Here is a 52,838-nt window from a genome sequence, read left to right on the forward strand (position 1 = left end):
CCTCGGCCTCGAGTTCGTGCGCGACCGCGAGAGCTTCGAGCCCGCGACCGAGGAGACGGCGGCGATCTGCGAGCGGCTGCTCGAGCTCGGCGTGATCGTGCAGCCGACCGGCGACCACCAGAACGTGCTGAAGATCAAGCCGCCGATGTGCCTCGGCCGCGCGGGCGTCGACGCGTTCGTCGCCGCCGTCGACCGCGTGCTCACGACGGGCTGGTGACCCGCCCGCCTGAAGCTCAAGAGATCCAGGGTTGCCCGACTTTCATGAAAGTCGGGCAACCCTGGGCTGAGTCCCGAGTTGCCCGACTTTCATGAAAGTCGGGCAACCCTGGGCTGGGGCGCGGCTGGGCCGGGCGTCAGCCGGCGTAGGCGGCGCGGAGCGCGGCGCCGAGCTCGGCGTCGACGTTCGTCCAGTACTGGAAGAAGCGCTCGCGGATCTCGTCGATCGTGATCGCGCGCGCCTGGCCGAGCAGCGTCGCCTGGAAGCGCGCCTTCGCGTCGGCCGAGTACACCTCGCGGTAGAGCGTGCCCGCCTGGCCGAAGTCGTCGTCCTCGGCGTGCAGCGTCGCCGCGGCGCGCACGAGCTCGCCGTCCGACTCCCACGAGCCCTCGCCCGCGAGCTGCGCGTCGGCGACCGGGCCGCCGAAGGAGTTCGGCGCGTACACGGGCGTCGTCGGCGCGTTGAAGTGGTGCCGCTGCGCGCCGTCCTGCGAGTAGTTGTGCACGGGCGCCGCGTGCGGCGCGTTCACCGGCAGCTGCGCGTAGTTCGTGCCGACCCGGTAGCGCTGCGCGTCGGGGTAGCTGAACACGCGCGCCATGAGCATCTTGTCGGGGCTGATCGCGATGCCCGGCACGGTGTTCGCGGGCGAGAACGCCGCCTGCTCGATCTCCGCGAAGAAGTTCTGCGGATTGCGGTCGAGCGTGAGCGTGCCGACGGGGATGAGCGGGTAGTCCGCGTGCGGCCAGACCTTCGTCAGGTCGAAGGGGTTGAAGCGGTAGGTCTTCGCGTCCTCGTAGGGCATCACCTGCACCGAGAGGTCCCACTGCGGGAACTCGCCGCGCGCGATCGCGTCGTGCAGGTCGCGGCGGTAGAAGTCCGCGTCGGCGCCCGCGATGGCCTCGGCCTCGGCGGCGTCGAGGTGCAGGTCGCCCTGGCGGCTCGCGAAGTGGTACTTCACCCAGAAGCGCTCGCCGGCGGCATTGATCCACTGGTAGGTGTGCGAGCCGAAGCCCGGCATCTCTCGCCATGACTTCGGCAGTCCGCGGTCGCCCATCAGGTAGGTGACCTGGTGGGCCGACTCGGGCGAGAGGGTCCAGAAGTCCCACTGCATGTCGGCGTCGCGGAGGCCGGAGCCCGGCAGGCGCTTCTGCGAGTGGATGAAGTCGGGGAACTTGATGCCGTCGCGGATGAAGAACACCGGGGTGTTGTTGCCGACGATGTCGTAGTTGCCCTCGGTGGTGTAGAACTTCACCGAGAAGCCGCGCACGTCGCGCCAGGTGTCGGGCGAGCCCTGCTCGCCGGCGACCGAGGAGAAGCGCATCAGCGTCTCGGTGGTGGTGCCTGGCTGGAAGAGCGCCGCCCGGGTGTAGGCCGACACGTCGTGGGTCGTCTCGAAGCGGCCGAAGGCGCCGCCGCCCTTGGCGTGCACGATGCGCTCCGGGATCCGCTCGCGATTGAACTGGGCGAGCTTCTCGACGAGGTAGCGGTCGTGCAGCGCCGTCGTGCCGTCCGGGCCGGCGGTGAGCGAGTGCGCGTCGCTCGCGACGGGCGTGCCGGTCTGGGTGGTGGTGGGGTTCGTCATGCGTTCGTCCTTCGGTTCGTGGGCGGATGGGTGACGAGCCGCGCTGGGCGCGGCGGGCGCGGCAGGGCGCGCCGAACACCGCCGGGCAGGGCCGGCGGGGGCGGTGGGTCGGATGCCGGCGGCGCTACGCCGCCGGTTCCGATCTGCAGGATTCGCAGAGGCCCCAGAAGGTGACCTCGGCGGTGTGGATGGCGAAGCCCCCGGTGTCGGCGGGCTCGAGGCAGGGCGGCTGGCCGACGACGCAGTCGACATCGGCCACGGTGTGGCACTTCGTGCAGACGAGGTGGTGGTGGTTGTCGCCCGTGCGGCGCTCGTAGAGCGCGGGCGAGCCGGCGGGCTCGATGCGGCGCAGCAGCCCCGCGCCGGTCAGGGCGGCGAGCACGCCGTAGACGGCCTGCAGTGAGGTGGTCGACAGTTCGCCGCGCACGCGCTCGAAGACGGTGTCGGCGTCGAGGTGGCCCTGGCCGCCGAGGGCGGCGAGCACGGCCTTGCGCGGCGCGGTGACTTTGAGGCCCGCGGCGCGCAGTCGCTCCGCGTCGTCCGTCGCCATGCCGTGCACCTCCATGCCTCGACCCTAGCAAGTTGTTTTGAATGAATCAAAACAACTGGCGGATGCCTCGCCGGTTCGCCGCCCGATGCGGCGGCGCCCGCCGCCGAGTGGCAGGATCGATGCTGTCCACCGCAGCTGAGGAGCCCCACCATGACCGGACTCACCGACGTCACCCTCGACGACGACGGCGACCTGACCGCCACCGCGACGCTGCCCGGCGACCGCGTCGTCGCCGTGCTCTCGGAGCCGGAAGAGGGCACCACCGCGGAGCTCGGAGCCATGCGCGCCCTCGTCGAGCGCGCCCTCGCGCCCCTCGGCGAGTCGCACCTGCTGGCCGCCGATGCGCGCGCGGCCGAGGAGCTCGCGGTGGAGGACGGCGAGACCGTCGAGGTCGCGCTCGAGGGCGTCATCGTGCTGCCCGACGCGAAGCTCGTGCTCATGTACGACGCGCCCGGTCAGGGCGTCACCGTCTTCTGCGCCCTCGACGATCAGCTCGCGGTCGCCGAGGTGGAACTCGACGAGGACGACGAGGAGTTCGAGTACGAGTACGAGCTGGAGGGCGACGGCGACGGCGACGAGAGCCGCTCCTTCGCCACCATGGACGAGCTGCTCGACCACCTGAGCCGGGCCGAGGCATCCGAGCGCGGCGCGGCCGACGCCGACGCCGAGAACGGCGACCGCCCGGCGTGACCGCGCCCGTCGCCGTCCGCGAGCTCGGCGGGGCCGAGCTCGACGCGCTCGCCCCTCGCCTGCTCGAGATCCAGCACGCCGCCTACGCCGTCGAGGCGGCGCTCATCGGCGACGACCGCATCCCGCCGCTGCACGAGACCGAGGCGGGGCTGCGCGCGTCCGGCCTGCGCTGGCTCGTCGCCGAGCGCTCCGGCGAGCTCGCCGGAGCGCTCGGGTTCACCGTGGTCGACGAGGTGCTCGACCTCGACCGCCTGGTCGTCGCGCCCGAGCACGCGCGCCGCGGCGCGGGCCGGGCGCTCGTGGTCGCGGCGCTCGCCCTCGCGCCCGAGACGGTCGTGGCGACGGGGCGGGGCAACGAGCCGGCGCGCGGCCTGTACGAGTCCGCGGGTTTCGTGCACGAGGGCGACCTCGAGGTGCTCCCCGGGCTGTGGATCAGCCGCTTCCGACGGGCCGCCGCCTAACGATCGGCCGCCGCCGAACGATCGGCCGTCGCCGACGCATCCTTCGCGGCGAGCCAGTCGACGAGCTGGGCGAAGAGCCGCCCGTAGCCGTCCCACTCGGAGAACTCCGGCGGGCACCAGTGCGGCGCGATGTCCGAGGCCCAGGCCGCGCTGCGCCCGGCGCCGTGCTCGCCCACGACGAGGAGCGGCAGCCCCTGCTCGGACTCGACGAGCACCGTCGAGCCGGCCGACGGCGTCAGCCGGTGGTGCCCGAGCACCGGCGGCCAGCTCGCCGGCAGCCCGCGCACGGCGGGGTGCTCCGGATCCAGGACCGCCCCGTGCGCGCCCTCGGGCGTCTCGACGCGGTCGTCGTAGGGCAGCACCTCGACGGGCAGCGCCCGCTCGACGGCGGTGCCGTGGTAGAAGCCGCCGCCCTGGAAGCCGGCGAACGAGCGCCAGCCGCCGCACATCAGCAGGCCGCCGCCGGCCTCGGTCCACTGGCGCAGGGCCTCGAGCCGGTTGGGGCGCACCTTGGCCTCCCGCCAGACCTCGGGCGGCAGCAGCAGGCTGTTCGCCCCAACGTCGGAGAGGATCACGACGTCGTAGCCGTCGAGCTCGCTCGCGTGGAACGGGAACGAGCGGGTGGCCTCGTCGGCGCGCATCCAGGTGACCTCGTGGCCGTGCGCCGTGAGCGCCTCGACGAGCGGGCTGCCGCCCGACTCGAAGCTCGTCATGTTCAGCGTGTCGAAGCCCTTGTAGTGGATCTCGTGGACCACCCACGATTCCCCGACGAGCAGTACCGATGCAGCCATTGCCATCCTCGTGTCGCACAATGCCGCCACGGGCGTGACGGCGAGCGCCACTCTACATGCCTCTCAGGAAAGTATATAGACAAGAACTTGCCTGTGTGGCACTATCTCGTCTCGGCAGGGAAAACCCGGCCTCCCCCGAGACAATGGAGTTGAGCGTGTCCACACCCACCTGGCGCCGCGCGGCCGCAACCGCCGCCGCGCTCGCCGTCGCCGTCCCGCTCGCCTCGTGCGCCGCAGCCGGCGACGCCGCGAGCGACCGCATTTCCGTCCTCATGGTCGGCAACCCGCAGATGACCGATCTGCAGGAGCTCACCGAGCAGCACTTCACCGCCGAGACCGGCCTCGCCGTCGACTTCACCGTCCTGCCCGAGAACGAGCTGCGCGACCGCGTCGCCCAGGACCTCGCCGCCGGCGTCTCGAAGTACGACGTCATCAGCATCAACTCCTCCGAGACCCCGTACTACGCCGACCTCGGCTGGCTGCAGGACCTCACCGCGTACACCGAGCAGGACACCGCCTTCGACGTCGACGACGTGCTGCCCTCGATGCTCACCACGTACAGCGCGAGCGACGGCGGCATCCACGGCATCCCGTTCTACGGCGAGAGCTCCTTCGTGATGTACCGCACCGACCTCTTCGAGGCGGCCGGCATCACGATGCCCGAGCACCCCACCTGGGACCAGATCGCCGAGTACGCTGCCGCCCTCGACAGCGGCGACACGGCCGGGATCTGCCTGCGCGGCCAGCCCGCCGCCGGCCAGATGTTCGCCCCGCTCGGCACGATCGTGAACACCTTCGGCGGCACCTGGTTCACCGAGGACTGGGAGCCGCAGGTCGACTCCCCCGAGTTCACCGAGGCCGTGCAGTTCTACGTCGACCTCGTGCGGGACTCCGGCGAGACCGGCGCCGCGCAGGCCGGCTTCACCGAGTGCCTGAACCTCTTCGGCCAGGGCAAGGCGGCCATGTGGTACGACGCCACGGCCGGGGCCGGCCTCGTCGAGAACCCCGAGACGAGCACCGTCGCCGGCAAGGTCGGCTACGCCTACGCGCCGACGAAGCTCACGGACTACTCCGGCTGGATCGCGGGCTGGGGCTGGGGCGTCCCGAAGAACAGCGCGAAGGCGGATGCCGCGTGGGAGTTCATCTCCTGGGCGTCGAGCGCCGGCTACGAGGAGCTCGTCGGCTCCGAGATCGGCTGGAGCAACGTGCCCGACGGCAAGCGCGAGTCGACCTACTCGAACGCGGACTACCTCGCCCACGCGGGCGCCTACGCGCCCATCGTGCTCGACTCGATCAAGTCGATCGACCCGCGCGACCCCGGCGTGCAGCCCCGCCCGACGATCGGCACGATCTTCGTGGCCATCCCCGAGTTCAGCCTGCTCGCGACCCGCACCGCCGAGCAGATCAACGCGATCCTCGCCGGCCAGGCCGACAGCGTCGCCGACGCGCTCGCCGTCGGGCAGGAGCTCGCCATCCCGATCGGGCAGGAGTACGCGGGCGAATGATCCGGACGCCCGACGCTCCCACCGCCACCTCGGCACCGGAGGGGTCCCGCACGCGGGGCCCCTCCGGCCCGGGCCGCCTGGCCGCGGCGGCCGCCCACGAGCGGCGCGAGAACCGCCGCCGCTGGCTGCCGCTCTGGCCGGCCTTCCTGTTCCTCGTCGTGCTCACCCAGCTGCCGTTCGTCGTCACCCTGGTGATCTCGGTGCTGGACTGGAACATCCTCCGCCCCGACGCCTTCGGCTTCGCCTGGGTCGACAACTTCGTCGCGGTGTTCACGGACGCGCGCATGCTGCCGGCCGTGCTCAACACGATCGTGCTGACGGCGGGCGTCGTCATCGTCTCGCTCGTGATCGGCACGGCCGTGGCCCTCCTGCTCGACCGGCCGTTCCCCGGCCGCGGGGTGGCCCGCACGCTCATGATCGCGCCGTTCATGGTCATGCCGATGGCGGCGGCGCTGATCTGGAAGCACGCGATCCTCGACCCGAACTTCGGGATGCTGCAGCGCATCGCTGACTGGGCCGCTTCCCTCACCGGTGCGGCGCCGCAGTCGATCGACCTGCTCAACGCGGCACCGATGACCGCGCTCATCGCCTCCCTCGTCTGGACGTGGGCGCCGTTCATGATGCTCATCGTGCTCGCGGGGCTCCAGGGCCAGCCCGACGACGTGCTCGAGGCGGCGCGCGTGGACGGCGCGAACGAGTGGCGGATCTTCGTGCACATGACGCTGCCGCACCTGCGGAGCTACCTCTCCCTCGCGGCGGTGCTCGGCACGCTCTACGTCGTGCAGACCTTCGACGCCGTCTTCGCGATCACGCAGGGCGGCCCCGGCACGGCGACGACGAACCTGCCGTTCGAGATCTACCAGACCATGTTCCGCAAGTTCGACTACGGCCAGACCGCGGCGGCGAGCGTCGTCGTCATCGCCGGGGCGCTCGTCATCGCGAATCTCTTCGTCCGCGTGCTCACCCGACTCGGAAAGGAGCGCGGCGCATGACCCGCACCCGCGCCGGAGCCATCCGCATCTTCCTCGCCTGGGCCGCCTGCGCCCTGTTCGCCGCTCCCCTACTCTTCGTCGTGCAGGCGTCGCTGCGGAGCGAGGCCGACGCCGTGTCCGGCGAGCTGCTCGCGCCGTTCACCCTCGACCAGTGGCGCCTGCTGCTCGACTCGGACGCCACGAAGTACCTGCTGAACTCGGCGATCGCGAGCGGCTGCTCGGTGGTGCTCGTCATCGCGCTCGCGTTCCCGGCCGCCTACGCGCTCGCGGTCCGCCCCGTGCGCGGGGCGGAGCAGTTGCGCATGTTCATCCTGTCGACGAAGTTCCTGCCGATGGTGGCCGCCATCCTGCCGATCTTCCTGCTCGTCTCGACCGCGGGCGCGCTCGACCAGATCTGGGTGCTCGTGCTGCTCTACACCTCGATGAACCTGCCCATCGCGATCTGGATCCTCTGCTCCTTCCTCCTGGAGGTGCCCGCCGAGATCGTCGAGGCGGCGCAGCTCGACGGGGCGGGCCTGCGCCGCATCCTGCTCCAGGTGATCGCGCCGGTGGCCCTGCCCGGCATCTCGGCGACGGCCCTCATCTGCGTCATCTTCAGCTGGAACGAGTTCCTCTTCGCACTCAACCTCACGGCGACGTCCGCGAGCACCGCGCCCGTGTTCCTCGTCGGCTTCATCACCAATCAGGGGCTGTTCCTCGCCCGGCTGAGCGCTGCCGTGCTGCTCGTGTCGCTGCCCGTCCTCGCCCTCGGGCTCGTCGCACAGGGCAAACTAGTGCGCGGGCTCTCCCTCGGAGCCGTCAAGTGACGGAGCGGGAGGCCTGGCTGAGGATGAGGAGGAGTGCGCGGATGGCGTTCGACGAGGCGGCGGAGGGCATCGACGAGGCGCAGGTCGGCCCGCGGCTGAAGCAGCTGCGCCAGGACCGCGGCTGGGTGCTGAGCCGCCTCGCCGCGGAGACCGGCCTCTCCGAGGCGTTCCTCTCGCGCATCGAGACCGGCGCGCGCACCCCCTCGCTCGGCACCATCATCGCCGTCGCCCGCGCCCTCGGTGTGCGCATCGGCGACATCTTCGACGAACCCGACGCCGACGAGAGCTACGTGCTGCACCGCCACGACGAGCACGCCGACGACGTGGTGGGCGGGGTGATGACGGGCCTCGCGAGCCGGGCCCCCTGGGCTTCGATGGAGGCCGTGCGCCTCGTGATGGCCGCCGATCATCCCGGCGCCCTCTCCAGGCACGCGGGCGAGGAGTTCGTGCTCGTGCTGTCGGGGGCGATCCGGGTCGAGCTCGGCGCCGAGCGCCTCCGCCTCGAGGAGGGCGACAGCATCCACTTCGACGCCGACCTCGAGCACCTGCTCGCGGCCGAGGGCGGCGCACCGGCGACCGTGCTCCTCGTGGTCGTCGACGCGAAGCCCGTTCCGGGTGCGCCGCACCCGCACGCCTCCTACTGAACCGCCGATCCGAGAGCCGAGAGCTGGGAGCCGAGATGACCGCAGCGAGCTGGCCAGCGGGCGCGCGCGCCCTGTCGATCGGCGAGGCGCTCGTCGACGTCGTGCACGACCGCGCCGGCGGCGTCGCGGAGCATCCGGGCGGCAGCCCGCTGAACGTCGCCGTCGGCCTCGCCCGACTCGGCGCGACCGTGCAGCTCGCGAGCTGCCTCGGCGACGACGCGCACGGCGCGATGGTGCGGCGGCACGTGGAGGCATCCGGTGCGGCCCTCGCCCCCGGCACGCTCGGCGCGATCCAGCGCACCTCGACCGCGCAGGCGACGCTCGCCGCGGACGGCGGGGCGAGCTACGAGTTCGCGCTCGAGTGGCGACCGGCGCGTCCGGAGGTGGCCGGCTTCGACGTGGTGCACACGGGCTCGATCGCCGCCTACCTCGAGCCCGGCGCGACGACGGTGCTCGACGCCGTCGGCGAGGCCGCGGCGAGCGCGCTCGTCTCCTTCGACGCGAACGTCCGCCCGACGCTGATCGGCTCGCGCGGCGCCGCCGTCGGGCGGGTCGGCGCGTTCGCCCGCATCGCGCAGCTCGTGAAGATGAGCGACGAGGATGCCGCGTGGCTGTACCCGGAGCGCACCGCGGAGCAGTCCGCGGCGGCGCTCGCGGCGGAGACCGGCGCGGTCGCCGTGATCACGCGCGGCGCGGCGGGCGGACTGCTGGCCGCCGGCGCCGAGGTGCTCGACTTCCCGGCGTTCCCGATCACGACCGTCGACACGGTCGGCGCGGGCGACTCGTTCATGGCCGGCTTCCTCTTCGCCGTCGTCGCCGACGGCCTCGCCCCGGCGCTGCGGCGGCGGGCGGCGACCGCGGGCGGACTGCTCCCCGCGGCCCGTTTCGCGGCGGCCTGCGCGGCCATCACGGCGTCGCGCGCGGGCGCCGATCTGCCGAGCCGCGACGAGGTGACGGCCTTCCTCGCGGGCTGACTCCCGGCGACTCACCCCGTGCGCATGAGTGCGCGGGTACAGGCATCCCCCGATTCCTGCACCCGCGCACAGCCCCCCGACTAAGATCAGCATACCGCCTCCCCGGTTTCCCGTGAACCCCGAGCCCGATTCCCTTGGAGCGCCAGTGCTGTCCTTCGACCGAACGGTCCCGCGCCGCCTCGTCCACCGGCGATCCACGAGCGAGGTGCTGCCCACCGATTTCGTGCGCTGGGGCGAGCACGAGTACATCGCCGCGCTGCAGTGGCCGAGGCGGCACGGCTACTTCGAATCCGAGCTGCCCGGCTCGGCCCTCGTGACCGAGACGGTGCGCCAGCTGACGATCCTCGCCTGCCACGAGGGCTTCGGCGTGCCGCTCGAACACCGCTTCCTGATGACCGGCCTCGGCTTCGCACTGCTCCGGACGCCGCTCGCCGCACGGGCGGGCTCCGCGGCGGAGCTGCACGCGACGGTGCGCGCGACCCGACTCGTGCGCACGCCGGGCGGGGCGTTCCGCAGCGCCCGCTTCGAGATCTCGATCGGCGAGCCGACGGGCGGCGCCGTCGCCGCGGGGCACGGCGACGCCCTCGTCATCGGGCCGGCCGCGTACGCCCGCCTCCGCAGCGGGCGCGCCGGCACCACGCCGCCGCTCCGCCGTCGCAGCCCGCTCGTGCCGGCGGCGGCGGTCGGCCGTCTGCTCGAACAGGACGTCCTGCTCATCGACGGCGACGGCGCCCTCACGCTCGATGTCGACCGGCGGCATCCGGTCTTCTACGACCATCTGCTCGACCACGTGCCCGGCGCCGCGCTCATCGAGGCCTGCCGGCAGGCGGCCCGGCTCGAGGCAGCCGATCCCCGACTCGAGCTCGGCCGTTTCGAGGGCGAGTTCGACCGGATCGTCGAGTTCGACCCTCCGGCGACCGTCCACGCGACGATCCGGGGCGAGCAGGCCGCGTTCGAGATCCGTCAGGGGCGGCGTGTGGCGATGCGCGCCGAGGCTACGCTCGTTTCCGTCGGCGTGCCGGCTTCACGGTGAACACCTCGTCGGCGAGCGCGAGCTTCGCCGCGAGCTGCTCGGCGGGGATGATCGCGGTGAGCAGCACCCGCCAGAGGTCGTGGATGCGGTCGATCAGGTCGGCCCGCCCCGTGAAGGTCTCCGAGACGAGCTGCACGCCCGTGTACGAGGGGATGAGGGTGCGCGCGAACACCTCGGGCGAGATGAGCCCGTTCGTCTCGCCCACGGCCTCGGCGCGGCGGGCGAGCTCCTCGAAGCTCGCCATCCAGTCCCGGTACGGGTCGAGCAGCGGCGTGTCGAAGGTCGAGGAATCCGTGGTGAGGCGGATGCCGGCGCGCACGATGGGGTCGCTGGTGAGCCGCTCGGCGAGGTCCATGCAGAGCCGGAGCATGTGCTCGACCGGCGTGAGTTCGAGCTCGAGGATCTCGGCCGCGGCCTCTCGGGTCACCCGGTGCTGCTCCTCGATGAGCGCCCGGGCGATCTCCTCTTTGGAGTCGAAGTGGAAGTAGAGGGCGCCCTTCGTGACCCCGGCGGCGGCACCGATGTCGTTGAGCGTCGCGTTGGCGTAGCCGGCGGTGCGGATCACCTCGGCCGCGCCCAGCATGATCTTCGCCCGCGTCCGGCGCGCCCGTTCCTGCTGGACCATTCCACCCCGCTTCGTTTCGGCTGCGGTCAACCCTAGCCAACCTCCCCCGGATGAATGGAGCCGAACATGCCCGGAACCTCCCGAGCGGTGCTCGCCGTCCTCGGCGCGCGCGGCTTCATCGGCTCCCGGGCCGCTGAGGCGGCGCGTCGCCTGCCCGGATGGTCGGCCCGCCCGATCACCCGGGAACTGGCGGACGTGCGGGACGCCTCGGCCCTCGCCGCGGCGCTCGCCGGCGCCTCCGCGGTGGTGCACGCCGCGAGCCACGTGGGGAGCGACCCGCAGCTGCACCGCTTGGTCAACGTCGAGGGCACGGCGAACGTGGTCGCCGCCGCCGACGCGAGCGGCGCCCGAGTCGTGTACCTCAGCACGGCCGCCGTCTCGGGACGCGGGCCGTTCCACCGCCTGGACGAGGCGGATGCCCCGCTCGCCCCGAGCTCGCCGCTCAGCGCGAGCCGGGCGGCCGCCGAGCGGCTCGTGCTCGACGCCGGCGGCCTCGTCGTGCGCCCGCACCTCGTGCTCGGTGCGGGCGACCGCTGGGTGGGGCCGGGCGTCGCAGCGCTGACCGCCGCGGTCGGCGGCCTCGTCGACGGCGGGCGCGCCGTGCACTCGGTGATCGAGGCGGGCACTCTCGGCGGCCTGCTCGTCGAGCTCGCGACGGGTCCGCGCCCGGAGCACTCGGTGTTCCACGCCGCCCATCGCGACCCCGTGCCGGTGCGGGCGCTCGTCGACGCCCTCTGGCCCCGGCGGCCGGCCCCGCCGAGCGTGTCGATGGCGCAGGCTCGGGCAGCGGTCGCCGGCTCCCCCGGGCTCGAGCGGGCGCTCGCGCTGCTCTGCGTGGATCACGACTTCTCGACCGAGCGCGTGCGGGCCGAGTCATCCGCTCCCCTCGATCGGCCGTTCACGCTGCCGGCGAGCGCGGTCGAGTGGTACCGGCGACCTTGAGCGCGGGGATGCAGCACACCCGACGCACCGCTGTCAAGGCCCGGGGCCGCGGGGCCTCGATGCGATTCACTGGTGACGTCGCTTCGGGGGAAGCGGCGGCCCGGTAGTGAGAAGGGGGCTTCTCCTGCTGGATGCGTCAGGGGCTGGCGCGGCCGGGAGCACATGTTGAATGGCTCCCGGCCCACCCTGCGAGCAGGGCCGCGAACGCGCGGCTAGTGCGTGTAGACGTTCTCCGCGCCGGTGTCGGCCGTCGGCGCCTCGACTCCGGAAGTCCAGTTGACGGTGTTGCGGTCGCCGTGCACCTCGAGCGCACCGGTGATCGCGGTGAGCACCACCGTGGCGTCGTTCGCATTCAGCATGACGCGCTCGGCCTCGTCGCCGTTGACGGTGGCGCCGTCGCCGTCGATCACGAGTTCGCCCGCGCGCTGAGTGGTGAGGTGCGTGCCGGCCGCCTCGGTCACGAGCCGCTGCACGGAGTCGACGTTGAGCGTCACGCCGTCGGCGAGCACGAGCGCCTCGCCCCACTCGGCGCCGAGGACGCTGGCGTTCGCGCCGGAGACCTCGACCGATTCCGCGGACTCGATGTTGCCGCCGAAGTCCGCGCCGCTGATGGTGACGGTACCGCACGGGCCGTCGACGACCGCGCTGGAGCCCGCGGCGGCGATCACGATGTCCTCGCCGTCGACGCAGCTGCCGCCCTCCGAGAGATCGCGCCCGCCCGCCTGGGGCGTGTCGTTCGCCGCGGCATCGGACGGAGCCGTCTGCTCGCCGGCCGCGGGCCCCGCTGACGGCGCGGCACCGGCGCAGGCAGTGAGCACCAGCGCGAGCGCGAGCACCCCCGCCCCGGCCGCGAGCTTCGCTGCTCGCCTGCGAACGAACGTCTCCCGAACTGCCATGGTCATCCCTCTCGATCGCGGCGCGCTGGGCCGGACGGCCCCGATGCGCACCCAACCAGATTAGCTCGGGATACCAATCTGCCTCGGGAGTTCTCCACAACCGCGGCCGCGCACCCGGGGACGCCGAGCGGCCGGCGCGCCGGGAATCTCACCCGACGGCGCCGGCCGTTCGCAGCCGCCTAGCCTCGAGCGCGCCGTCGCGCGATGAGGACCGCGGCTCCGCCGAGCATCGCGAGGAGCGCAGCGCCCCCGACGATGCCAAGCGCGACCCCGTCGACGCCGGTGCCCGCGAGGGCCGGGCCGAGCTCGAGCCGGTTCTCGAGCGAGAGCTCGGCCGCGGCGGCCGACTCGCCGGTCACCGTAACCGTGGCGACGGCGCTGCCCGCATCGCTCGTGACCGTCACGCGGTCGTCGGCGGACGACCAGTCGGCTCCGGCCCATCGGATCCCCTCGGGGAGCTTCGCCGTCCCCTCCTCGACCCGGAGCTCGGTGCCGAGCGGGAGCCCGTCGATCGTGGCGGGAGTGCCGGCGGTGAGCTGGACCTCGCGGCTCTGCGGCTCGCCGAGCAGGTCGCTCCAGGTGATGGTCACCGGGAAGCTCGTCTTCGCGGCGGCGTCCCGGCCCTCACCGGCCAGCGTCTTGGTGATCGTGACGCTCCCGAGGGTGGGGACGGCCGTGTTCACGAGCGCCACCTCCGCGGTGTCGGCCGCGCCGATCGTCACCACCGCGGTGCCGTCGCCGCTCGCGGCGACCCGGTCCCCGCTCCAGTCCGGCGTCGCCCAGGTGAACTGCGCGCCGGCCTCGAGCCCGGTCTCGCTCAGCGTGACCTCGGTGCCGTGCGGAAGCAGCGCCGGGAACTTCACGACGGTCCCGTCGGTCGGCACCTCGAGCTCGAGCGACTGCACGCCGTCGCCCGCCATCCACTCGGCCAGGACGGTCACTGCGGCAGGCACGTCCGGGTGATCCCCGCGGACCCCGTCGACGCGCTTCGCGATCGAGAAGTCGCCGGGAGCCCAGGTGGCCTCGTTGACGACGGTGACGAGCGCCACGTCATCCTGCTGGTCCGAGACGACGACCGTCGCGGAGCCGTCGCCGTGATCGTCGACCCCCGCACCGGAGATCGTGATGGACCCCCACACGACGGTGTCGAAGCGCGGCTGGGCGCCTTCGGTGATCGTGACCACGGTGCCGGCCGGCAGCTCGACGCCGAGCGGGGTCGGCTCCGCGGTGCCGATCATCAGCTCGCGGGCGTGCTCGACGTCGTCCGCGTCGACCCACCTGGCGGTCACCGGGAACTCGGCCTCCGGATCGACCTCGCCCGCCGCCTCGCCGGCGACGGCCTTCAGCAGGCTGAGGCCCGCGGTCGAGGTGGCGGCGTGGTTCTCGAGGGCGACGGTGGCGTCGGCCGTCCTGCCGATCGTCACGACGGCGGAGTCGCCGTCGACCGTCACTCCGGGTCCCGACCAGCTCGGCGCGCCCCAGGCGATGCTGGAGCCGTCGACGAGCGGGGTCTCGCTCAGCGTGACCCGGGTGCCGATGAGGAGGTCGGCACCGAGCGGCACCGGCGTGCCGTCGGTCGGCACGGTCAGCGTCGTGCTGCCGGGGACGCCCTCCTCGGTCCAGCTCGCGGTGACGGTGACGGTGTCGGAGACGGCCGGGTTGTCGGCCTGCGCACCGGTGACGGTCTTCGTCACCGCGAAGGTGCCGACGGTGCGTTCCGCGCTGTTCGTGACCGTGATCGCGGCCGGAGTGGTCGCGTGGCCCGCCGAGACAGTGACGGTCGAGGGGGTGATCACCGGCGCCGCCCAGGTGAGGGTGTCGTCGTCGACCGGCCGGAGCTCGGTGAAGTGCACGGTCGCGCCGATCGGCAGATCGGCGAGCGTCACCGGCACGCCGGTCTCGAGCTGCAGGACGCGGTCGGCCTGGGCGGGGAAGCCCTGCCCGAGCGCGCTCGTGTCGATGGCCGCGGTGACCTGGTACCGGCGGTCGGCGTCGACGAGCCCGGCAGCGCCGCCGCCGAGCTCCTTGACGATGGTCGCGGATCCGAGCAGCGCCTCGTTCGTGAGCGACACCGCGACGTTCACGCCCGGGTCGATCGAGGCGATCGCGGTCTTCCCGTCCGGGCTGACCGTCACGCCGGGCCCGTCGGCGAACACCGGGTCGCCGAACGTCACGCCCGGGACCGTCGGGAACGTCGGCTCGGTGAGCTCGACCGTCCAGCCCGTGCCGCGTGCGTTGAGGCCGCTGATGGGGGCGCCGTCGAGCGGCACCTGCAGCTCGTACTCCTTCTGCACCGTCGCCGTCGGGTCGATCTCCTTGACGTGGACGGTGAACTTCGTGTCGGCGGGCACGAACGCCGCGCCGGCGTTGTCCACGAGCGTCTTCACGAGCGACACGGAGCCGCGGGTCACGCCCTGACCGGTGCCGCTGCCGCTGTTGTTCTGCGTGGTGGTGGAGCTGAAGGAGACCCCGTCGCCGGTCAGCGTGTTCGAGTACACGGTGCCCGGGGCATCCATCCCGCCGGTGGCGGTGCAGGTGGTGTACGTCAGCACGTACTGGTACTCGCGGCTGAAGCCGTCGCTCGTGCCGGTCGGGATGGGGAGGTCGACCGCGTCGAGGTCGAAGGTGAGGGTGTTGCCGGCGAGCGAGGCCGCGGTGGACCCGGTGAGGTCGACGGTCTGCAGGCCGCCGTTCTGGATCTGGTCGCGCGCCTCGACCCGGAGGCCCAGGCGGGCCGCCAGCCCCGCGCTCGGATCGCCGGCCGCGCAGACGGCCTGCGAGTCGGAGAGCACGTCCGTCAGCGTGAGCACGCCGTCGACGTTCTCGATCAGCTGACCGGGGATCGTGACGGACCAGCCGATGGTGGTCTGCGGCATGTGCTGGACCCCGTCGAGGGTCACGGCCGCGGTGTTGATGCGGCCGGTCTTGCCCTGGCTCCGGTTCGGCACGGTCGCCTCGTTCGTCGCGACCGCGCCGTCGACGTCGACCGAGTTGGCGTACGCGGTGCCGCCGTTGGGCAGCTCGGTGGCGGTCACGCAGGTGGTGTACGTGATCACGTACCGGTGGTCGGATGGCTTGAAGGCCACGGCGCTGTCGTTGAGGTCGAAGCGCACCTGGAACGCCTGCGGGCTCGAGGCGAGCGTGGTCGGCGTGAGCTTGCCGGTCAGGCTCTGCTGCAGCTGGTTGCTGGGGCCGTACCGTTCGGTGATCTGGATGCCGCTGATCGTGTCGGTGCACAGCTGGTGCCCGGCGCCGAGGGTCTCGGTGAGGGTGAAGCCGTCCTTGCCGAGCAGCTGGTCGCCCGGGACGACGACGGTCCACGCGACCTTGCCGTTGCGCTCCGCGCCGCCGAGGACGCTGCCGGACTTGCCGAGGTTCACGTGCCACGGCAGGTTGGCGACGGTGCCGACGCCGTGGCCGGCCTCGCCCCAGCCCTCGATCTGGGCGGAGTTCTCGTACTCGGTGCCCGCGGGGTCGATCCGGCCGTCTTCGGTGCAGGTCTGGTAGGTGACCCGGTAGGTGACGTTCGCGTCGAACGGCCCGGCGAGCGCGAGGCCGAACGAGGTGTCGCCGGGTGCGCCGTCGAGCGTCGCGATGCTCGTCACGTCGACGACCGTGCTGCCGCGCACCGTCTGCACCTTGAGTCCGGTGGGGTCGCAGAGCGCGTGACCGGCGCCGAGGGTGTCGGTGATGCGGGCGGTATCGCCGCCGGCGGCGACGAGGTTCGCACCGGGGATGTCGATGGTCCACGTCATGGACCAGTTGTTCTGGTTCATGACGCCGGACTTGGTGACCTCGCCGGGCAGCACGATGCCGTCGTCGATCCCGCCGGTGCCGGGGAGGTCGACCATGACCGGCTTGCCGTTGAGGTCGAACTGGATCGCCTCGGCGGTGGTCGCCTGGACCGCCTCCACCTGGAACTGCCAGGTGCCCATGACGAGCTCGGGGAACGACTCGACCTCGTCCGTCAGCTCGCAGGTGGCGATGCCCGACGCGGTGTCGGTGAGGCAGTTCCCCCACACCACCGGGTCGCCGCTCGGGGTGGTGCCGGTGAGCTGGAACGGCACGTTCTGCGGGAACTTGAGCTGCGGCGGGAGCCCGATCGTGAAGGAGTCGCCGACCTTCGGGTCGGCTTCGCTCGCATTCCACGAGCCCGACACGGTGAGCGAGTCGCCGATGGTCGCCTGCGTGTCGGCCGGCGCGATGGTCACGTCGCCGACGACGATCGCGGGGTTCGGGGCGGCGTGCGCCGCGGACGGCAGCACGACCACCGCGACGAGCGCGAGCCCGATGGATGCCACGAACGCCAGCAGGCGCCGGACGAGGCTGGGGTGCGGTCGGTGACTTCGCGGCGCGGTCGAACGCAAGGCACGCTCCTTCGGTGAATCGGGTGGGCGCGACGGGGTCGCTGCCGATCGGGTTCTCGCTCCGTTGGGAGCGCGCGCGTCAGTCGGTCGGGATGCGTCGGATTCGGCCGGATGCGTCGGGTCCGACCGGCTGGGCGTCACTTCGACTATGTCCGACCGCATGTGAGATGCAGCCCGGGAACGCAGGACTTCACCCTCGGCGCGCGGAGAATCCCCCTGAGGGTGAAGTCCGCGAGCCGATCAGTTGCGGATTCCGGCCTCGCTCGCGGCGAAGATCGCCGCCTCGAGCGAGCGCACGCCGAGCTTTCGGTACGCGGACCGCAGCTGGCTCCGCACCGTCTCGACGCTGACGAACGAGTCCCGCGCCACCTCCGCGCGGGTCTTCCCGGACATCAGTCCGAGCAACACGGCGCGCTCGCGGGGCGTGAGCAGGGTGTGATCCCTCGAGCGGTCGAGGGACACGAGCTCCTGGTCGATCTCGGCGACGGCGTCGAGTGCCTCGCGCGTCCCGGTCAGCTCCGAGAGCTTCGTGAGCACGGCGGGCCCCGCCACGACGAGCGACCTGGGGATGCCGTTCTCGAGTGCGAGCGCGACGGCGCGCCGGAACTCGCGGGACGCGATCGCGTCCTTGCCCTCCGAGAGCGCCCGGGCGGCTTTGAGCAGGTGCATCTCCGCTGCCGCTCGCGGCCGGTCCCGGCTCTCCCGGAGCACCGCTTCCACGAGCGTCGCGGCGGCGGTCGGGTCCTCCGCCGCACGGATCGCCGCGAGGCGGACGCGCACGATCCCGTGCGCGTCCTGCTCCGCGCTCCGCTCCAGCAGCTCGACCGCGAGCGCGCCGCGCCCGGTCAGCCCGTTCAGCTGCGCGCGCGCCACGTCGAGGTGGACGCTGTTCGCGGGCTGGGCCACGACGTCCGACGGCCAGGACGCCGCCTCGGCCTCGAGCTGGGCGAGGAACCGCATCGAGTCCTGCTTCGCGGCCGGCAGCTGCGAGCGCACCATCAGCGCGAGCGCCCACAGCTCGGAGTCCTGCTCCGCTCGGCGGTCGTCGGTGAGCAGCGCAGCCGCCTCGTCGCCGTGCCCCCGGTCGAGGAGTCGGAGCGCCGAGGCGAGCCGGAGCGGGACGCCCATCGCCGCCCGCTGCCAGGGCTCGATGAGGTCGGCGAGGGCATCCGCCTCCGCGGCGGCCCGGTCGGCGGCCGGTCCCCGCCCGGCCAGTGCGTGCGAGAGGGCGTAGTACCCGGCCGTGCAGTACGCGATGTCCAGCTGCCCGGTCGCGACCGCGACCCGCAGCACCTCCTCCGAGCCGTCGACGACCGTCACGTAGCCGGTGCTCATCAGCTCCGTGCGCAGCCAGTGATGCTGCAGCCGGGCGAGCATCGCCGGCGGGATCCGCGCCGCGGCCGCGGGCAGGGCGGCCCGGGCGCGATCGACGTGGACGAGACTCTCGGCGGCGCGACCGTCGGCGCGCGCGGCGATCGCGGCGACGGTGCCGCCGAGCACGGCGCGCAGCGCCTCCGCCTCCGAGCGGCGTGCGCCGCTCCAGCGAGCGCGGTGCGAGGCCGCGTTCGTGCGGAAGGTCGACTTCAGGTGGGCGCCGAGCTCGGTGAACACGGCGGTCAGCAGCGGATCGGCCGGGTCCGGCGTGCAGAGGCCCATCGCCAGCGCCAGTGTGATGGAGCGGTGCTCGAGCAGGTACATCCAGTGCTGCGCGACGAGGGACGTGACCGCCTCGACGTCTCGCTCGCCGACGGCACGGCGGAGCGCGGCGCGCGGATCCGCTGATCGTTCGGTTCTGTGGGAAGCCACCATGAAGCCCGGGTCGAAGTCAGTCCGCTCGGGGTACGGACCGTCTTCTCCATCTAAACAGGGCTCAGGCCGGCCCCCGGGCCGCCGCATCGTGATGGCCCGCGAACGGGGGGGGTCACCACTTCGCCGTCAGTATTCGCGGGCTCGCAGGCGCCGGCACCCACGAACACTGACGGCGAGCAGCTCGGGATGGCCAGAAGGAAGGACGAAGGCCACCGGAATCCGGCGGCCTTCGATGTGAAACTGAGGTGGACGGTTCGCGTATCTCGCCTTGCCGTGTGATTCCGCGCCCTCTGAGGAGCCCCCACAGTCTTAATCCTCTCAGCCAGGATGGCTATTCCTCCGAGCTTTCCCGCTGCGCTCTAATCATCAGACGCTGAATGCGCCATTGAGCGGTCAGTCGTTGCCGTAGTCGGGCTCCTCGTAGGCGAGCATCAACCGATCTTCAAGGGACTCTTCCAGTTGCTGGACGAGTTGTTGTTTCACGCCAGCGGCGACACACTCGGCCGTAGTTTCGAGGGTCAGTGCGCAGACCTTGCATTGCAGGGCAGTCACAACGTAGACCGCGTCACGGGTAAGTTGGCCTTCCTCAAATCGCTCGGCAGTCAGCCGAACCTGGTCGGCGCGTAGCCAGGCCTTCCAAGCGCAGGCCGGGCATGTGGCTACGAAGCTGTAGCCGTCCGGCCCCGGTGACGACGAGCGGGATGCGATCTCTGCTGGATTGAGTTTGGTGAGGAACGCTCTTGCTGCTCTGATCCGTTCCTCGACCTCGTGCGCCAGCTTCTTGTCCTGTGCGTCGATTAGCTTGCGCCCCTCGGCAATCACCGCAGAGGTGAGGAAGGACTCGAGAGGAATCCCGAGATGTTCCACGATCACATCGGCGACTCGAATGAGTTTTGGCAGCCAGAAGTCATTCGTGGTGTTCTCGGCGATGGGCGCCCCCGTGTGCAGCTCCGCGTTGCGGAGGCCCACGAGGACGGACGCGTCGTCGGCATGCGCTTTCGTGAACCCCTCCACGATGGTCTGCAGACGAGTGATCACTGTTGAGACCGGAATGGACTGCGGCGTCGAGTTTGATGCGGCTATGAATCCGTTCGCGTGCAAGATCGAGGTTCCGTCTGGGACGGCGAGCAGGGACGCATGTACTTTTGCGAGAGGGAGCCGTAGGAGGAACTCCAGGCCGAGGAGGTTCCAGATCACGAACTCAGCGTCGTCAGACTTGGTGTGCTTGCCGCCGCGCCCGAAGTATTCGACTGCTTTCGCGTAGATGCTGTCAAAGTCCCACATTGGCGCCTCCGATGTACTCGCGCGTCAGGAGCCGACGTTTGCCTGCCTCGACTTCGGGTCTTCTGTGCAGCAGACGGTGGTTGTCGACGATCACCGTGGCGCCCTCCGTCCACGGGACCCGAAAGGTCACGGGCAGAGCCTCGATTCGGGCTTCTAAGGTGCCTGAGTCCACACGGCCGATTCGCGGGTCCCACCTGATCTTGTAGGCCCCTCCGCCGACAGGCGTCGCTACAGCGAAGCGCTGTTTTCGCCCATCACGGCCGGTCATCGTCACCATGGTCCGCGAAAGTTCGGGCAGCAGGTCTGCTGGCAGCGAGAGGAACTCAGTTGGCGTCGAGGACTCGTCCACCGTGCAGCGGAGAACCATCCACCGCGGCGGGCGAGATGAGACGGCGCCGTCGGTGTGCCAGGGAAATGAGCCTCGTCCGAATCTCCCTGACAGGCTCCATAGGTCGCCTGCGTCGCGCGCCTCGAGCACAGTCGCTCCCCAGCGTGGGCCGAGGCTCTCGAGCCGTTCGGTGGCTCGTGTTTGCTCGTGGTGCACCTCAACGCCGTCCGCTTCCAACGTCCACTTCTTCGTGAGGTGCATCCGCTCAGCGTATATATGCATACGCCGCGCACAAGTTCGACACACGTGCCATGCTCATCAGTCCCCGTACTGTCGTTCGATGTAGTCGAGCATCCCAGGGACCGTGAACGCTACGACGCCCCTGGCGGAGGCGGAGAGAACGCCTTTGTGCAGCAGCTGCTGTCTCGTGGTGCTCAGGCGGCCTATTGCGACACCGAGGTGTGCAACGATGTCGCTGGTCCTCGCGCTGTCGGCGCCCAAGCCCGCCATCGCCTTCAGGTACCTGCGTTCGGTGCGCGTGGCCTGGCCCCAGCGCGAGGGGTAGAGACCTTCGTCGAAGGATCTCCGGCCCTTGATGAGCCCGGCGTTGGCGTCGGCTGCTGTGATCTGCTTGTCGATGGCGGCATCCCAGGTGGCTTTGCCGAATGTTTGCAGGAAGAACGGGTAGCCACATGCCGCGTCGAGGAGAGATGTGAGCGCTGCAGCTTCGAAGCTGACGCCGGCGGACTTGGCGGCTGGGCGGTTCCGACGCCCGGTCGAGGAAGTCATCGCGGAAGCCCATCCCAGATACGCGATCTCGCAGCCTGAGGTCGTTACTCCGACCAGCGTTCCTGATCATCCAGTGAAGTGCGATGGCGGCCTCGCCCGCGCGGCAAGGCTACTAACTAGCGCTGCCCTTGCTCCCAGAGCATCAGCCGCGCGGTCGAGGTCAGCACGACATTGAAGTCTTGGTCACCGTCGAGGTATCCGATGAACACGTCTTGTGGGAACGCGATTGGATTCCCGTCGCGGTCCTCGCTGCGAGCGTTGTCGAGCAACTTCACGACAATCGCGGGGGTCCCGTAGTCCGGGTACTCGGCTCCGCGAAGGAAGGTCTTCCACTGGACGAGGTTGCCAGCATCGATGCTCGCTTCCTCGTTCAACGAGGCGTGCGCGGCCCGCAAATGCTCTTCATAGCTCGACGTACCCACGTACGCACGATAGCTACGGAACCGCTCCTGCTCTTCCCGACGAAACGCCGAGTAAATGTCGGTCATGACCGCCTCCGCGGGATCCACGGCGGGCTCAGGTTGCGACTCATCGGTCATACATTCGTGCCCTTTCCGTGAAGTCCGCGACGCGCGGGGATCTAGTCTGCTCGCTGGCTAGAACCCGTTCGATAAAGAGACGCATTGCTTCGCTGTAGTCCCGTCTCGGCGCGAACGGCTTCTCGGCATCTCTGACGGGCGCCTGTTCGGCCAGGCGTTGGCCCCTCAGCCACACGCGCAGCTCATCAACTGCCTGATCGAACTCGAACTCTGACGCGAATAGTTGGTGCACGATGATCGCCTCACTGCGGACGAACTCGTAGGAGTAGCGGTCCCGTCGCTCCGCGAAGTACAACCCACGGTTTAGCATCGACGCCCGCGTCGGCTTAAGCGGCAAACCGGTGTACAGGGCATAGATCGTGTCGGCATCGCCATGGCTCATCTCAAGCGAATCGAACAAGCTCCGATGTAGCGCTCCTTGAAGACCGACCGCAAGACCATGCACGAGATCATGGAACTCTTGACGAGTTCCTTTCGCCCAGCGAATACCCCTCGAGGCGGTGCTCCACGCTCGAAGCTCATACGCCTGTTCGAGAACGGCGGCGCAATGTCGGACTCCAGCAACGAACGACTCCCCGGCGAGCCACACCGTCTCGCCCGGCGCCAGCTCGACACGGTCACGAGCACCGAGGAAATGAACATAGTCGTTCGCCCCGCCGGCGAGCGGGACCAACGATTCAGGTGCCCAACCCAGCCCAGGGGCGACGAGCGTTTCCCGGGCGTCAGGCGTGAGCACGACGGAAGGAGCCGCTTCGAAGATCTGGCCGTCAATGCCTGCCAGGTCTGCGACGAATCCGACGAGTTCCACCAGCTAGTTTCCTCTCGAGGCCAGAATATCCGACCGTACACTTTCGATTGGTGACGCCGTCTCTACCACAACCGTAGCGACCAACCGAAGATGTTCAGTGTATTGGTCGATACTGAGTCTTCTAGATGCTCGTACCCATTCCAGGTAGTGCTGCCGCTTCCCAGGCGTGACGTACGCCCGGACCGGGGCGACCGGGTTTGTGCGAAGGCCATCGACCGGGATGCGGCCTTCGAACGTCCAACTCTGCGAATCGCAGGCGGGAAGGTCCACCTCTTCAACGAGGTGATACCCAGGCCTCCCGGCTTCCACATAGTCGTCGGGTGCGCGGAATGCCCCGCTGATCCATTCGTTGAGTTGCCTTTCGTACGAGAGGTCGTCCCACGTCCATTGTCCGAGCAGCCGCCGACGTTGTTCTTCGTCGAGTTCCACTCGAGTCCTGATCCATCCGTGGGCGAGTCCTCCCGTATCGAACGGGGAGACACACCACGTGGCGACTTCCACCGGTCCGTCGTTCGCAACGATCATGTCGCCGTAGTCGGGGTGCGCACGGTCAACGTAGAAGTAGGCCGACCTTTCGAGCCCGAGCCGCTCTTCAGCTTCTTTGGTCTTGGGCCGGGTCTCGATGCGGTCGAATTGTCCGGTGAGGCGGAAGTAGAGGAGCTCCATCCAGGGGATGAGATGTGGTTGCCCGCTGTCGGGACGCGCGCCCTGTATCCAGCTCACAGCCACCGCGACCCCCATTCTTGCAGTTCACCGATTCTGCCCCAACTGCGCCAAGCGGTGCGAGGAAGCCGGCCTTCGCGTCGTGTGAGGACCACCAGAAGGGAGGAATTTCACCGACTCGCGCACGCGGGACGCCCGTATTTGCAGGGCAGAATCTCGATGCGGCACGCGAATCCCCCAATCAGAGGGGTATGGCCTCGAACTCCCGCGTGCGAGCGACAAGTTTGCGAGCGCGTCGGCAGCGACAGCAGATGCCGAACCTCTTGTGTCCCGATCAGCGACCAGCCCGCAACCGACTTGATGGTGCTGTTCCGGCTTAGTCCGTCGAGTTGCGGATCAGGTCGAGTGGGTCGACCTGGAAGGCCTCGGCGAGCTTGGTCGACGCTCGCAGCGATGGATTACGCTCATCCAGCTCGAGACTGCCGGCGTATGTTCGATGCATGCCAGACTTCCTGCTCGAGCGGGAGGAGCGGCCTTTTCAGGGAACTGCCGGGACGGCTGCGCCCCATGCCCGCCGACGCCGCAGCCGCAAATCCACCGCAGGGATGCGACTCGAACACCGCACGCGCGCGGCGCGACTTCGGAAACAGTCAGTTCTGAGGACGTGAGTTGCATCTCTGAGTTCGATGGGACCGCTCACCAAAGCCGGAAAACGTGAAGTAGAGGGGCAGTCGGGGCGCCTTGATGAGAGGCCCGGACGAGATATCAAGCCCCCGCAGGCACGAAAACCGAGGAAGAAACGACGAAGGCCACCGGAGTCCGGTGGCCTTCGACGTGAAACTGATGGTGGCGAGTGAGGGATTCGAACCCCCGAATGCTGAGCAGTCTGATTTACAGTCAGATCCCTTTGGCCGCTTGGGTAACTCGCCATGTGCACCCGACCACGTTCTGCACACAACCGGGGGCCTCACAAGGATACTCGGACCGCGCCCGCTGACGAAATCGAGTTCACCGCCCGCCGCAGCGACCCCGAGCCGAAACCGGATCAGCGGGTTTCGCGCCACCAGGGCAGCTCGTCGCCGTAGTCCCGCGTCGCGTTCAGATCCCGAGTGTCGGCCGCGGCATCCGCCTCGGCCCGAGCTGCCATCTGCCCGCCGCTCGCCGCGTCGTAGGCGGCGAGCTGGCCGACCCGCGTCGGGTCGTACTCGGGCATCGGGAAGTCCGGCTGAGGCATCCGCCCGCGGAGCCCCGAGCGCTGGATGACCCGTTGGATCGTGAGCCCGCGCTCGTCGGGTCGCCCGACGAAGCGGATCTCGCGGAGCCCCTGATCCTGCGCCGCGGACTCAAAGACGAAGTGGCCGTAGCCGATGATCCGGCCGACGAAGGGCGTGTGCACCGAGATGTCGAGGATGCGGGCGAGCGGCATCGTGGCGATGCGCTGCGACAGGATGCCGTGCACCCGGAAGACCCGCATGTTCGTGATGACGAAGCGGTCCATCCGCAGCCCGATGTAGCGCCAGAGCCCGTGCAGGAGCAGCCCGAGCGCGAGGAGCAGCGGCACGAAGTACAGGGGCTTCGGCAGCACCGCGAGGAGCAGCAGCACGGGCGCCGCGGCGACCATCTCGGCGACGCAGCCGACCTTCGCGGCCCAGTGCTTGCCGACCTCGTCGACGATCACCTCGCCCTCGTCGGCGATGAGATGCCGCTCGACCTTCGGGTCGAGGCCGAACACGCTCACGGCAGCATCCGCCCGCCGCTCAGGACGCGAGCGAGGTGAAGAAGCGGCCGACGCCGTCGACGGCGGTGGCGACGCCGTTCACGGCCCCCTGCACGAGGTTCGCCGCGTCCTCCGGCCGGCTGATCATGTAGAAGAGCGCGAACACGACGACCAGCACGAGGGCCAGGGGCTTGATCCACTTCACGTTCGCGATCCCTTCGATCGGAGTCCGCCGTCGTTTCTACCCCACCCGAACGGGGGCCGCCAGATGACACGCGGATGGGGGACAAGACGAGCCCGGCGGGTACGGTGCTGTGATGCAGCTCACGCGCGTCCGCATCCATCCGGTCAAGTCCTTCGCCGGCTTCGACGTGCCGAGCGCGACCGTGCTGCCCTGGGGGCTCGCCGGCGATCGCCGCTGGGCGGTCGTCGACCCGGAGGGCGCCCCCGTCACGGCGCGCGAGGAGAACGCCCTGCTCGGGCTCGCCGCGACCCCGCTCGCCGACGACGCACTGCGGCTCGGCGAGGAGCGCGATGCGGCCGGCAGCCTGCTCGTCGCGGCCCCGCGCGGCACCGAGCCCGTCGCGGTCGGGCACTCGCGTCAGGGCACGGCGCTGCCGGCGGGCGGGGAGGCGGATGCCTGGATCAGCGCGCGCATCGGCCGCCCGCTCCGGCTCGTCTGGCAGCCGGACCCGACGGCGCGCACCGTGAAGCCCGACTACGGCGGACGACCGGGCGATTCGCTGACGCTCGCGGATGCCTCGCCGCTACTGCTCGCGAGCGAGGCCTCCCTCACCCTGCTGAACGAGCTCGCCGCGGGCGACGCCGCCGAGCGCGGCGACGCGGAGCCCGCGCCCCTCGTCATGGAGCGCTTCCGGCCGAACCTCGTCGTCGACGGCGAGACGCCGTTCGCCGAGGAGGCGTGGACGCGGGTGCGCATCGGCGACGTCGAGTTCCGCGTCGAGGGCTGCTGCGACCGCTGCGTGATGACGACGATCGACCCCGGGACGCTCGTGCGAGGCAAGGAGCCGATCCGCACGCTCGCGCGGCACCGGCGCCGCGAGGGCAAGACCTGGTTCGGCGTGCGGCTCGTTCCGGTGCTGGATGCATCGTCGGGCGACTCCGTCGCGGTCGGCGACGCGCTGCACGTGCACGGCTGAGCCGAGCCGCGCGGCCCTGGCTAGACTGGCGGCATGGCAGATTCGACGTTCGACATCGTCATGTTCTAACCGTCGTTTTCCTCAAGCTCCGTCCACGCCGGTCGGACCGTGACTCGCTGCTCTTTGCGGGCACCGCGTGCAGATGCCGGAGCCACCTCCACCCACGCGATGAGCGGCCTTAGGACGTGCTGCCGCTGTGCGTTCGACAACCTAGGCCACTGCGCACGCAGGTCCCCAGGAAGCTCAGAGAGGGCGGCAATGCTCGTAGGGTTCTCGGCGAGGATCTGCAGCTGTCGTGTCGCCGCGTTCCGTTCGGACTCGATTCGCTCTGCCGCCACCTTGTAGGCCTCCGCGGTGACTACTCCGTCGAGGTGTCGCACCGTCAGGGTGGCTAGTCGATCGTTGGCCTTCTCGATTTCGCGCCGCAAGTACGACCGACGGGTTCCGGTCTTCGTCAGCTTCACATGTAGAGCCGCGCGAGCGTCGGCCTGAGCGGCGACCTCATCCGCGAGCGCGAGCGCCCAGTCCTCGACTGCCTTCTCGGCTCTCCAGGCAACGATGGAGACCTTGCGGTGGCCGTCGGTCACAGTCGATCGGGAACAGACATAGGTCGGACCGACCGGGTATTGGTGGCCGTGCATTCGGCCACCGCAGTCGCCGCAGCGCAGCATCCCCGTGAGCAGGTATTTCCCGGCTTCGCGCGCAGGAACACGATGGCGCTTCGCGCGAGCCGCGACGTACGCATCCCAGAGCTCGCCGTCGACGATCGCCTCGTGTGCACCGCGGGTGAACTCCCGCTCCCAGACGCGCCGGGCGCTACGCGCCCGTCCGATCAGCCCAGCCGCGAAGCCGGTGTCCAGCATCCCGAGCGTGGACTGGTACGTCCATCGTGAACCTCTAGCCGACGGGATGCCGAGCTCGTTCAGCCGGCGCGTAAGTTGCGCTGCACCTGCTCCTGAGAGGTACCGCTTGTAGAGATCAACGAGAATGGGCGCGATCTCAGGATCGGGCGAGTAGGCGTCGCCCTCTCGTCGGTAGCCGAATCGAGGACCTCCAGTTGGTGGCAACCCTGCCCGGCGCCGATGCTCGCGAACCTCTCGCCACTGCTCTCCGATCTGCTCCGACTGGAATGCCGCGTACTCCGTCATCATGCCGCGAGCGAACCGTCCGGACGCCGTAGTGGTGTCGAGTGGCTCCGTGGCGGATTCGATCCGTCCGCCGGCACTCTCGACGCGCTCTGCCGCCAGCGCGAAGTGCAGCCGGTTGCGGGCGAGACGAGACCACTTCCAGAGAACCACGACGTCCGCTCGGCCTGCCTCGACGGCGAACATGACCTCCTGCACCGCGGGCCGGTTGTCCCAGCGGCGGCCTGAGTATCCGGGATCGGAGTGCACTTCGACAATGTCGTAGCCCATGCGCTCGCAGTAGTCCCTGCCGGCCTGTTCCTGCATCTCGATACTGATCGATTCGTCACGATGCACCGACTGTCGAAGGTAGAGCACGGCGCGGGCGCGCGCCCGCGCCCCCTGTGGCTTGATCACGAGTCCCCCTCTCCTGGGGTGCGTGTTGATGTGGTGCAATCCTCTTGCATGCCCTACATTCGAACACAACTTCGAACATTGGGGAACGTAATGACGCTCACGACGGGCCTGATCCTGAGGATTGCGACAGAACTCGGCGTGCAGCCTTCGCGCCTAGTCGAGGTTCTTGGCGGCGTCGTCGAGCAGGCGCCCCGGGGAGATGCCTAGGGCATCCGCGATCTTGAAGAGCGCAGAGACGGGAGTGTCACGCGTCCCCTTCAGGTAGCGCCGCAGCGTCACCGTCGGAATCCCCGACCTCTCCGCGAGAGCCGTATCGGTGAGCTGAGCACGAGCCTGGGCCGCCCGGAGCTCCGCAGCCGCCGCCACAACATACTTGTCCATGTGGATGACACTAGCGCCATTTTGGATCACGAAACAACCCAAATAGGTGTGTTCCCTTAGTTGACATGATCCATTTGGATCACTAGGTTTGCTGCATGGATTACACACCGACCCGAGAGGCCGCGGACAAGGTCGCCGCAGCCATCCTCCGATCCGGCCGCTCCAAGGCCTCCGTCGCCCAGGCCGCCGGCATCCCCCACACGACCTTCACTCGCAAGATCAACGGCGACACGGAGTTCACTTTCGGCGAGCTCCTCCGCATCGCCGAGGTCCTCGAGATCGCCCCCTCAAACCTGACGCCTTCCGCGTTCATGGCGGTGGCCTGATGCCGACGCGCGACGAGGCCATCGCCGCCGCGGCCGACGCGTTCCTCGATGTGCTGGACGAGCTGGCCGCCGAAGAAGCAGAACGTGCTGCTGCCGCATGAGTGCGGGCTCAGACCGAGCGGCCAAGTGAAACGGCCTCGCTGCAACGAGGCCGAATCGAGAAAGGAACAAGTCCCTTGAACAGCGCCGACAATACCACCCGGGTCGAGGTGAAGCACCTGCATCACTCCCACGACCCCGAGACATCCCGGATCGCGGCCGAGTCCGTCGATCGTGACGAGGCGTCCCGCGTGCAGCAGGCCATCCTCGACCTCCTCGCCGAGGAGCCACGCGCCGACTTCGAGCTGATCCCGGCGTACTTCAACCTCCGCGTCGAGAACGACTGGCCGTTCGTCCAGCCTCACTCGATCGCCCGCCGCCGCTCGGAACTCCACATGCTGGGCCGCGTCTACGACACCGGCGAACGCCGGCAGACGCCGTACCGCCGGCCCGCCGTCGTGTGGGCCGTGAGGGAGGCGGCGTGATGGACGACACCGCCCTCGACCTCATCGAGACGACCGCGTCCGTGCGCGACGTAGCTCTCCCGCCCGCACCTCCCGTGGCCGCGTCCACGGCGACCGGGTCTGTGCCCTCCGTCCTCCCCCGCCGGCACCGGCGTCTCTCGTGGACGGCACGGCAGTGGCGCAAGCTCCGCGGAGGCACCCGATGAGCGGCGTGCACATCCGGTACGGCCGCCTCCAGGGCGTGAAGTGCTGGGGCTGGACCGACGAAACCCGCGAGCGGAAGTGCCCGCTCTACGACGTTCCGCAGTACGACGTGGACGCCGAGTTCGACGACCCGCGGCGCACCGCCGTGTGGACCTGCGAGGGGTGCGGCACCCCGTACGCGGAGCCGTACGACGAGCCGCGCGAGCGGCCCGCCCACCACGACGTCGCACCCGAGTCGAAGGGGTCGCTCGCGATCGCGCAGGCGCTCTTCATCCTCGTCATCGTCGGCTGCGCCCTCGTCGCCGTCGGCGCACTCGGGCGGAGCCTCCCCCTCGCGCTCGCCGGCGTCTGGCTCGCCCTCTCCCCCATCCTCATCGCCGCGTGGCTCAGCGGCCGTCCTCGAAAGGACAACTCGTGAAGACCTACCTCACCCCCGACGGCATCCCCGTCCTCGAGATCAGCGCGGCCGAACTCCTCGGCCCGAACGTGCACCCCGCGTTCACCGCCGCCGTCGACCAGATGAGCGCCGCCGCACTCGACGCCTACGGGCCGAACTCGCCCAAGGCGCCCGGCTATGCCGACCGGCTCGCCGACCTCGCTGACGGGAGGGACTGACCATGGCACTCCAAGTCCTCAACTTGCGCGCCGAGAATTACAAGCGCCTCAAGGCCGTCGACATCACCCCCGAGGGCAACGTCGTCTTCATCGGCGGCCGCAACGCCCAGGGCAAGACGTCCGTCCTCGACGCGATCTGGGCAGCCCTCGCCGGCGGCGAAGCATCCCGCGCGACACAGCAGCCCATCCGAGACGGCCAGGACACCGCCGTCGTCCGCCTCGACCTCGGAGACCTCATCGTCACCCGCCGGTGGACGAAGGACGACTCCGGCACCCTCACCGTCGAAGCGCCCGACGGCGCGAAGCACTCCTCGCCGCAGAAGCTCCTCGACCAGGCGATCGGGGCGCGGGCGTTCGACCCGCTCGCGTTCACCCGCCTGCCCGCCCGCGAGCAGCTCGCCGCGCTCGTCGCCACCGTCGACCTCCCGTTCGACCCCGACGAGCTCGAGCGGGAACGGAAGGGCGTCTACGACCGCCGCACCGAGATCGGTCGCGACGTCACGAAGCTCGAGGGCCAGCTCGCCGGCTACACGCAGCCCGACCCCTCGCTGCCCGAGGCCGAGGAGTCCGCCGCGGACGTGCTCGCCGAGCGCGAGCGGGCCCGCTCGAACAACGAAATGTACGAGCGCGCCGTCGCCGCCGAGAAGCGGCTCATGGAGGAGATCAACGAGCTCGAGGAGCAGCTGCGCGAGAAGATGAACAACCTCGCGCTGCTGCAGGATGCCGCGCTGCAGCTCGACCGCCCGGTCGACCTCGCGCCGTTCGACGAGCGGCTCGCAACCCTCGAGCAGACGAACGCCCGCGTCCGCGCCCAGCAGCAGCGCGCGGCCGTCGCCGCCGAGCTCGCCGAGCGGAAGCAGGCGCACGCGCAGCACACCCTCAAGCTGCAGCAGATCGAGCAGCGGAAGGCCGCCGCCCTCGCCGAGGTCGAGTTCCCCGTCCCGGGGCTCTCGTTCAACGACACCGGGGTCACGTTCAACGGCATCCCGTTCTCGCAGGCATCCGCCGCCGAACAGCTCCGCGTGTCCGTCGCGCTCGCGATGGCCGCGAACCCCACCCTCCGGGTGCTGCGCATCCTCGACGGCTCCCTGCTCGACTCGAAGTCGCTCGAGTTGATCGCCGAGCTCGCCGCCGAGCACGACTACCAGGTGTGGATCGAAGTCGTCGACGAGTCTGGCTCGGTCGGGTTCGTCATCGAAGACGGCGAGGTGCGCTGATGTCCCGCGAGATCCTCATCGAGCACAACGGCGTGGAGTACGGCGGCCAGATCGGCACGATCAAGTCCACCTCCCTCGGCTACGAGTTCCACGGCATCCTGACCGCGTCCCTCACCATCGAGTGGTCCGGCGGCGGCGTCAGCGTCGGCGGCTTCTGCCTCGACGAGCCGAAGGACCGTGAAGGCCGGGACTACTCCCGCCGCGGCACCGCCTACGGCCTCGACCACATCATCCGGATCATCGAGACCGTCGGCGTCGAGCGATGGGAAGACCTCCAAGGCCGCCAGGTGATCGTCCTCTTCGAGGGCCGCTCGGCGTGGGGCGCGCACTCCGTCGGCCTCGCGAACACGACAGACGACTCGAAGGTGCTCGTGCTCGGCGAGCACGCCGCGCTCTGGCGAGAGGGGGCGGAGCTGTGAGCACGATCGACCTGCTGCGGGCCGCAGCCCAGAAGCTCGAAGCGCTCCGGGACGCGAGCACGCCCGGCCCGTGGGAGCTCCGCGGGCATGAGATCGTCCGTGACTCCGAAGGGCTTCCGGTGATTCAGGCCCTCTGGGTGGCCGACATCGACCCCGTCGCGCAGGATGCCGAGCTGATCGTCGCCCTGCATCGCACGATCGAGACGCAGCTCGCGATCCTCCGGGAGGCGCTCGTGATCGTCACGCCGAGCGCCCCGGGGGCGGTCGTCAGCTACGACGCCGGCCCCCGCTCGAAGGTCGGTCTCGCATTGGCTCTGGCTGGCGCGATCCTCGGGAGGAACTCGTGAGCGCGGTCGACCACGCCGCCGAGGCGCGCCGCATCGTCGCCGATGGTGAGGCCGCCGTCGGGAAGCTGCGCGAGGCGCACGAGAAGGGCAACTACCTCATCGCGGACGAGTACGGCAAGAAGGCGATGGGGTGCTGGGCGCAGGCTCAGGTGCACGCGACGCTCGCGCTCGTCGAGCAACAGCGCATCGCGAATCTCATCGCACTGGCCTCGCTGCGCGTCGATCCGCTCGACTTCCCTCCGCTCCGGCATCTCGCGATCGAGCCCAGGGACGAGCACAGCGTGCAACCTGTCGCCACGATCCGCGAAGGGCTTGGCCTCGCATGAGCGAGCTCGCAGACCTCGGGCGGACGCTCGCGGACTCCGCCGACCGTGAGTCGTGGCTCGCCGTGCACGGCCGCGTGATCGGCTCGTCGACGGCCGGGAAGTTCGCGAAGCCCGGCTCGGTGGAGACGTACGTGCGGCAGATCCTCGAACCGCGCACCTTCCGGGGGAACGCGGCGACCGAGTCGGGCAACCGGTGGGAGCCGATGCTGCTCGCCTGGGCCGGGGCCGACCCGAACAGCCTCCTCATCCACCACCCCGACAACGAGCGCTTCGGCGCCACGGTCGACGGCACCCGCCGCGTCGGCGCCCGCCTCGGCATCACCGAGACGAAGACGAAGCACAACCGCATCGTCACCGGCCCGACCCCGTACGAGATCCGGCAGCTCGCCTGGCAGCTCTACTGCATCCCCGAGGCGGAGTTCGCCGACTGGGTGTGGGGCGAGCTCGTCGAGCAGGGCGGCGAGTGGGTGCTCCGCCGCGATCCGCAGGCCCTCGTCTTCTACCGCGATCACCCGCAGATCGTCGCCGCTACCTCCCTGATCGTGCCGATCGCGCACGACGTCGTCGCCGCGCTCGACGCGGTCCCCGCACTCGAAGGAGCGTTCTGAATGTCCACCGCCGTCGTCGCCTACGAAGCCGCCTCGCTCACCGAGCGCCGCGAGTACGCGCAGACCCTCGCCGCCGCTGGCGACCTGATCCCCCGCGGCCTCTGGTCCCCGGTGCAGCGCCCCGACGGGTCGATGGGCCCGGCCGCGCCTTCGCCCGGGAAGGTGCTCCTCGTCATCGAGACGGGCGCGATGCTCGGCCTCCACCCGGCCGCCGCGCTGCAGTCGATCAACGTCGTCGAGGGCCGCGCGACGCTCTCCGCGCAGCTCATCGCCGGGCTCATCCGCAAGGCGGGGAACCGGCTGGAGATCCGCAAGACCGGCAGCATCCCGACGGGCGACTACTCCGTGACCGTCGTCGGCACGATCACCCAGACCGGCGAGGAGTTCGAGTCGACCTGGGACATCCCCCGCGCGATCCGCGCAGGCCTCGTCGATTCGTACCGGCAGAACGCCGACGGCGTCTGGGAGGTCCGCGCCCGCTCGAGCCAGGGTAAGGCGAAGCCGTGGGAGTCGTACGCCGAGGTCATGCCCGTGTGGCGTGCGATCTCCGAGGTCTCCCGCTTCGGGTTCTCCGACGTCACGTTCGGGCTCTACTCCACCGAGGAGCTCACCGACGGCGGCCCCGCCCTGCCGGTCTCCGAGCCCGACCCCGAGCCGTCGGAGGACTGGGCGGCGCTCATCGCCGCGGCCGACACCCGTGACGCCCTCGAAGAGATCCGCGAGCGCATGCGCCCGGAGGCGACCGAGAAGCTCAAGGCCGCCTGGTTCGCCCGCGCCGGCGTCCTCGCCCGTGACGCGAACGTCGTCGACGCCGAGGTGCTCGACGACCCCGAACCGCGGGACGAGGCGGCCATAGCCGCCGAGGCGCGCGCCGAGTTCGAGGACGCACAGCCGTGACCGAGCAGTCCGCGTTCATCCAGAAGGCCGACCAGCTGCGCGAGTTCTCCGCGACCAACCCGGTCGAGATGGAGTTCTTCATCCGCGAGGCCAACGCCCTGCTCGAGGACATGCCCGACGTGCTCCTCGCGATCAACGAGCAACGGTACGCCGCCGAGCGCGAGTACTCGCGGATCAAGAACACCGCCCTCGTCGACCACGGCAAGTCGATGATCCCGACGTTCGCCCGCGCGCAGGCCGAGCTCGACGCCGCCGAAGCGAAGGCGCTCTGGGATCAGAAGCGCGCCGAGTACCACTACGCCGAGGACACCCAGAAGGCCCTCACCACCAAGATCTACTCGATGCTCAACGTGAACAAGGCCGTTGCGGCCGCGTACGCGACGCATCGGGGCTGACCCACGAAGGGACACCTCATGACCAGCAAGAAGAACACCGTCACGATCTCCGCGCAAAGCGCGAAGTACCTCGCGGATGCGATGCTCGCCGCGGCGTCCAAGGACGACGCCACTCCGCTGATCTGTGCCGCGCAGATCACCGTCAGCCCGGACGAGCTCCGCGGCCTCGCGACCGACCGCTACCGGGTCCACACCGTCGCGCTGAACGTCCAGAGCAAGCCGAAGGCGCACGAGTTCGTCATGCCGCGTGACGCCCTCCTGTGGCTGTCGAAGAACGCGCTCGCGTTCACCTCGCGACGGTACACCGCGTTCGACCCGATCGTGACGTTCACCACCCGCGCACCGGGCGAAGCGAACGACGACCACGGCTACCTCAAGCTTGAGGTCCGGCAGAGCCTCGACTCCGGCGACGTCGAGGGTGTCATTTCCCGCACCGGCCCCCTCGTGAAGGGCAACTTTCCGCCCATCGGGAAGCTCTTCGAGAAGGCCCGCGCCGCGGAGCTCCACGCTGGCCCATTCATGCTCAAGCCCGAGCTGCTGGCCTCCCTCCGAGTCCTCGGAGGCAAGTGGGACGTGCCGCTCATCCGCCCCACGGCATCCGACAACCCGGCCAAGCCGGGCCCCGTGCACTTCGAGTTCAAGCAGGGCGACCGCGTGTTCGCGGAGGCCCTGATCCAGCCGAACCTGATCGTCCGGTAGCGAACCGGGGGCTCAGCAGGATTCCGGCCCGCTGAGCCCCCACACCCACCCCCGTACTCCCTGCGAAGGAACCAGCGATGGACACCACATTCTCCGGCGCCGCCGACGGCGCGCACAACCTCACCGACCAGACCCCGGCCGAGCCGCCCCGGTTCGTCGGCATCGACTTCTCCCTCACCGCCACCGGCATCGCCGTCATCGATGGCGGCACGGCCCGCACCGAGCTCGTGAAGACCCGTCCCGACGACGGCACCATCGACGGTTTCACCCGGCGGTGCGCGTCGATCGTGCAGGGCCTCTTCGAGGCCGGCGAGCTCTTCTCCGGCGACCGGGTCGCGATCGAGGGCGTCTCGATGCACTCCCGCTCATCCAGCCTCGACCGCATCTACGGCGGATGGTGGCTCGTCGCCAGCGAGCTGCAGGCGTACCTCGCCCACCCGATCGTGGTCATCACCCCGTCGCAGCGCGCGAAGTACGCCACCGGCAAGGGCAACGCAGGCAAGGATGCCGTGCTCCTCAGCGTCGCCCGCCGATACCCCGACGTCCCCGTAGCCGACAACAACGAGGCTGACGCTCTCGTCCTCGCCGCGATGATCGCCCGCCTCGGCGGACGCCCGATCGACATCGGACTGCCTCTGACCCACATCGACGCGCTTGCCAAGGTCCGGTGGGACGCATGAGCCCCCTCGCACTCACCACCGGCAACCCCGGCACCCTCGACTACGACGAGTTCCTGCGCGAGAAGGTCGCGTTCGATCGCAAGTTCGGCTTCGACGTCGACCCGACCGAGATCAGTCCCGCACTCAAGCCACACCAGGCCGCGATCGTGCGATGGGCCGTCGCCGGCGGCCGCCGCGCGATCTTCGCGAAGTTCGGCCTCGGCAAGTCGGTCATGCAGCTGGAAATCCTCCGCCTCATCACCGACCGGATGCGGCCCTCGTCGCGCGCGCTGATCGTCGCCCCGCTCGGCGTCCGCAGCGAGTTCATCCGCGACGGCCGCGAGCTGCTCGGCCTCGACGTGAAGTTCGTACGGCACACGCACGAGCTCGACGGCGGCGGGTTCTACGTCACGAACTACGAGTCCGTCCGCGACGGCAAGCTCGACGTGTCGCTCTTCGACGCCGTCTCTCTCGACGAGGCATCCGTGCTCCGCTCGTTCGGGTCGAAGACGTACCAGGAGTTTCTCGGGCTGTTCGACGCCGTGCCGTACCGGTTCGTCGCGACCGCGACGCCGTCACCGAACCGGCACAAGGAGCTGATCCACTACGCAGGGTTCCTCGGCATCATGGACACCGGCGCCGCCCTGACCCGGTTCTTCCAGCGCGACAGCTCGAAGGCCGGGAACCTCCAGCTATACCCGCACAAGGAGCGCGAGTTCTGGCTGTGGCTGAACACGTGGGCGTGCTTCCTCCAGCGGCCCTCCGACCTCGGGTTCCCCGATGACGGGTACGAGCTGCCCCCGATCGACGTGCGCTGGCACGAGGTCGCGATCGACCTGCACTCCGACCGGATGGACCGCGACGGGCAGGGCGTCCTCGTCCGCGGCGGCGCGCTCAGCATGGTCGACGCGGCACGCGAGAAGCGGCAGACCATGGACGACCGCATCGCCAAGGCGCTCGAGCTCGTCCGGGAGCACCACGCCGCCGGCGACGAGCAGCTCGTCATCTGGTGCCACCTCAACGACGAGCAGACCGCGCTCGAGCGGGCTCTCGTCGCCGAAGACATCTCGTTCTCCTCCGTGCACGGCTCCCTCGCCGACGACGAGGCCGAGGCGCGCCTCGACGCGTGGCGCGCATCCGACACGGCCGAGCTGATCGGAAAGCCGGTGATGCTCGGGCAGGGCATGAACCTGCAGCAGGCGCACGTCGCGATCTTCGTCGGCATCGACTACAAGTTCAACGACACGATCCAGGCCGTGCACCGCATCCAGCGGTACGGGCAGACGCGCCCCGTCGTCGTGCACCTGATCTACGCCGAGTCCGAGACGGAGGTCCGCTCCACCCTCGAAGCGAAGTGGATCGAGCACGACCGCCTCACCGACACCATGTCGGACATCATCCGCGAGCACGGCCTCGACCCGCTCGCGATCAGCGCCGAACTCACCCGCGCGATGGGCGTCGAACGCGACGTCCACGCCGGCGACGGGTGGACGATCGCACTGAACGACTCCGTCGTCGAGTGGCGCGACCACGTGCAACCCGACTCGATGGGCCTGATCGTCACGTCGATCCCGTTCGGGAACCACTACGAGTACTCCCCGAACTACGCCGACTTCGGCCACACCGACGACAACGACCACTTCTGGTGGCAGATGGACTACCTCACGCCGTCGCTCCTGCGAGCGCTCAAGCCCGGCCGCATCATGGCCGTGCACGTGAAGGATCGGCTCCTGTTCGGCTCCGTCACCGGCAAGGGCCGCTACACCGTCTCCCCGCTGCACGCCGAAGCCATCGCGCACTACACCGGCCACGGCTTCGACTACCACGGCATGATCACCGTCACCACCGACGTCGTCCGCGAGAACAACCAGACCTACCGGCTCTCGTACTCGAAGATGCTCAAGGACCACACCCCGATGGGTGTCGGTTCACCCGAGTACGTCCTCCTGTTCGGCAAGCCCCAGACTGACCGCACGAAGGGGTGGGCCGACGAGCGCGTCACGAAGGATGCCGCCGCGTACACGGTCGGGCAGTGGCAGATCGACGCCGCCGCCGACTGGCGCACCGGCGGCGACCGGCTGCTCTCCGTCGACGAGCTCATGCAGCTCGACCCCGAGACGCGCTCGCGCCTGTTCACCGAGCAGTCGCTGCGGTCCGTGTACGACTACGACGAGCACGTGCGCCTCGCGAACGAGCTCGCCGCGAAGCACGCCCTACCCGGCACGTTCGCGTCCCTCGTGCCCGGCTCCTGGCACCCCGCCGTCTGGCATGACGTGCTCCGCATCGACACGCTCAACAGCGAGCAGAAGCGCCGCAACGTCGAACAGCACATCTGCCCGTTCCCGCTCGACATCCCCCGCCGGCTCATCAACGAGTACTCCAACGAGGGCGACCTCGTCGGCGACCCGTTCTCTGGGCTCGGCTCAACCGTGCTCTGCGCTGTCGAAGCCGGCCGCGAGGGCTTCGGGTCCGAGCTGAACCCGGCGTCTGTCGCCGACTCGCTCGTCTACCTCCGGCGCCACGATGACCGCGCAAAGATGCCTACCCTGTTCGATCTTCTCGACGAAGAAGCTGGTGCAGCGTGACCGCCCAAGCGCGCCCCTCCTTCGACAACAGGCAGACTGCGGCAGCTGCGGCGAGCAAGGTGTCGGGGGCAAACGAGAGGAGCATGTGCGCGCAGTTTAGGGCGTACATCGGGGCATCCGGCCAACTCATCAGGATCATGGCGCGGAGCGTACAGAGGACGCGGAGCCACTCGGCAGATTCAGTCATGTCCAATGAATCCGCCAACAGTCGACCCCCTGCCCACGCTACTCGGGACGCAGGGGGCTGCTCATGATCGGCCCGAAGCTCGCCCGCCCGACACCGGCAGAAGAGCGCGACGCATACGAGCTCGCCACGCTCCGCGACTCGGACACCTGCCAGCGGTGCCGCCGCGCGCAGGGCACGAACCGGGACCACCGGAAGAACCGCTCCCAGGGTGGCCACACGGTCGCGTCGAACCTGCAGCTCCTCTGCGGCACCGGCACCACCGGTTGCCACGGATGGGTGACTTCTCACCCCGCGGATGCCGTTGCGGACGGCTGGGCGGTGCCCGGCTGGGCGGACTGGCGCGAGTGGCCGGCCCGCCGCTGGGTGCCGGGCCCATGGGGTGCGCTGCGCCTCGCCTGGGTGCTCTACGACGACGAGGGCGCCTGGGTCGAGATCCCCGAGTACGAAGCACACGAACGCATGGGAGGTGCGTGATGGCGTTCCCCGCGAATTTTCCCGGCCGCTGCACGGCGTGCGGGGAGTCGATCGAGCCTGGCGATCTGATCCGTTCCGAGGGCGGCCGGTACGTGCACGAAGACTGCGAGCGCGCCGCCCTCCCGGGCGCCGCACTCGACCCGACCGAGCTGCGGCCCGGCGAGGTCGTCTGCGACGTGTGCTTCCTCGTGAAGCCGTGCGAATGCGAGGAGACTTGATGGAAGAACAGCTCAGACCCAACGGTGAGGCCGACCCGCGCCGCGTGCATGTGGGCCGACACTTCACCGTCAACTGGGCCTTCATCACCGAGGCGGCGACGATCCGCTGCTACGTGTACGAGGTCTACGACGCCAGTCACACGCTGCTGTACGTCGGCATCACGGACGGCTTCCCGGGCCGCTGGTCGGCACACCTGAGCAAGTCCTGGTGGACGCGCGAAGCGACCGTCGATTACGTCATCCTCACCGGGTACGAGTCCCGCAGCGCCGCGCGCAAGGTCGAAGCGACGCTGATCCACGAGCGCACGCCGATCTACAACACGAAGCCTGAGTGGAAGTTCCTGCGTCTCGCGCGCTCCACAGGGCTGCCCGATGACTCTCTCATCGCCGAGCTCCTCCCGACCGGATGGGGTGGTCGCTGATGGCGGGAATGTCCTGGGTGCGGGTCGATGCGTCGCTCGCGTCGAACCACAAAGTGCTCACGCTTCTGTCCGAACGAGGCGGCGATCACGCGCTCTGCGTGTACGTATTCGCGCTCGGACACTGCGGTCAGCAGGGCACGGACGGGTTCGTTCCGGAGATCGCCCTGGGGCTCATCCACGGGAAGAAGCGCGATGCCGATCTGCTCGTCCAGGTGGGCATGTGGCGGCCAGTCCCGGGCGGGTTCGAGGTGCCGGATTGGGCGGAATATCAACCATCCGACGAGGAATCGCGCCGCCGCTCGGAGAAGGCGAAGAAGGCCGCGAGCATCCGCTGGGCAAAGAAGAACGGGGGCGCAAGCAATGCCTGAGCACATGCCCGGAGCAATGCTCGACGCATGCTCGGAGCAATCCACGAACGAACGAACGTACGTAACGGACGTACGTAACCAAGACACGAGCAGAGATTCTTGCGTTCCTGATGCGGCTGGCCCTGTGGATAACCGGGTTGAGCGCGTCGTGATTCGACGGAAGCTGTTCCCGTGGACCGGTGAGCCGGCATGGCGGGTGTCGCATTCGTCGATTCCGCAGGGCCGCCCGCTGCACGGATCGGTGCACTTCGACGTGTTCGAGGACGCGCTCGACTACGCGAACTCGTTGCACCGCCGCAGCGCCGAGAACCTCGCCGCCGGCTTCGCGTCCATCCACAAGCCAGGGCTCGCAGCATGAGCGCCGGCTTCCTGCAGTCGGACCTCGACTTCGCCGAGTGGCTCGGCGAGACGCAGGCCCGCGTCACTCCGACAGGGCTTCGCCGAGAGGCGTGGACTCCCCCGGCAGACGAGACACGTCGCCGCGACTACGACAACCAGACCGAGCACCTCCGGGCGCTCATCCACACGAAGGAGAACCAGACACCATGACCACGCTCACCTACACCTCGACGCTCGACTCGCTGACCTGCGGCGTCTGCGAGATCCCGTTCGCGATCCCACGCAACAAGCTCGCGAAGGTCCAGGCCGACGGCAGCTCGTTCTGGTGCCCGAACGGGCACAAGATCTCGTACCACCAGAGCCGCAACGACGAGCTCGAAGCCGCGCTCGCTGCTGAGCGGCGACGGCGCCAGCGAGCCGAGGCGCGCGAGACGTCGACGCGCGACCAGCTGGAAGCCACTGAACGGTCGCTCCGCGGCCACAAAGCGGCGAAGACGCGGATCAAGAACCGGATCGCCGCGGGCGTGTGCCCCTGCTGCAACCGCCGCTTCGAGAACCTCGCTCGCCACATGTCCGGGCAGCACCCCGACTTCACGCAGCGGGGCGACGCGTGAGCGCCCCGGACCTCAGCCCGGAGGAGAAGGCGACCGTCGCCCGCTTCGGCATCCACAGCGGCGGAGACGGCATCCCAGAGGTGCGTGTCGAACGCGACGCGAGCCGCTACCTCGGCCTCGACGAGGTGAACGCGTTCCGCCTCGCCGGCGTGCCCGTGACCGACACCCCGGACCCGCTGGAGTGCTGTGCGTCCTGCCGTCGCGGGACGAAGAGCCTCGGCGAGTTCCCCTGCGGTCGAGACGGGAAGTGCCGCTGCCACGGAGGGAGACCCCGATGACGCTGCTGTGCATCACGACGACCCGCATCCCGGGCATCCGTCCCTGCACCCATCGCGACCAGCACATCGACTCGTGCGACGGGTGGGCCTACGTGTGGAACGCGGAGCGGTCCCGGGAGGAAGCCACCGGCCGCGAGTGCACCGGCTGCCTCCCCCGCGAGGCGCGCGTCGGGCTGCTGTGCTGGGGCTGCTGGAACCGGCTCGAAGCGGCCTACGCCGAGTGGGACCGGTTCGCCGCGGTCGTCGAAGGCATCGACCGGGCGGTGCAGGGCGACAACGGTGGCATCCGCGGCAGCTCCGCCGGGCACGTGAACCTCGCGCAGACGACCCTGCACCTGGACGCCTGCCGCTCGTACCTCCGGACCCGTGCCGGGACGCTCGAGTCGTGGGTTTCGACCGAACCCGGCGCCCGCGACGCCGTGCAGTTCACGGCTGCCGCGCAGGCCGCGTATCGGTCCCTGCCGATCGAGATGCGCCCGGTGAAGCTCCGCCGGGTGTTCTGCCCGTCCTGTCGCCTGGCGTCGCTCGTGCGAGAGCCGCCGGCAGGGTTCGCGCAGGACGAGGTCGTCGTCTGCCAGACCGCGGGCTGCGGGAAGCGCATCACAGACCAGCGGTCCGTCGTGACGATCGCGGAGATCGAACGGAGGGTCGGGTGAAGGAGTGGCTCACGATCACCGAGGCCGCAGCGCTCGCCGGCCGCCACACGTCGCGCATCTACCGGTGGATCGACGACCGCAAGCTCAGCCCGAACGACGTCGGCCGAAGCCTCGACTCCGGCGCCCTCGTCGTCCGCGCTGACGCCATCCGAGCCCTGCAGGTGAAGCGGGGCCGACCGAAGGGAACCGCGTCCCGCAACGGACGCCGAACGGAAGGAACACCATGACCACCACGAAGACCCCGGAGCAGTCCGAGCGCGTGCAGCTCGACATCCTCAACGAGCTCGCCGACGTGCGCGCCCGACTGGTCGACGCCGAGCGCGCGAAGGCAGACGTCTGGGACGAAGGCTACAAGGCCGGCAATGTCGACGGGTACTTCGAAACTCGTGAGGAGAAGAACCCCTACCGCCAGGAGGACGTTGTGGAGGAGAGCCACCGTGGCTGACCGTACCGTGCACTGCACCATCGTCCCGATCGGAGGCGGGCGGATCGAGATCGTCCGATACGACCGGTCTGGGAAGTGGTTCTACGAGTCGGGTGCCACCCGCTGGCGGCTCACGCTCGATGAGGCGGCTTCGATGGCCGACGACCGACCGGCGGTGATCTGGCACGAAGGCCGCCCGGGAGGCCTCATGTTTGATGCCCGAGTCCGACGGATGCGGGCATCGAGCTCGCGACGAAGCCCAGACGATGCAGGACGAGAGGAGACCGACCGTGGCTGAGCGGAAGACGCACTACAAGGTCGACGCCGGAAGCTGCGCCGTGCTCACCCGCGAGCCCCTGTGCGGTGGGGGTCTGACCGTCGAGGTGTGGGCCGTCGGCGAGCCGTCGCTGGTCACGTGCGGCAAGTGCCGCGTGCGGAAAGCGTTCAAGGCTCTCGCCGCTGTACCCGACGATGCAGGACGAGAGGAGACGGACCGTGGCTGACGTCGAGGACGCTTGGGACGAGTGGATGCACTTCAACTGGTCCGACAACGACGACATGGAGCTCGTGGAGGCTGCGTTCCGAGCAGGATTCGCCGCCGCAGAACCCGACGAACGAGAGGAAGACCGATGAAGCTCGGAGAGATCACCCTGCGCATCCCGGTGCGACTGGACTACGAGAGCGACGATCGCGAGTACGCCGTCGGAGGCTGGTACTTCGTCGTTGCTGAAGACCCTGAACTCGTCGCGAGCACCCTAGACAACGACGCGATGGTCATGCTCGCCAAAGAGTTGCGGGACGGCGACTTCTGGGCTGGCGCTGCCCTTCACCGGTTCGTCGACCCGTCGATCGCCGACGCGCTCACGGACACCGAGATGCGCGAACTCGGCGATCGGATCAACAATCGCTGGGTCGGGTACCACTACGTCCCGGAACCCGACGAGGAAGGGAGCGAGCCGTAAGCCTCCGACTCGTGCCCGTCTCCTTCGGCGACGCCGCGGCGTTCGTCGCGGAGCACCACCGGCACCACGACCGCCCCGTCGGCCACAAGTTCAGCGTGGGCGTGGCGCAGGGCGGCCAGCTCGTCGGCGTCGCGATCGTCGGGCGGCCGGTGTCGCGCGTGCTCGCCGCGGAGGGTCACACGCTTGAGGTGATCCGCACCGCGACCGACGGCACCCGCAACGCGAACAGCATGCTCTACGGCGCCGCCCGTCGGGCCACGTTCGCGATGGGCTACGACCGACTCATCACCTACACGCAGGACGGCGAGTCCGGGGCGAGCCTCCGCGCGTCCGGCTTCCGGGTGCTCGCCGAGCGCCCGCCCCGCCCGGGCTGGGACACACCGAGCCGGCCCCGTACCGCGAAGGGCACCGAGAGCGTCGCCCGGACGCTCTGGGAGTCCATCGCAGAACCCGACGTGGAAGGGAGCAACCGTGGCTAGGTACACCGCAGTGCAGCTCGACCGGCTGATCCTGCTGGCAGAGGAGCTCGGCTTCGATGACGACGTGGCGCACTGGACGAAGATGCGCGACGCGCTTCGCGGATCTGAACCCGACGGTTTCGGGTCTACCCCGGAAGGGGACACCAGTGGGTGAGCACCCGCGCGATAGCCTCGGCGCATGGCTACCTCTTGGCTCTACGGTCCCGAAAAGGAAGTCCATTGGTCGACGGGTCCGGATGGGTACACGTATCGTCCGATCTGGATCGACACGGATTCGATCGTGGATATCGCCGCTTTCATGGAGAAGTTGATCGCGGAGCGTGAGTTCAGCGACGTGCAGTTTTCTCGGGTCTACCGGCTTGGAACGGATGACCACGAAGTGCCAGAGGCCGAGCTGCCAGGCACCAGCAACCACCATCGGGAGACGCTCAAACTCCAGCTCACTGCGAACTTCCCGTCCCCTTCAACTCCGGGTGGAACGGAGCCGCGGACCTGGTATGTGGAGTTCAATCGGAGGGGCAAACCCTACCTGGCGAACTTCTGGGTTCCGACGCTCGGTGGCGTGAGCACCAACGAGACAGACCGACTCCTCGCCGAAATCTACGCCAGCGGTCGGCTCGTGTTCCCCTGGTATCGCCTGGTCGTGGTGCTTCCGATTGCGGGGTTCCTCGCCCTACTTGGAAGCTCGATCTGGCTCCTCCTGTCGACCACCCAGCCGCCTGCTGCAATCGCACTTCTCGGCGTGGCTGCGCTTGGCGCACTGGTTGGGACGATCGCGTTGACGACGCAGGCTGAGCGCTGGATACGATCACAACGGCTACTGCAGGGGCACCGCATTCTCGGAGTCTCTCGCGCCGATGCGCGCGAAGAGGAGCGCCGCCACCGGACGAGTTTCAGAGTGGCAGTGATCACGACCTTGGTTGCATTCCCGACCGGAATCGTGGTGGCGCTTCTCCCGGTCTGGTTCGGCGGTAAGTGATCGGGCAACGCGAGAGTTCGGATCGGCGACCAGCCGCGACACGCCGAGCGACCCGGACGTGCACTAATTCGCGAAAGGCGCGAGCCTAGTACTCAGATGATGGACCACTGTGTCCAGCACGAAGCCCCCGGCCACACGGCATGGGGACTTCGGCGCACCCCGGTCAGTAGGTAAACCGTAGCCGCCGTCTCGGTGCCGGCTCAGCGTGGAGAAGATACTTCTTCACGCCTTCCTCCAGCTCGACCTCAGCCGACTTCCGCCGGCCATCAATCCAGGAGATCATGAACGTCCGGTTGCCGCGAAGCTCGTGAATCACGGTCGAGGCACCGCCCGGTACGTCGGGGCCTGCACCGAACGGATGCCAGTTCCCAGGAGCGACGTTCTCGCCGTTCTCGTTGCCGATCCAAGCAACGACGTCGAGCGCCTCCGAGCGCCGGGCACGCCTGAGATGCCACTGGGCGGTCTTCCACTCCAGCACCCAGTCGGGACGCTTCCCGATCGCCCGCGTCAACTGTCCCCACAGCACAGCCACAACCCAGGTGATCAACGCCACCACCAACAGCGCGATCACCGTTGACCACACGTAGTCCCAGAACTGCATCAGCACCCTCCACCGCGAGAACCGCTCAACTCTCCCACACCAGCGCACGGCATGCCCCTCGCCGCCCCGCCGCGCAGCAGACTCTCGCGCACCACGCACCGAGCCGAGGGACAGACCAGAACCCCCGCAACGGCGACACCACCGGGCAAGAGGCCCAAACGAGGTGATGAGCCATGGCGCGACGCGGCACGTTCGACAGCAAACGCGCGGAGGCGCGGCGACTCTTCGATGAGGGCAAGTCGTGTCGGGCGATCGCGAAGCAGCTGGGCTGTTCTCCGTCGACGGTGTCGCGGTGGGCTGAGGCGGAGGGGCTGTCGTTCGACCGGTCGCAGACGGCGGCCGCGGTCGAGGCGCACAAGATCGACCTCGCTGCCGAGCGGCTGCTACTCGCTGAGGAGATGATGGCCGCCGGCCGTCAGGCACTCAAGGAGATCCAGGGCCAGGTCGTCGTGTACAACTTCGGCGGCAAGGACAACACCTTCGAGCAGAAGACGCTGGACCGGGCGCCGATGTCGATGCGGCGTGAGGCTCTCACCGCTGCGGGGATCGCGTTCGACAAGGCCACCCGCATCGTGGAGAAGGACAACGGCGGGCTCGACCAGGCGGTCGGCGTGCTCGACACTCTCGCGGAGGGCTTCAAGGCCGCTGCGGAGAAGTACCGGGCGGAGACGCCCACGGAGGCCGAGGGATGAACCTCGCCGACGTCGAACGGCTCGTGTCGCGCGCGCAGATCCTCTCCATCGTCGACGCGCTGCACCGGAAGCTCGCCCTCTGGTACGGGTCCGTGTCCGCCGGGAAGACCGTGGCGTCGCTGTTCGCCTTCCTGCTCGCCGTCGTGGTCGCCCCGAGGACGGGCCTCATCATCATCGTCGGCAAGAGCCTGCAGACGGTGTACCAGAACGTCTTCGTGCTGTTCCAGAACACCAGCATCTTCGGCTCCGTGATCGCCTCCCAGATCGTCTACACGCCCGGCGCGACGTCGGCGATGATCCTCGGCCGCGAGGTCATGATCGTCGGCGCCAACGACGCAAAGGCCGTCGGCCGCATCCAGGGCGCCACGGTCGCGCTCGCCTACGTCGACGAGGCCGCGCTCCTCCCCGAGGAGTTCTGGAACATGCTCGTCTCGCGCCTCCGCGTGAAGGGTGCCCGACTCCTCGCAACGATGAACCCGGCGTCGCGGAACCACTGGATCAGGAAGAAGTGGATTCTCGAGGCCGGGGCGAAGAACCTGATCTCATTCCACTTCACGATGGCCGACAACCCGAACCTCGACGCCGGCTACATCGCCGATATGGAGGCCTCGTTCTCGGGCGTCTTCTACGACCGCATGATCAAGGGCGAGTGGACGAACGCCGCCGGCGCCGTCTACCCGATGTGGGACCCGAAGCGCCACGTCATCCCCTTCGACGCCATGCCGCGCCTGCAGGACATCCTCGGCATCGGCATGGACTACGGCACCACGAACCCGACCACGGCGATGATGCTCGGCCTCACCGCCGAGGAGAAGCCCCGCCTCGTGCTCATGGACGAGTGGGGCTACGACCCCGCCGACGAGAAGAACCACGGCGAACGGAAGACCGACGCCGAGCTCTCGAAGCTGTTCCGGGCATGGCTGCCGAAGCCACACCAGCCGGAACCCGACGGGTTGCAGCCTCGGTTCCTCATGCTCGACCCGGCGGCCGCGTCGTTCCGCACGCAACTGCACCAGGATCTCCGCGGCACCGGCCTCTCCCCGTGGGCGGCCGACAACGACGTCCTCAAGGGCATCGCGACGATGGCGAACCTGTTCGGCAACGACCAGCTGATCGTCACCGACCGGTGCGAACGCTTTCAGTCCGAGGTGTCCGAGTACCAGTGGTCCGACAAGGCCACAGAGCAGGGCGTCGACGAGGTCGTGAAGGAACACGACCACTGGCTCGACGGCGGCCGCTACATCACCCACTCCACGAAGACGTACTGGCAGGCCGAACTCAAGGCCGCGTGAAGGGAGACGACACCGTGCCGCTTCCCGAGAACAACTCCCCGTGGCTGCCCGAACCGTGGAACGTCGCGTACCGCGAGTACGCCGAGAACGCCGCATGGTGGACCGGAGACGTCGAGGCCCTCGAGCGGATCTACCGCCGCGAGGAGCAGTCTCGGCCCGACTACGTGCGCCACGGACAGCGGATGCGCGGCGGCGTGGTGGGTCGCGCCTCCCGGTTCTTCTGGGGCCGCCCGATCCCGGCCGAAGAGCACCGCACCCGGCTGCACATCCCGGCGCCGGCAGATCTCGCGACGCTCGCCTCGGATCTCGTGTTCGCCGAACCGCCGACGGTGTCGATCCCGAAGCTCACGGAGCGCCAGCAGGACCGCCTCGACGTCATCTCGAACAGCGACGGCGCGCACGCGACGTTCAACCGGATGGGCGAGCTCAAGTCCGCACTGAGCACGACCGCCCTCGTCACCCGGTGGGACACCGACGTCGAGGACCACGTGTGGCTCGACACGGTCGCCGCAGACGTGATGATCCCGACGTTCCGCTCGGGCCGCATGATCGAGCTGACGATGTGGACCGAGTACCGCGACGGCAACGTCTTCTGGCGGCACCTCGAGCACCACGCCATCGGGTACATCGAGCACGCCCTCTACCAGGGCACCGAGACGAACCTCGGTCGGCGGGTGCCGCTCACCGAGCGTGCCGAGACGGCCGTGTACGCGAAGCTCGTCGATGGCGACTCCGTCATCCCGACCGGCATCAACCGTCTCACCGCGTCGTTCAACCCGAACATGGAGACGATCGCCTGGCGGAAGCAGGGCGTGCTCGCCCACACGGGCCGCTCCGACTTCGACCAGCTGCACCCTCTGTTCGACGCGCTCGACGAGACGTGGTCGTCGTGGATTCGCGACCTCCGCCTCGGCGCCGGCAAGATCCTCGTCCCCGACGCGGCGCTCGACTACAACGGTGTCGGCAAGGGCGCCTCGTTCGACATGGGCCGCGAGGTGTTCGTCGGCCTGAACATGCCGGGTGACCCGGACAAGCTCACGATCGACCAGGTGCAGTTCGAGATCCGCACCGAGGCGCATGAGGCGACCGCGGCGGGCATCTACCGCGAGATCCTCCGCAAGGCCGGGTTCTCCCCCTCATCGTGGGGCGAGTACTCGGGCGGCCAGGGCGCGATGACCGCCACCGAGATCGACGACCGCAAGTCCGCATCCGAACGCACCCGCGACAAGAAGATCCTCACCGACCGTGGGGCGATCGCGCGGCAGTCGTCGGTCGCGCTCGAGCTCGACGGGCTCATCTTCCGAGGCAAGGGCGGCGGCCGGTTCGCTGTCCCCGACGTGGAGTTCCCGGACCAGTCGCAGGAGTCGCCCCTCGTGCTCGCGCAGACGCTGTCCCTGCTCGACGCAGCTGGGGCGATCTCGACAGAGCAGAAGGTGCGGCGGGCGAACTCCGACTGGGACGACGAGCAGGTACTGGCCGAGGTCGAGAAGATCCGCAACGACAGGCCCGCCGCACTCGACCCGGCCCAGTTCACCGGTGACGGGCCGTTGGAGGACGGGCGGGAGTAGCTCATGGCGCTGTTCGTCCCCGACCCTGACGGGCTGCCCGTCGAGGAGTTGATCGAGCAGCTCGCGCTCGACATCGCGTCCCGGTACGCCGGCGCGGAGGATGAGCTGATCCGCGAGGTCGCGATCCGCGCCCGCCGCGACCTGGAGCTGCAGTCGCGCCTCCCGGAAGCACCCGGCGGCCTCGGCCTCACTTCGGCCGAACGACGGCGCCAGAACCGCCTCCTCGCCGAGCTCGCCGCAGACCGGGCGCGCGCGCTCCGCGGGCTGCAGTTCATCGCCGCCGGTGTGGTCGAGAAGCTCCGGCGGGAGAACCTCGCCGCCCGAGTGGTGGAGATCGCCGCCCGCGAGGGTGAAGCTGCCGCAGCCGCACGTCTCGGGCTCGCCGGGATCTCGCCGGCGGCCTTCCCGGGCGCTCCGCTCGCGCGCACCGCCGGTTCCACGGCCACGCAGGCTGTCGCGGCCATCGCGTTCTCGCTCGAGTCCCGGCTCGAGGTCATGAACCAGCGCCTCACCCGGTACCCGCAGGACGCGTACCAGCGGATCATGGCGCTCTACTCGCCGACCACAATCCTCGGCGTGACGACGTCGCGGGTGCAGCAGGCCCAGGCGGTGCAGCGGTTCCTGTCGGAAGGGGTGCGCGACTTCACCGACAAGAGCGGCCGCCGCTGGACGATCGGCGCCTACGCCGAGATGGCCGGGCGCACCACCGTCAACCGGGCCTTCAACGACGCCGGCGTGTGGCGAATGCAGCAGTCAGGCATCGACCTCGTCACCGTCGTGCGCGGCCTCGACTCCTGCAAGAAGTGCGCCGAGTGGGCGGGCAAGATCCTCTCCACGAACGGCGTCGTCGGCCCGGTGACGCTCCCCCACGCGACCCGAGGCGGCTCCATCACCGCGAACGTTGCCGCGACCGTCGACCAGGCGCGCGCCGCCGGGTGGAACCACCCGAACTGCCGGTGCCGGCTCGTGCCGTTCATGGCCGGCCTCACGGTGCCGCAAGCGGACACCACGTACGACGAGGCTGGCGAGAAGGAGCGAGCCGAGCAGCGCCGCCTCGAGCGCGAGATCCGGGCTGCGAAGCGCAAGGAAGCGGTCGCGATGGACGACGTGGCCGCCCGCCGCGCACACGCCGAAGTGCTCGAAGCCCAGGCGGACATGCGGGCGTTCATCCGCGAGACGGGCCGGAAGCGCCAGTCGTACCGCGAACAGCTGCACTTCGCGGACGGACCGACAGGAACGTCAACCACCCCATAGCGGCCGAACAAACAGGGTGACAAGCACCGACGCTGCAACGCCAGCGACGAAGAACACCACGTTGTTGATGAGCTGCCTGCGCCGATCGCGCTTCCCGACGGCGTCAACACCCGCCTCGGTCTGCTCTCGGACCAGTCCCGCGATAGCATCGCGCTCCTTCGCGGAGAGAGCCGCGAGAACAGTAGCGCGCTCGGCGTCTTCCTTCGCCTTCTCCGCTGCGGCAACTTGTGCCTGAATCTCGAGCTCGACCTCGGACGCTAGGCGGCTTGCGGCTTTCGCAGCCATCTGCAGGTCGCTGAGCTTCGAATCAAGGCTTCGGTCAGGTACCGCGTTCTCGGCCTTATCCCGCGCCTTCAACCAGGTACTCAGCCCCTGCACAACCGAGAAGAACGCACCGCTGACTCCGACAGCAGCGATCACGGCTGCGCCCGACTGAAGCAGAACGTCCCCCAAGTTGTCCACGGCCGCAAGCGTACTGGCCCGTTGCCAGTCATGCGCCCCCAACTCCGTGTCGTCGTCGCCCCTGCACGGCGGCGGCACGGCCCTCACGTCCCAGCGCAGGGCTGGGCGCCGGCAGAGGCCGGACACATCACCGAGCTGGAGGCTCACTGTGCACAAGCGCACCATCACCCCGACCGCCCTCAGCGATCGCGACGGCATCGCCGTCATCGGCCGCACGCTCCACGACCTCCGAGGCATCCGCTTCGAGAACGAGCCCGGCGGCGGCGCTCCCCCGGCGGAACCGCCCGCGCCGGCGAGCCCGCCCGCAGCGGCCCCGCAGTTCACCCCGCCGCCGGCGGCTCCCGCGCCCGCTGCGCAGCCTCCCGCCCCGCAGCCGCCGATCCCGGCGGCGGCGCCCGCGCCGATCCAGTACCAGGGCAACCCGGACGACTACGTGCGGGAGCTCCGCGGCGAGGCGAAGCAGCACCGCGAGGCGTTCGAACGCGAGCAGACCGCGCACCAGACCGCGGCGCAGGAACGCGACGCCGCAGCCGCCGAGCGCGACCGCCTCGCCCGCGAGAACCACCTCCTCCGGGCCGCGCCGAAGTACGGCGCCAACGCAGACCTGCTGCTCGACTCGAGCAGCTTCATGAAGTCCTTCGCCGACGTCGACCTCGCGAGTGAGGAAGCCGTCAAGAAGGCGATCGAGGACGCGATCGAGAGGAACGCGGCCTTTCAGTCCGGCCCCGGACTGCCCCCGACGAGCGGAGGCGGCCACCAGGGCGGGGCAGCACCCGCAAACCCCGTCAGCCTCGACGGCGCCGTGAAGAAGGCGCTCGGCGGCTGACCACCACCCCACTCTCGAAGGAGAAACCATGCCCACCTCGCTCGCAGAGGGCAAGCTCAACGCCCAGACCGACCTCAACGTGGCGGTGATCGACGAGTTCCGCAAGGAGTCCGCGATCATGGACTCGCTGATCTTCGACGACGCCGTGAACCCCGCAGGGGGCGGCGCGACCCTCCTCTACGGGTACCGCCGGCTCGTCACCCAGGCATCCGCCGGGTTCCGCGCGATCAACAGCGAGTACACCCCCGGCGAAGTCACGACCGAGCACAAGTCGACCGAGCTCAAGGTGCTCGGCGGCTCGTTCTCCGTTGACCGCGTCGTCGCGAAGATCGGCCCGGCCGCGTCCGGCGCCGTCGCCCTGAACCTCTCGCAGAAGATCAAGGCGACCGTCACCGCGTTCCAGGACGCCGTCATCAACGGCGACACCGCCGTCGACGCCAACGGCTTCGACGGACTCGACAAGGCCCTCACCGGCTCCGCGACCGAGTTCAACGGCGGCGCCGTCGCCGACTGGCGCGACTTCGACACCGACGCGTCGACCAAGTTCAAGGCGCTGGACGCGCTCGACGAGTTCCTCTCGCTGCTCGACGGCACCCCCACGGTGCTCATCGGCAACGCGAAGGTGCTCGCCCGTGTGCGTGCGATCGTGCGCCGCACGGGGATGTACGTCCGCAACCCGATCGACGGACTCATCGGCCAGAACGGTCGCCCGATCTCCCGTGAGGAGTACGGCGGCATCCTGTTCGCCGATGCCGGCAACCAGGCCGGGTCGAACAACCCGATCGTCCCGATCGAGACCCGCACCGTCGCCACCGTGTCGACGAGCGGCCTCACCGACCTGTACGCGTACCGCGTCGGCATCGACGGTTTCCACGGCGTCTCCACCGTCGGCGGCCAGCTCGTCGACACCTGGCTGCCCGACTTCACCACCTCCGGCGCGGTGAAGAAGGGCGAGGTCGAGATGGGCCCGGTCTCCGTCGCACTCAAGGCGACGAAGGCCGCCGCCGTCTTCCGCAACATCCGAGTCCAGTAGGAGGACACCGTGGCACCGAAGATCACCACGCCCGTCAAGGGCTTCACCGGGAACGTCGCTGGCGTCGCGTTCGTCGACGGCCGCGGCGAGACCGACGACCCGATCGCGCTCGGATACTTCGAGCGGCGCGGGTACGGCGTCGAGAAGGCGGCCGCACCCGAGCCGATCACGGTCCCCGAGGGGAAGCCCTCGACCGACTGGAAGGTCGACCAGCTGAAGGCGTACGCCGAGAAGCACGAGCTCGACCTCGGCTCGGCGAAGTCGAAGCCCGAGCTCGTCGCCGCGATCGAGAAGGCGGGGGCCGAGAAGGCCGCCGCGTCCACCGCGGCCGGCGACGGCGGCCAGGGCGGCTCGCAGGAGTAGCCCGCACCGGGGCCCGGAGCGTTCACATGGGGGGCGCTCCGGGCCCACCCGATGGCACGTAGCTCAGCAGGCAGAGCACCCGGCTGTTAACCGGACGCGCGCAGGTTCGATCCCTGCCGTGCCAGCCACCACCCGACCCGCAGGAGGTCATCATGATCCGCATCACTCACCCGCGGCCGCATGCGGGCCGCCAGCGCTTCCTCGGCGTCGAGTTCGTCGACGGCACGGCCGAGGTCGCCGATCTGCACCCGGCGCGGGAGCAGGCGCTCTTGCAGCATGGCGCGGCCATCGAGCTCGAGGGGGTTCCGCTCGAGGATCTCAGCGCGCGTGAGCTTCGCGAGCTCGCAGTCGACGAGGGCATCGACGTGCCGAAGAAGGCGAACAAGGCGCAGATCATCGCGCTCATCACCGCCGCACCCGTGCGCACGCTCGCCGCGGAGTTCGACCTCGCGT

General features: G+C 69.6%; 70 protein-coding genes and 2 tRNA genes (2 of these 72 only partly in view). 51 read left to right on the top strand and 21 right to left on the bottom strand.

All coding sequences use genetic code 11. The features are described 5' to 3' along the window. On the top strand, positions 1–217 hold the final stretch of the coding sequence (locus QSJ60_RS17625; protein ID WP_285464901.1) for an aminotransferase. It extends 2,771 nt beyond the left edge of the window; 217 of the gene's 2,988 nt are visible here — the last part of the coding sequence; the start codon falls outside the window, past its left edge; it ends in the stop codon at positions 215–217. A 136-nt stretch (positions 218–353) separates the two neighbouring features. Here QSJ60_RS17625 and QSJ60_RS17630 read toward each other — a convergent pair whose 3' ends face one another. Together QSJ60_RS17630 and QSJ60_RS17635 are read right to left on the bottom strand one after the other, a co-directional pair. Then, positions 354–1,799, bottom strand: coding sequence for a catalase (locus QSJ60_RS17630; RefSeq protein ID WP_285464903.1), 1,446 nt, complete (start codon positions 1,797–1,799; stop codon positions 354–356). A 124-nt stretch (positions 1,800–1,923) separates the two neighbouring features. Continuing rightward, the gene (locus QSJ60_RS17635; protein ID WP_285464904.1) at positions 1,924–2,364 is read right to left on the bottom strand and encodes a Fur family transcriptional regulator; all 441 of its coding nucleotides are present in this window, start codon (positions 2,362–2,364) and stop codon (positions 1,924–1,926) included. A gap of 135 nt (positions 2,365–2,499) precedes the next feature. Between QSJ60_RS17635 and QSJ60_RS17640 the strand changes: the two genes are divergently transcribed. Next, on the top strand, positions 2,500–3,039 hold the full coding sequence (locus QSJ60_RS17640) for a hypothetical protein (RefSeq protein WP_285464906.1): 540 nt from the start codon (positions 2,500–2,502) through the stop codon (positions 3,037–3,039). Continuing rightward, positions 3,036–3,500 (top strand): GNAT family N-acetyltransferase, encoded by a 465-nt coding sequence (locus tag QSJ60_RS17645; RefSeq protein WP_285464908.1) that lies wholly within the window; start codon positions 3,036–3,038, stop codon positions 3,498–3,500. Before QSJ60_RS17640 ends, QSJ60_RS17645 begins: the two co-directional genes overlap by 4 nt. Here QSJ60_RS17645 and QSJ60_RS17650 read toward each other — a convergent pair. Next, on the bottom strand, positions 3,497–4,291 hold the full coding sequence (locus tag QSJ60_RS17650; protein ID WP_285464911.1) for a glutamine amidotransferase: 795 nt from the start codon (positions 4,289–4,291) through the stop codon (positions 3,497–3,499). The genes QSJ60_RS17645 and QSJ60_RS17650 overlap by 4 nt on opposite strands. Before the next feature lie 155 nt (positions 4,292–4,446). Here QSJ60_RS17650 and QSJ60_RS17655 point away from each other — a divergent pair, with 155 nt between their 5' ends. The 6 genes from QSJ60_RS17655 (at position 4,447) to QSJ60_RS17680 (ending at position 10,245) form a co-directional block, all read left to right on the top strand. After that, positions 4,447–5,796, top strand: a complete 1,350-nt coding sequence (locus tag QSJ60_RS17655) for an ABC transporter substrate-binding protein (RefSeq protein ID WP_285464913.1) — start codon at positions 4,447–4,449, stop codon at positions 5,794–5,796. After that, on the top strand, positions 5,793–6,788 hold the full coding sequence (locus QSJ60_RS17660) for a carbohydrate ABC transporter permease (protein WP_285464914.1): 996 nt from the start codon (positions 5,793–5,795) through the stop codon (positions 6,786–6,788). The genes QSJ60_RS17655 and QSJ60_RS17660 overlap by 4 nt, the downstream gene beginning before the upstream one ends. Next, positions 6,785–7,594 (top strand): carbohydrate ABC transporter permease, encoded by an 810-nt coding sequence (locus tag QSJ60_RS17665; protein ID WP_230768771.1) that lies wholly within the window; start codon positions 6,785–6,787, stop codon positions 7,592–7,594. The genes QSJ60_RS17660 and QSJ60_RS17665 overlap by 4 nt, the downstream gene beginning before the upstream one ends. A 41-nt stretch (positions 7,595–7,635) precedes the next feature. Beyond that, positions 7,636–8,238, top strand: coding sequence for a helix-turn-helix domain-containing protein (locus tag QSJ60_RS17670; RefSeq protein ID WP_230768770.1), 603 nt, complete (start codon positions 7,636–7,638; stop codon positions 8,236–8,238). A gap of 35 nt (positions 8,239–8,273) precedes the next feature. Further along, positions 8,274–9,212 carry a PfkB family carbohydrate kinase gene (locus QSJ60_RS17675; protein ID WP_285464915.1) on the top strand — a complete coding sequence of 313 codons (939 nt, stop codon included), beginning with the start codon at positions 8,274–8,276 and terminating at the stop codon, positions 9,210–9,212. A gap of 145 nt (positions 9,213–9,357) precedes the next feature. Then, on the top strand, positions 9,358–10,245 hold the full coding sequence (locus QSJ60_RS17680; protein ID WP_285464917.1) for a ScbA/BarX family gamma-butyrolactone biosynthesis protein: 888 nt from the start codon (positions 9,358–9,360) through the stop codon (positions 10,243–10,245). Here QSJ60_RS17680 and QSJ60_RS17685 read toward each other — a convergent pair. Beyond that, complete coding sequence (locus QSJ60_RS17685) at positions 10,208–10,870, bottom strand: ScbR family autoregulator-binding transcription factor (protein WP_285464920.1); 663 nt, start codon at positions 10,868–10,870, stop codon at positions 10,208–10,210. The genes QSJ60_RS17680 and QSJ60_RS17685 overlap by 38 nt on opposite strands. A 66-nt stretch (positions 10,871–10,936) precedes the next feature. On the opposite strand from QSJ60_RS17685, the gene QSJ60_RS17690 reads away from it, so the two are divergent. After that, on the top strand, positions 10,937–11,812 hold the full coding sequence (locus QSJ60_RS17690) for an NAD-dependent epimerase/dehydratase family protein (protein WP_285464921.1): 876 nt from the start codon (positions 10,937–10,939) through the stop codon (positions 11,810–11,812). 212 nt (positions 11,813–12,024) lie between these two features. Here QSJ60_RS17690 and QSJ60_RS17695 read toward each other — a convergent pair whose 3' ends face one another. The 13 genes from QSJ60_RS17695 to QSJ60_RS17750 all read right to left on the bottom strand — a co-directional run bounded on the left by QSJ60_RS17695 (position 12,025) and on the right by QSJ60_RS17750 (position 25,217). Then, positions 12,025–12,708, bottom strand: a complete 684-nt coding sequence (locus QSJ60_RS17695) for a hypothetical protein (protein WP_285464923.1) — start codon at positions 12,706–12,708, stop codon at positions 12,025–12,027. 179 nt (positions 12,709–12,887) lie between these two features. After that, entirely contained in the window at positions 12,888–17,075 is a 4,188-nt protein-coding gene (locus QSJ60_RS17700; RefSeq protein WP_285464925.1) for a DUF5979 domain-containing protein, read from the bottom strand. A 240-nt stretch (positions 17,076–17,315) separates the two neighbouring features. Next, complete coding sequence (locus tag QSJ60_RS17705) at positions 17,316–18,881, bottom strand: helix-turn-helix transcriptional regulator (protein WP_285464926.1); 1,566 nt, start codon at positions 18,879–18,881, stop codon at positions 17,316–17,318. Positions 18,882–19,277: 396 nt separating this feature from the next. Further along, positions 19,278–20,168 carry a hypothetical protein gene (locus tag QSJ60_RS17710; protein WP_285464927.1) on the bottom strand — a complete coding sequence of 297 codons (891 nt, stop codon included), beginning with the start codon at positions 20,166–20,168 and terminating at the stop codon, positions 19,278–19,280. Next, on the bottom strand, positions 20,155–20,757 hold the full coding sequence (locus tag QSJ60_RS17715; RefSeq protein WP_285464928.1) for a TauD/TfdA family dioxygenase: 603 nt from the start codon (positions 20,755–20,757) through the stop codon (positions 20,155–20,157). Before QSJ60_RS17715 ends, QSJ60_RS17710 begins: the two co-directional genes overlap by 14 nt. A gap of 57 nt (positions 20,758–20,814) precedes the next feature. After that, complete coding sequence (locus QSJ60_RS17720; protein WP_285464929.1) at positions 20,815–21,285, bottom strand: DUF8462 domain-containing protein; 471 nt, start codon at positions 21,283–21,285, stop codon at positions 20,815–20,817. A 116-nt stretch (positions 21,286–21,401) separates the two neighbouring features. Further along, entirely contained in the window at positions 21,402–21,773 is a 372-nt protein-coding gene (locus QSJ60_RS17725) for a hypothetical protein (protein ID WP_285464930.1), read from the bottom strand. Between the two features lie 40 nt (positions 21,774–21,813). Beyond that, positions 21,814–22,632, bottom strand: coding sequence for a hypothetical protein (locus QSJ60_RS17730; protein WP_285464931.1), 819 nt, complete (start codon positions 22,630–22,632; stop codon positions 21,814–21,816). A 3-nt stretch (positions 22,633–22,635) separates the two neighbouring features. Next, positions 22,636–23,298 carry a hypothetical protein gene (locus QSJ60_RS17735; RefSeq protein ID WP_285464932.1) on the bottom strand — a complete coding sequence of 221 codons (663 nt, stop codon included), beginning with the start codon at positions 23,296–23,298 and terminating at the stop codon, positions 22,636–22,638. 373 nt (positions 23,299–23,671) lie between these two features. Further along, on the bottom strand, positions 23,672–23,797 hold the full coding sequence (locus QSJ60_RS19115; RefSeq protein ID WP_352230696.1) for a hypothetical protein: 126 nt from the start codon (positions 23,795–23,797) through the stop codon (positions 23,672–23,674). Positions 23,798–24,139: 342 nt separating this feature from the next. Further along, positions 24,140–24,224, bottom strand: a tRNA-Tyr gene (locus QSJ60_RS17740). 116 nt (positions 24,225–24,340) lie between these two features. Beyond that, a complete protein-coding gene (locus QSJ60_RS17745) occupies positions 24,341–25,033 on the bottom strand; it encodes a PH domain-containing protein (protein ID WP_230767743.1) in 693 nt (230 codons plus the stop codon). Positions 25,034–25,052: 19 nt separating this feature from the next. Next, positions 25,053–25,217 (bottom strand): hypothetical protein, encoded by a 165-nt coding sequence (locus QSJ60_RS17750; RefSeq protein ID WP_230767744.1) that lies wholly within the window; start codon positions 25,215–25,217, stop codon positions 25,053–25,055. Between the two features lie 112 nt (positions 25,218–25,329). Here QSJ60_RS17750 and QSJ60_RS17755 point away from each other — a divergent pair, with 112 nt between their 5' ends. Then, positions 25,330–26,172 carry an MOSC domain-containing protein gene (locus QSJ60_RS17755; protein WP_285464934.1) on the top strand — a complete coding sequence of 281 codons (843 nt, stop codon included), beginning with the start codon at positions 25,330–25,332 and terminating at the stop codon, positions 26,170–26,172. A 65-nt stretch (positions 26,173–26,237) separates the two neighbouring features. On the opposite strand, the gene QSJ60_RS17760 is transcribed toward QSJ60_RS17755, so the two are convergent. After that, positions 26,238–27,713, bottom strand: coding sequence for a recombinase family protein (locus tag QSJ60_RS17760; RefSeq protein ID WP_285464935.1), 1,476 nt, complete (start codon positions 27,711–27,713; stop codon positions 26,238–26,240). 153 nt (positions 27,714–27,866) lie between these two features. Further along, complete coding sequence (locus QSJ60_RS17765; RefSeq protein ID WP_285464937.1) at positions 27,867–28,094, bottom strand: helix-turn-helix domain-containing protein; 228 nt, start codon at positions 28,092–28,094, stop codon at positions 27,867–27,869. Positions 28,095–28,189: 95 nt separating this feature from the next. On the opposite strand from QSJ60_RS17765, the gene QSJ60_RS17770 reads away from it, so the two are divergent. The 31 genes from QSJ60_RS17770 to QSJ60_RS17920 all read left to right on the top strand — a co-directional run bounded on the left by QSJ60_RS17770 (position 28,190) and on the right by QSJ60_RS17920 (position 44,294). Beyond that, positions 28,190–28,420 (top strand): helix-turn-helix domain-containing protein, encoded by a 231-nt coding sequence (locus tag QSJ60_RS17770; RefSeq protein WP_285464939.1) that lies wholly within the window; start codon positions 28,190–28,192, stop codon positions 28,418–28,420. 176 nt (positions 28,421–28,596) lie between these two features. Further along, entirely contained in the window at positions 28,597–28,944 is a 348-nt protein-coding gene (locus QSJ60_RS17775; RefSeq protein ID WP_285464940.1) for a hypothetical protein, read from the top strand. A gap of 181 nt (positions 28,945–29,125) precedes the next feature. Beyond that, a complete protein-coding gene (locus QSJ60_RS17780) occupies positions 29,126–29,545 on the top strand; it encodes a hypothetical protein (protein WP_285464942.1) in 420 nt (139 codons plus the stop codon). After that, positions 29,542–29,742, top strand: a complete 201-nt coding sequence (locus tag QSJ60_RS17785) for a hypothetical protein (RefSeq protein WP_285464944.1) — start codon at positions 29,542–29,544, stop codon at positions 29,740–29,742. Before QSJ60_RS17780 ends, QSJ60_RS17785 begins: the two co-directional genes overlap by 4 nt. A gap of 2 nt (positions 29,743–29,744) precedes the next feature. Further along, positions 29,745–30,959 carry an AAA family ATPase gene (locus QSJ60_RS17790; RefSeq protein ID WP_285464946.1) on the top strand — a complete coding sequence of 405 codons (1,215 nt, stop codon included), beginning with the start codon at positions 29,745–29,747 and terminating at the stop codon, positions 30,957–30,959. Then, positions 30,959–31,378 (top strand): hypothetical protein, encoded by a 420-nt coding sequence (locus tag QSJ60_RS17795; protein WP_285464948.1) that lies wholly within the window; start codon positions 30,959–30,961, stop codon positions 31,376–31,378. Before QSJ60_RS17790 ends, QSJ60_RS17795 begins: the two co-directional genes overlap by 1 nt. After that, the gene (locus QSJ60_RS17800; RefSeq protein ID WP_285464950.1) at positions 31,375–31,725 is read left to right on the top strand and encodes a hypothetical protein; all 351 of its coding nucleotides are present in this window, start codon (positions 31,375–31,377) and stop codon (positions 31,723–31,725) included. The genes QSJ60_RS17795 and QSJ60_RS17800 overlap by 4 nt, the downstream gene beginning before the upstream one ends. Further along, a complete protein-coding gene (locus QSJ60_RS17805; protein ID WP_285464952.1) occupies positions 31,722–32,051 on the top strand; it encodes a hypothetical protein in 330 nt (109 codons plus the stop codon). Before QSJ60_RS17800 ends, QSJ60_RS17805 begins: the two co-directional genes overlap by 4 nt. Beyond that, positions 32,048–32,659: a hypothetical protein gene (locus tag QSJ60_RS17810; RefSeq protein WP_285464953.1), complete on the top strand. Its 612-nt coding sequence runs from the start codon at positions 32,048–32,050 to the stop codon at positions 32,657–32,659. The genes QSJ60_RS17805 and QSJ60_RS17810 overlap by 4 nt, the downstream gene beginning before the upstream one ends. Beyond that, positions 32,660–33,556 carry a hypothetical protein gene (locus tag QSJ60_RS17815; RefSeq protein ID WP_285464955.1) on the top strand — a complete coding sequence of 299 codons (897 nt, stop codon included), beginning with the start codon at positions 32,660–32,662 and terminating at the stop codon, positions 33,554–33,556. Further along, positions 33,553–33,951: a hypothetical protein gene (locus QSJ60_RS17820; protein WP_285464957.1), complete on the top strand. Its 399-nt coding sequence runs from the start codon at positions 33,553–33,555 to the stop codon at positions 33,949–33,951. Before QSJ60_RS17815 ends, QSJ60_RS17820 begins: the two co-directional genes overlap by 4 nt. Positions 33,952–33,969: 18 nt before the next feature. Further along, positions 33,970–34,650, top strand: coding sequence for a hypothetical protein (locus QSJ60_RS17825; RefSeq protein ID WP_285464958.1), 681 nt, complete (start codon positions 33,970–33,972; stop codon positions 34,648–34,650). Positions 34,651–34,727: 77 nt separating this feature from the next. Then, a complete protein-coding gene (locus QSJ60_RS17830; protein WP_285464960.1) occupies positions 34,728–35,330 on the top strand; it encodes a hypothetical protein in 603 nt (200 codons plus the stop codon). Beyond that, complete coding sequence (locus tag QSJ60_RS17835; protein ID WP_285464961.1) at positions 35,327–37,894, top strand: DNA methyltransferase; 2,568 nt, start codon at positions 35,327–35,329, stop codon at positions 37,892–37,894. Before QSJ60_RS17830 ends, QSJ60_RS17835 begins: the two co-directional genes overlap by 4 nt. 250 nt (positions 37,895–38,144) lie before the next feature. Further along, positions 38,145–38,555, top strand: a complete 411-nt coding sequence (locus tag QSJ60_RS17840; protein WP_285464963.1) for an HNH endonuclease — start codon at positions 38,145–38,147, stop codon at positions 38,553–38,555. Next, positions 38,555–38,773: a hypothetical protein gene (locus QSJ60_RS17845; protein ID WP_285464965.1), complete on the top strand. Its 219-nt coding sequence runs from the start codon at positions 38,555–38,557 to the stop codon at positions 38,771–38,773. Before QSJ60_RS17840 ends, QSJ60_RS17845 begins: the two co-directional genes overlap by 1 nt. Further along, entirely contained in the window at positions 38,773–39,195 is a 423-nt protein-coding gene (locus QSJ60_RS17850; protein WP_285464966.1) for a GIY-YIG nuclease family protein, read from the top strand. Before QSJ60_RS17845 ends, QSJ60_RS17850 begins: the two co-directional genes overlap by 1 nt. Next, on the top strand, positions 39,195–39,563 hold the full coding sequence (locus QSJ60_RS17855; protein ID WP_285464968.1) for a hypothetical protein: 369 nt from the start codon (positions 39,195–39,197) through the stop codon (positions 39,561–39,563). Before QSJ60_RS17850 ends, QSJ60_RS17855 begins: the two co-directional genes overlap by 1 nt. Before the next feature lie 148 nt (positions 39,564–39,711). Continuing rightward, the gene (locus tag QSJ60_RS17860; RefSeq protein ID WP_285464970.1) at positions 39,712–39,921 is read left to right on the top strand and encodes a hypothetical protein; all 210 of its coding nucleotides are present in this window, start codon (positions 39,712–39,714) and stop codon (positions 39,919–39,921) included. Further along, complete coding sequence (locus QSJ60_RS17865; protein ID WP_285464972.1) at positions 39,918–40,112, top strand: hypothetical protein; 195 nt, start codon at positions 39,918–39,920, stop codon at positions 40,110–40,112. The genes QSJ60_RS17860 and QSJ60_RS17865 overlap by 4 nt, the downstream gene beginning before the upstream one ends. Next, positions 40,109–40,516 carry a hypothetical protein gene (locus tag QSJ60_RS17870; RefSeq protein WP_285464973.1) on the top strand — a complete coding sequence of 136 codons (408 nt, stop codon included), beginning with the start codon at positions 40,109–40,111 and terminating at the stop codon, positions 40,514–40,516. The genes QSJ60_RS17865 and QSJ60_RS17870 overlap by 4 nt, the downstream gene beginning before the upstream one ends. Then, on the top strand, positions 40,513–40,794 hold the full coding sequence (locus QSJ60_RS17875) for a hypothetical protein (RefSeq protein WP_285464974.1): 282 nt from the start codon (positions 40,513–40,515) through the stop codon (positions 40,792–40,794). The genes QSJ60_RS17870 and QSJ60_RS17875 overlap by 4 nt, the downstream gene beginning before the upstream one ends. After that, positions 40,791–41,450 (top strand): hypothetical protein, encoded by a 660-nt coding sequence (locus tag QSJ60_RS17880; protein ID WP_285464976.1) that lies wholly within the window; start codon positions 40,791–40,793, stop codon positions 41,448–41,450. The genes QSJ60_RS17875 and QSJ60_RS17880 overlap by 4 nt, the downstream gene beginning before the upstream one ends. Beyond that, positions 41,447–41,677 (top strand): helix-turn-helix domain-containing protein, encoded by a 231-nt coding sequence (locus tag QSJ60_RS17885; protein ID WP_285464977.1) that lies wholly within the window; start codon positions 41,447–41,449, stop codon positions 41,675–41,677. The genes QSJ60_RS17880 and QSJ60_RS17885 overlap by 4 nt, the downstream gene beginning before the upstream one ends. Next, the gene (locus tag QSJ60_RS17890) at positions 41,674–41,895 is read left to right on the top strand and encodes a hypothetical protein (RefSeq protein ID WP_285464978.1); all 222 of its coding nucleotides are present in this window, start codon (positions 41,674–41,676) and stop codon (positions 41,893–41,895) included. Before QSJ60_RS17885 ends, QSJ60_RS17890 begins: the two co-directional genes overlap by 4 nt. 269 nt (positions 41,896–42,164) lie before the next feature. Then, complete coding sequence (locus QSJ60_RS17895) at positions 42,165–42,377, top strand: hypothetical protein (protein ID WP_285464980.1); 213 nt, start codon at positions 42,165–42,167, stop codon at positions 42,375–42,377. Then, positions 42,370–42,507: a hypothetical protein gene (locus QSJ60_RS17900; protein WP_285464982.1), complete on the top strand. Its 138-nt coding sequence runs from the start codon at positions 42,370–42,372 to the stop codon at positions 42,505–42,507. Before QSJ60_RS17895 ends, QSJ60_RS17900 begins: the two co-directional genes overlap by 8 nt. After that, a complete protein-coding gene (locus tag QSJ60_RS17905) occupies positions 42,504–42,836 on the top strand; it encodes a hypothetical protein (protein WP_285464983.1) in 333 nt (110 codons plus the stop codon). Before QSJ60_RS17900 ends, QSJ60_RS17905 begins: the two co-directional genes overlap by 4 nt. 11 nt (positions 42,837–42,847) lie before the next feature. Further along, entirely contained in the window at positions 42,848–43,315 is a 468-nt protein-coding gene (locus QSJ60_RS17910; RefSeq protein ID WP_285464985.1) for an XF1762 family protein, read from the top strand. Beyond that, entirely contained in the window at positions 43,308–43,469 is a 162-nt protein-coding gene (locus QSJ60_RS17915) for a hypothetical protein (protein WP_285464986.1), read from the top strand. Before QSJ60_RS17910 ends, QSJ60_RS17915 begins: the two co-directional genes overlap by 8 nt. A 24-nt stretch (positions 43,470–43,493) precedes the next feature. Continuing rightward, positions 43,494–44,294, top strand: coding sequence for a hypothetical protein (locus tag QSJ60_RS17920; RefSeq protein ID WP_285464987.1), 801 nt, complete (start codon positions 43,494–43,496; stop codon positions 44,292–44,294). 163 nt (positions 44,295–44,457) lie between these two features. On the opposite strand, the gene QSJ60_RS17925 is transcribed toward QSJ60_RS17920, so the two are convergent. Beyond that, entirely contained in the window at positions 44,458–44,895 is a 438-nt protein-coding gene (locus tag QSJ60_RS17925) for a hypothetical protein (RefSeq protein WP_285464989.1), read from the bottom strand. Between the two features lie 173 nt (positions 44,896–45,068). On the opposite strand from QSJ60_RS17925, the gene QSJ60_RS17930 reads away from it, so the two are divergent. From QSJ60_RS17930 to QSJ60_RS17945, 4 genes are read left to right on the top strand one after another with little or no spacing between them, the layout of a single operon-like run. Then, positions 45,069–45,587, top strand: coding sequence for a helix-turn-helix domain-containing protein (locus tag QSJ60_RS17930; RefSeq protein ID WP_285464991.1), 519 nt, complete (start codon positions 45,069–45,071; stop codon positions 45,585–45,587). Beyond that, positions 45,584–46,879: a PBSX family phage terminase large subunit gene (locus QSJ60_RS17935; RefSeq protein WP_285464993.1), complete on the top strand. Its 1,296-nt coding sequence runs from the start codon at positions 45,584–45,586 to the stop codon at positions 46,877–46,879. Before QSJ60_RS17930 ends, QSJ60_RS17935 begins: the two co-directional genes overlap by 4 nt. 14 nt (positions 46,880–46,893) lie before the next feature. Continuing rightward, a complete protein-coding gene (locus tag QSJ60_RS17940; protein WP_285464995.1) occupies positions 46,894–48,447 on the top strand; it encodes a hypothetical protein in 1,554 nt (517 codons plus the stop codon). 3 nt (positions 48,448–48,450) lie between these two features. Continuing rightward, positions 48,451–49,701, top strand: coding sequence for a phage minor capsid protein (locus QSJ60_RS17945; RefSeq protein ID WP_285464996.1), 1,251 nt, complete (start codon positions 48,451–48,453; stop codon positions 49,699–49,701). Here QSJ60_RS17945 and QSJ60_RS17950 read toward each other — a convergent pair. After that, positions 49,687–50,163, bottom strand: a complete 477-nt coding sequence (locus QSJ60_RS17950; RefSeq protein WP_285464998.1) for a hypothetical protein — start codon at positions 50,161–50,163, stop codon at positions 49,687–49,689. The genes QSJ60_RS17945 and QSJ60_RS17950 overlap by 15 nt on opposite strands. Positions 50,164–50,311: 148 nt before the next feature. Here QSJ60_RS17950 and QSJ60_RS17955 point away from each other — a divergent pair, with 148 nt between their 5' ends. The 5 genes from QSJ60_RS17955 to QSJ60_RS17975 form a co-directional block, all read left to right on the top strand. Beyond that, positions 50,312–50,989 carry a hypothetical protein gene (locus tag QSJ60_RS17955; protein ID WP_285465000.1) on the top strand — a complete coding sequence of 226 codons (678 nt, stop codon included), beginning with the start codon at positions 50,312–50,314 and terminating at the stop codon, positions 50,987–50,989. A gap of 28 nt (positions 50,990–51,017) precedes the next feature. Further along, complete coding sequence (locus QSJ60_RS17960) at positions 51,018–52,022, top strand: major capsid protein (protein WP_285465001.1); 1,005 nt, start codon at positions 51,018–51,020, stop codon at positions 52,020–52,022. 9 nt (positions 52,023–52,031) lie between these two features. After that, the gene (locus QSJ60_RS17965; protein ID WP_285465003.1) at positions 52,032–52,385 is read left to right on the top strand and encodes a hypothetical protein; all 354 of its coding nucleotides are present in this window, start codon (positions 52,032–52,034) and stop codon (positions 52,383–52,385) included. A gap of 52 nt (positions 52,386–52,437) precedes the next feature. After that, positions 52,438–52,513, top strand: a tRNA-Asn gene (locus tag QSJ60_RS17970). 24 nt (positions 52,514–52,537) lie between these two features. Continuing rightward, on the top strand, positions 52,538–52,838 hold the 5' portion of the coding sequence (locus tag QSJ60_RS17975; RefSeq protein ID WP_285465005.1) for a hypothetical protein. Its footprint extends 50 nt past the window's final position; the window shows 301 of its 351 coding nt (coding positions 1–301); it begins with the start codon at positions 52,538–52,540; its stop codon lies off the right edge, out of view.

Origin of the sequence: Agromyces sp. NBRC 114283 (genome assembly GCF_030268405.1) — a bacterium.
GTDB classification, from domain to species: domain Bacteria; phylum Actinomycetota; class Actinomycetes; order Actinomycetales; family Microbacteriaceae; genus Agromyces; species Agromyces mediolanus.

What these genes read in the sequence shown, in the direction of transcription:
- QSJ60_RS17835 (WP_285464961.1), top strand. Translation starts at nt 35,327, where the DNA reads ATGAGCCCCCTCGCACTCACCACCGGCAACCCCGGCACCCTCGACTAC.
- QSJ60_RS17905 (WP_285464983.1), top strand. Translation starts at nt 42,504, where the DNA reads ATGAAGCTCGGAGAGATCACCCTGCGCATCCCGGTGCGACTGGACTAC.
- QSJ60_RS17635 (WP_285464904.1), bottom strand. Translation starts at nt 2,364, where the DNA reads ATGGAGGTGCACGGCATGGCGACGGACGACGCGGAGCGACTGCGCGCC.
- QSJ60_RS17670 (WP_230768770.1), top strand. Translation starts at nt 7,636, where the DNA reads ATGGCGTTCGACGAGGCGGCGGAGGGCATCGACGAGGCGCAGGTCGGC.
- QSJ60_RS17865 (WP_285464972.1), top strand. Translation starts at nt 39,918, where the DNA reads ATGAGCGCCGGCTTCCTGCAGTCGGACCTCGACTTCGCCGAGTGGCTC.
- QSJ60_RS17850 (WP_285464966.1), top strand. Translation starts at nt 38,773, where the DNA reads ATGGAAGAACAGCTCAGACCCAACGGTGAGGCCGACCCGCGCCGCGTG.
- QSJ60_RS17755 (WP_285464934.1), top strand. Translation starts at nt 25,330, where the DNA reads ATGCAGCTCACGCGCGTCCGCATCCATCCGGTCAAGTCCTTCGCCGGC.
- QSJ60_RS17640 (WP_285464906.1), top strand. Translation starts at nt 2,500, where the DNA reads ATGACCGGACTCACCGACGTCACCCTCGACGACGACGGCGACCTGACC.
- QSJ60_RS17710 (WP_285464927.1), bottom strand. Translation starts at nt 20,168, where the DNA reads ATGTGGGACTTTGACAGCATCTACGCGAAAGCAGTCGAATACTTCGGG.
- QSJ60_RS17765 (WP_285464937.1), bottom strand. Translation starts at nt 28,094, where the DNA reads ATGGACAAGTATGTTGTGGCGGCGGCTGCGGAGCTCCGGGCGGCCCAG.
- QSJ60_RS17795 (WP_285464948.1), top strand. Translation starts at nt 30,959, where the DNA reads ATGTCCCGCGAGATCCTCATCGAGCACAACGGCGTGGAGTACGGCGGC.
- QSJ60_RS17685 (WP_285464920.1), bottom strand. Translation starts at nt 10,870, where the DNA reads ATGGTCCAGCAGGAACGGGCGCGCCGGACGCGGGCGAAGATCATGCTG.
- QSJ60_RS17630 (WP_285464903.1), bottom strand. Translation starts at nt 1,799, where the DNA reads ATGACGAACCCCACCACCACCCAGACCGGCACGCCCGTCGCGAGCGAC.
- QSJ60_RS17725 (WP_285464930.1), bottom strand. Translation starts at nt 21,773, where the DNA reads ATGACCGACATTTACTCGGCGTTTCGTCGGGAAGAGCAGGAGCGGTTC.
- QSJ60_RS17715 (WP_285464928.1), bottom strand. Translation starts at nt 20,757, where the DNA reads ATGCACCTCACGAAGAAGTGGACGTTGGAAGCGGACGGCGTTGAGGTG.
- QSJ60_RS17880 (WP_285464976.1), top strand. Translation starts at nt 40,791, where the DNA reads ATGACGCTGCTGTGCATCACGACGACCCGCATCCCGGGCATCCGTCCC.
- QSJ60_RS17840 (WP_285464963.1), top strand. Translation starts at nt 38,145, where the DNA reads ATGATCGGCCCGAAGCTCGCCCGCCCGACACCGGCAGAAGAGCGCGAC.
- QSJ60_RS17945 (WP_285464996.1), top strand. Translation starts at nt 48,451, where the DNA reads ATGGCGCTGTTCGTCCCCGACCCTGACGGGCTGCCCGTCGAGGAGTTG.
- QSJ60_RS17735 (WP_285464932.1), bottom strand. Translation starts at nt 23,298, where the DNA reads ATGGAGCTCCTCTACTTCCGCCTCACCGGACAATTCGACCGCATCGAG.
- QSJ60_RS17925 (WP_285464989.1), bottom strand. Translation starts at nt 44,895, where the DNA reads ATGCAGTTCTGGGACTACGTGTGGTCAACGGTGATCGCGCTGTTGGTG.
- QSJ60_RS17815 (WP_285464955.1), top strand. Translation starts at nt 32,660, where the DNA reads ATGTCCACCGCCGTCGTCGCCTACGAAGCCGCCTCGCTCACCGAGCGC.
- QSJ60_RS17810 (WP_285464953.1), top strand. Translation starts at nt 32,048, where the DNA reads ATGAGCGAGCTCGCAGACCTCGGGCGGACGCTCGCGGACTCCGCCGAC.
- QSJ60_RS17855 (WP_285464968.1), top strand. Translation starts at nt 39,195, where the DNA reads ATGGCGGGAATGTCCTGGGTGCGGGTCGATGCGTCGCTCGCGTCGAAC.
- QSJ60_RS17720 (WP_285464929.1), bottom strand. Translation starts at nt 21,285, where the DNA reads ATGACTTCCTCGACCGGGCGTCGGAACCGCCCAGCCGCCAAGTCCGCC.
- QSJ60_RS17690 (WP_285464921.1), top strand. Translation starts at nt 10,937, where the DNA reads ATGCCCGGAACCTCCCGAGCGGTGCTCGCCGTCCTCGGCGCGCGCGGC.
- QSJ60_RS17780 (WP_285464942.1), top strand. Translation starts at nt 29,126, where the DNA reads ATGAGCGGCGTGCACATCCGGTACGGCCGCCTCCAGGGCGTGAAGTGC.
- QSJ60_RS17960 (WP_285465001.1), top strand. Translation starts at nt 51,018, where the DNA reads ATGCCCACCTCGCTCGCAGAGGGCAAGCTCAACGCCCAGACCGACCTC.
- QSJ60_RS17660 (WP_285464914.1), top strand. Translation starts at nt 5,793, where the DNA reads ATGATCCGGACGCCCGACGCTCCCACCGCCACCTCGGCACCGGAGGGG.
- QSJ60_RS17665 (WP_230768771.1), top strand. Translation starts at nt 6,785, where the DNA reads ATGACCCGCACCCGCGCCGGAGCCATCCGCATCTTCCTCGCCTGGGCC.
- QSJ60_RS17695 (WP_285464923.1), bottom strand. Translation starts at nt 12,708, where the DNA reads ATGGCAGTTCGGGAGACGTTCGTTCGCAGGCGAGCAGCGAAGCTCGCG.
- QSJ60_RS17675 (WP_285464915.1), top strand. Translation starts at nt 8,274, where the DNA reads ATGACCGCAGCGAGCTGGCCAGCGGGCGCGCGCGCCCTGTCGATCGGC.
- QSJ60_RS17770 (WP_285464939.1), top strand. Translation starts at nt 28,190, where the DNA reads ATGGATTACACACCGACCCGAGAGGCCGCGGACAAGGTCGCCGCAGCC.
- QSJ60_RS17790 (WP_285464946.1), top strand. Translation starts at nt 29,745, where the DNA reads ATGGCACTCCAAGTCCTCAACTTGCGCGCCGAGAATTACAAGCGCCTC.
- QSJ60_RS17825 (WP_285464958.1), top strand. Translation starts at nt 33,970, where the DNA reads ATGACCAGCAAGAAGAACACCGTCACGATCTCCGCGCAAAGCGCGAAG.
- QSJ60_RS17845 (WP_285464965.1), top strand. Translation starts at nt 38,555, where the DNA reads ATGGCGTTCCCCGCGAATTTTCCCGGCCGCTGCACGGCGTGCGGGGAG.
- QSJ60_RS17920 (WP_285464987.1), top strand. Translation starts at nt 43,494, where the DNA reads ATGGCTACCTCTTGGCTCTACGGTCCCGAAAAGGAAGTCCATTGGTCG.
- QSJ60_RS17935 (WP_285464993.1), top strand. Translation starts at nt 45,584, where the DNA reads ATGAACCTCGCCGACGTCGAACGGCTCGTGTCGCGCGCGCAGATCCTC.
- QSJ60_RS17830 (WP_285464960.1), top strand. Translation starts at nt 34,728, where the DNA reads ATGGACACCACATTCTCCGGCGCCGCCGACGGCGCGCACAACCTCACC.
- QSJ60_RS17650 (WP_285464911.1), bottom strand. Translation starts at nt 4,291, where the DNA reads ATGGCTGCATCGGTACTGCTCGTCGGGGAATCGTGGGTGGTCCACGAG.
- QSJ60_RS17870 (WP_285464973.1), top strand. Translation starts at nt 40,109, where the DNA reads ATGACCACGCTCACCTACACCTCGACGCTCGACTCGCTGACCTGCGGC.
- QSJ60_RS19115 (WP_352230696.1), bottom strand. Translation starts at nt 23,797, where the DNA reads ATGCATCGAACATACGCCGGCAGTCTCGAGCTGGATGAGCGTAATCCA.
- QSJ60_RS17890 (WP_285464978.1), top strand. Translation starts at nt 41,674, where the DNA reads ATGACCACCACGAAGACCCCGGAGCAGTCCGAGCGCGTGCAGCTCGAC.
- QSJ60_RS17930 (WP_285464991.1), top strand. Translation starts at nt 45,069, where the DNA reads ATGGCGCGACGCGGCACGTTCGACAGCAAACGCGCGGAGGCGCGGCGA.